56 protein-coding genes (2 of these 56 running past the window's edge) are annotated in these 56,145 nt (G+C 71.9%); 33 read left to right on the forward strand and 23 right to left on the reverse strand.

Annotated elements, in window-relative coordinates; genetic code table 11:
• Positions 1-1,186, reverse strand: partial view of an MFS transporter gene (locus tag E1269_RS12430; RefSeq protein ID WP_131894879.1) — the 5' portion only. The gene continues 92 nt to the left of window position 1, outside the view; 1,186 of the gene's 1,278 nt are visible here — the first part of the coding sequence; the start codon lies at positions 1,184-1,186; its stop codon lies off the left edge, out of view.
• 191 nt (positions 1,187-1,377) lie between these two features.
• Between E1269_RS12430 and E1269_RS12435 the strand changes: the two genes are divergently transcribed.
• The 7 genes from E1269_RS12435 (at position 1,378) to E1269_RS12465 (ending at position 8,292) form a co-directional block, all read left to right on the forward strand.
• Entirely contained in the window at positions 1,378-1,872 is a 495-nt protein-coding gene (locus E1269_RS12435; protein ID WP_338033571.1) for a DUF6578 domain-containing protein, read from the forward strand.
• A 26-nt stretch (positions 1,873-1,898) separates the two neighbouring features.
• Positions 1,899-2,258 (forward strand): DUF429 domain-containing protein, encoded by a 360-nt coding sequence (locus E1269_RS12440; RefSeq protein ID WP_203433430.1) that lies wholly within the window; start codon positions 1,899-1,901, stop codon positions 2,256-2,258.
• A gap of 137 nt (positions 2,259-2,395) precedes the next feature.
• Positions 2,396-3,163 carry an 8-oxoguanine DNA glycosylase OGG fold protein gene (locus E1269_RS12445; protein WP_131894885.1) on the forward strand — a complete coding sequence of 256 codons (768 nt, stop codon included), beginning with the start codon at positions 2,396-2,398 and terminating at the stop codon, positions 3,161-3,163.
• Positions 3,164-3,311: 148 nt separating this feature from the next.
• A complete protein-coding gene (locus tag E1269_RS12450) occupies positions 3,312-5,135 on the forward strand; it encodes an AAA family ATPase (RefSeq protein ID WP_131894887.1) in 1,824 nt (607 codons plus the stop codon).
• A 371-nt stretch (positions 5,136-5,506) separates the two neighbouring features.
• Positions 5,507-6,286: a helix-turn-helix transcriptional regulator gene (locus E1269_RS12455; protein ID WP_162606378.1), complete on the forward strand. Its 780-nt coding sequence runs from the start codon at positions 5,507-5,509 to the stop codon at positions 6,284-6,286.
• On the forward strand, positions 6,283-7,275 hold the full coding sequence (locus tag E1269_RS12460) for a helix-turn-helix transcriptional regulator (protein ID WP_131894891.1): 993 nt from the start codon (positions 6,283-6,285) through the stop codon (positions 7,273-7,275). Before E1269_RS12455 ends, E1269_RS12460 begins: the two co-directional genes overlap by 4 nt.
• A gap of 33 nt (positions 7,276-7,308) precedes the next feature.
• The gene (locus E1269_RS12465) at positions 7,309-8,292 is read left to right on the forward strand and encodes a GlxA family transcriptional regulator (protein ID WP_131894893.1); all 984 of its coding nucleotides are present in this window, start codon (positions 7,309-7,311) and stop codon (positions 8,290-8,292) included.
• Positions 8,293-8,298: 6 nt separating this feature from the next.
• On the opposite strand, the gene E1269_RS12470 is transcribed toward E1269_RS12465, so the two are convergent.
• Positions 8,299-9,126: an alpha/beta hydrolase gene (locus E1269_RS12470; RefSeq protein ID WP_131894895.1), complete on the reverse strand. Its 828-nt coding sequence runs from the start codon at positions 9,124-9,126 to the stop codon at positions 8,299-8,301.
• A 205-nt stretch (positions 9,127-9,331) separates the two neighbouring features.
• Here E1269_RS12470 and E1269_RS12475 point away from each other — a divergent pair, with 205 nt between their 5' ends.
• Positions 9,332-9,763, forward strand: a complete 432-nt coding sequence (locus E1269_RS12475) for an OsmC family protein (RefSeq protein WP_131894897.1) — start codon at positions 9,332-9,334, stop codon at positions 9,761-9,763.
• A gap of 18 nt (positions 9,764-9,781) precedes the next feature.
• On the opposite strand, the gene E1269_RS12480 is transcribed toward E1269_RS12475, so the two are convergent.
• Together E1269_RS12480 and E1269_RS12485 are read right to left on the reverse strand one after the other, a co-directional pair.
• A complete protein-coding gene (locus tag E1269_RS12480; RefSeq protein WP_131894899.1) occupies positions 9,782-10,063 on the reverse strand; it encodes a DUF2277 domain-containing protein in 282 nt (93 codons plus the stop codon).
• A gap of 229 nt (positions 10,064-10,292) precedes the next feature.
• Entirely contained in the window at positions 10,293-11,483 is a 1,191-nt protein-coding gene (locus E1269_RS12485; RefSeq protein WP_239000882.1) for a winged helix DNA-binding domain-containing protein, read from the reverse strand.
• A gap of 159 nt (positions 11,484-11,642) precedes the next feature.
• Between E1269_RS12485 and E1269_RS32225 the strand changes: the two genes are divergently transcribed.
• Positions 11,643-11,813 carry a hypothetical protein gene (locus E1269_RS32225; protein ID WP_162606379.1) on the forward strand — a complete coding sequence of 57 codons (171 nt, stop codon included), beginning with the start codon at positions 11,643-11,645 and terminating at the stop codon, positions 11,811-11,813.
• 163 nt (positions 11,814-11,976) lie between these two features.
• Positions 11,977-15,882: a family 78 glycoside hydrolase catalytic domain gene (locus E1269_RS12490; RefSeq protein WP_203433432.1), complete on the forward strand. Its 3,906-nt coding sequence runs from the start codon at positions 11,977-11,979 to the stop codon at positions 15,880-15,882.
• Between the two features lie 15 nt (positions 15,883-15,897).
• Here the strand turns inward: E1269_RS12490 and dgoD are convergent, their stop codons facing one another.
• Together dgoD and E1269_RS12500 are read right to left on the reverse strand one after the other, a co-directional pair.
• Positions 15,898-17,043: a galactonate dehydratase gene (gene dgoD, locus E1269_RS12495; RefSeq protein ID WP_131894903.1), complete on the reverse strand. Its 1,146-nt coding sequence runs from the start codon at positions 17,041-17,043 to the stop codon at positions 15,898-15,900.
• A 100-nt stretch (positions 17,044-17,143) separates the two neighbouring features.
• Positions 17,144-17,920, reverse strand: coding sequence for an SDR family NAD(P)-dependent oxidoreductase (locus E1269_RS12500; RefSeq protein ID WP_239000873.1), 777 nt, complete (start codon positions 17,918-17,920; stop codon positions 17,144-17,146).
• A 154-nt stretch (positions 17,921-18,074) separates the two neighbouring features.
• Here E1269_RS12500 and E1269_RS12505 point away from each other — a divergent pair, with 154 nt between their 5' ends.
• Positions 18,075-19,022 carry a phosphatase PAP2 family protein gene (locus E1269_RS12505; RefSeq protein WP_203433434.1) on the forward strand — a complete coding sequence of 316 codons (948 nt, stop codon included), beginning with the start codon at positions 18,075-18,077 and terminating at the stop codon, positions 19,020-19,022.
• Positions 19,023-19,416: 394 nt separating this feature from the next.
• Here E1269_RS12505 and E1269_RS12515 read toward each other — a convergent pair whose 3' ends face one another.
• Positions 19,417-20,280, reverse strand: coding sequence for an RNA polymerase sigma-70 factor (locus E1269_RS12515; protein WP_131894909.1), 864 nt, complete (start codon positions 20,278-20,280; stop codon positions 19,417-19,419).
• 251 nt (positions 20,281-20,531) lie between these two features.
• On the opposite strand from E1269_RS12515, the gene E1269_RS12520 reads away from it, so the two are divergent.
• The 6 genes from E1269_RS12520 to E1269_RS12545 all read left to right on the forward strand — a co-directional run bounded on the left by E1269_RS12520 (position 20,532) and on the right by E1269_RS12545 (position 25,305).
• Complete coding sequence (locus E1269_RS12520) at positions 20,532-21,047, forward strand: DUF1990 family protein (protein WP_131894911.1); 516 nt, start codon at positions 20,532-20,534, stop codon at positions 21,045-21,047.
• Between the two features lie 333 nt (positions 21,048-21,380).
• Positions 21,381-22,037, forward strand: a complete 657-nt coding sequence (locus tag E1269_RS12525; protein WP_131894913.1) for an acVLRF1 family peptidyl-tRNA hydrolase — start codon at positions 21,381-21,383, stop codon at positions 22,035-22,037.
• A 114-nt stretch (positions 22,038-22,151) separates the two neighbouring features.
• A complete protein-coding gene (locus E1269_RS12530; protein ID WP_131894915.1) occupies positions 22,152-22,775 on the forward strand; it encodes a superoxide dismutase in 624 nt (207 codons plus the stop codon).
• A gap of 333 nt (positions 22,776-23,108) precedes the next feature.
• Positions 23,109-23,552 (forward strand): carboxymuconolactone decarboxylase family protein, encoded by a 444-nt coding sequence (locus E1269_RS12535; RefSeq protein WP_131894917.1) that lies wholly within the window; start codon positions 23,109-23,111, stop codon positions 23,550-23,552.
• Entirely contained in the window at positions 23,549-24,433 is an 885-nt protein-coding gene (sigJ, locus tag E1269_RS12540; RefSeq protein WP_203433436.1) for an RNA polymerase sigma factor SigJ, read from the forward strand. The genes E1269_RS12535 and sigJ overlap by 4 nt, the downstream gene beginning before the upstream one ends.
• Positions 24,430-25,305, forward strand: a complete 876-nt coding sequence (locus E1269_RS12545; protein WP_203433438.1) for a proline dehydrogenase family protein — start codon at positions 24,430-24,432, stop codon at positions 25,303-25,305. The genes sigJ and E1269_RS12545 overlap by 4 nt, the downstream gene beginning before the upstream one ends.
• Before the next feature lie 4 nt (positions 25,306-25,309).
• Here the strand turns inward: E1269_RS12545 and E1269_RS12550 are convergent, their stop codons facing one another.
• Positions 25,310-25,618: a hypothetical protein gene (locus E1269_RS12550; RefSeq protein ID WP_131894919.1), complete on the reverse strand. Its 309-nt coding sequence runs from the start codon at positions 25,616-25,618 to the stop codon at positions 25,310-25,312.
• A gap of 186 nt (positions 25,619-25,804) precedes the next feature.
• Here E1269_RS12550 and E1269_RS12555 point away from each other — a divergent pair, with 186 nt between their 5' ends.
• On the forward strand, positions 25,805-28,297 hold the full coding sequence (locus E1269_RS12555) for a phosphoketolase family protein (protein WP_131894921.1): 2,493 nt from the start codon (positions 25,805-25,807) through the stop codon (positions 28,295-28,297).
• 85 nt (positions 28,298-28,382) lie between these two features.
• Here the strand turns inward: E1269_RS12555 and E1269_RS12560 are convergent, their stop codons facing one another.
• Both E1269_RS12560 and E1269_RS12565 read right to left on the reverse strand, forming a co-directional pair.
• A complete protein-coding gene (locus E1269_RS12560; protein WP_203433440.1) occupies positions 28,383-29,339 on the reverse strand; it encodes a GNAT family N-acetyltransferase in 957 nt (318 codons plus the stop codon).
• Positions 29,336-30,034, reverse strand: coding sequence for a PIG-L deacetylase family protein (locus E1269_RS12565; RefSeq protein ID WP_131894923.1), 699 nt, complete (start codon positions 30,032-30,034; stop codon positions 29,336-29,338). The genes E1269_RS12560 and E1269_RS12565 overlap by 4 nt, the downstream gene beginning before the upstream one ends.
• Positions 30,035-30,141: 107 nt before the next feature.
• On the opposite strand from E1269_RS12565, the gene E1269_RS12570 reads away from it, so the two are divergent.
• Positions 30,142-30,837: a YceI family protein gene (locus E1269_RS12570; RefSeq protein ID WP_131894925.1), complete on the forward strand. Its 696-nt coding sequence runs from the start codon at positions 30,142-30,144 to the stop codon at positions 30,835-30,837.
• A gap of 18 nt (positions 30,838-30,855) precedes the next feature.
• Here E1269_RS12570 and E1269_RS12575 read toward each other — a convergent pair whose 3' ends face one another.
• Complete coding sequence (locus E1269_RS12575) at positions 30,856-31,734, reverse strand: LppM family (lipo)protein (RefSeq protein WP_131894927.1); 879 nt, start codon at positions 31,732-31,734, stop codon at positions 30,856-30,858.
• A gap of 73 nt (positions 31,735-31,807) precedes the next feature.
• Between E1269_RS12575 and E1269_RS12580 the strand changes: the two genes are divergently transcribed.
• Entirely contained in the window at positions 31,808-32,698 is an 891-nt protein-coding gene (locus E1269_RS12580; RefSeq protein ID WP_131894929.1) for an ABC transporter substrate-binding protein, read from the forward strand.
• Between the two features lie 10 nt (positions 32,699-32,708).
• Here E1269_RS12580 and E1269_RS12585 read toward each other — a convergent pair whose 3' ends face one another.
• Positions 32,709-33,164: a peroxiredoxin gene (locus E1269_RS12585; protein WP_131894931.1), complete on the reverse strand. Its 456-nt coding sequence runs from the start codon at positions 33,162-33,164 to the stop codon at positions 32,709-32,711.
• Between the two features lie 62 nt (positions 33,165-33,226).
• Positions 33,227-33,718, reverse strand: a complete 492-nt coding sequence (locus tag E1269_RS12590) for a glutathione peroxidase (protein ID WP_131894933.1) — start codon at positions 33,716-33,718, stop codon at positions 33,227-33,229.
• A 97-nt stretch (positions 33,719-33,815) separates the two neighbouring features.
• On the opposite strand from E1269_RS12590, the gene E1269_RS12595 reads away from it, so the two are divergent.
• Positions 33,816-34,304 carry a GNAT family N-acetyltransferase gene (locus E1269_RS12595; RefSeq protein WP_203433442.1) on the forward strand — a complete coding sequence of 163 codons (489 nt, stop codon included), beginning with the start codon at positions 33,816-33,818 and terminating at the stop codon, positions 34,302-34,304.
• 5 nt (positions 34,305-34,309) lie between these two features.
• Here E1269_RS12595 and E1269_RS32850 read toward each other — a convergent pair whose 3' ends face one another.
• Both E1269_RS32850 and E1269_RS12600 read right to left on the reverse strand, forming a co-directional pair.
• Positions 34,310-34,465 (reverse strand): DUF6131 family protein, encoded by a 156-nt coding sequence (locus E1269_RS32850; RefSeq protein WP_203433444.1) that lies wholly within the window; start codon positions 34,463-34,465, stop codon positions 34,310-34,312.
• An 82-nt stretch (positions 34,466-34,547) separates the two neighbouring features.
• Positions 34,548-35,507, reverse strand: coding sequence for a DNA polymerase beta superfamily protein (locus E1269_RS12600; RefSeq protein WP_131894937.1), 960 nt, complete (start codon positions 35,505-35,507; stop codon positions 34,548-34,550).
• A 155-nt stretch (positions 35,508-35,662) separates the two neighbouring features.
• On the opposite strand from E1269_RS12600, the gene E1269_RS12605 reads away from it, so the two are divergent.
• The 5 genes from E1269_RS12605 to E1269_RS12625 all read left to right on the forward strand — a co-directional run bounded on the left by E1269_RS12605 (position 35,663) and on the right by E1269_RS12625 (position 41,222).
• Positions 35,663-36,337: an O-methyltransferase gene (locus E1269_RS12605; RefSeq protein ID WP_131894939.1), complete on the forward strand. Its 675-nt coding sequence runs from the start codon at positions 35,663-35,665 to the stop codon at positions 36,335-36,337.
• Between the two features lie 90 nt (positions 36,338-36,427).
• A complete protein-coding gene (locus E1269_RS12610) occupies positions 36,428-36,715 on the forward strand; it encodes a hypothetical protein (protein WP_131894941.1) in 288 nt (95 codons plus the stop codon).
• Positions 36,716-38,728, forward strand: coding sequence for a hypothetical protein (locus tag E1269_RS12615; RefSeq protein WP_131894943.1), 2,013 nt, complete (start codon positions 36,716-36,718; stop codon positions 38,726-38,728).
• Positions 38,728-39,216, forward strand: coding sequence for a hypothetical protein (locus E1269_RS12620; protein WP_131894945.1), 489 nt, complete (start codon positions 38,728-38,730; stop codon positions 39,214-39,216). The genes E1269_RS12615 and E1269_RS12620 overlap by 1 nt, the downstream gene beginning before the upstream one ends.
• Before the next feature lie 143 nt (positions 39,217-39,359).
• Positions 39,360-41,222: a CehA/McbA family metallohydrolase domain-containing protein gene (locus tag E1269_RS12625; RefSeq protein WP_203433446.1), complete on the forward strand. Its 1,863-nt coding sequence runs from the start codon at positions 39,360-39,362 to the stop codon at positions 41,220-41,222.
• Position 41,223: 1 nt separating this feature from the next.
• On the opposite strand, the gene E1269_RS32855 is transcribed toward E1269_RS12625, so the two are convergent.
• Positions 41,224-41,568, reverse strand: coding sequence for a WYL domain-containing protein (locus E1269_RS32855; protein ID WP_203433448.1), 345 nt, complete (start codon positions 41,566-41,568; stop codon positions 41,224-41,226).
• Positions 41,569-41,607: 39 nt separating this feature from the next.
• On the opposite strand from E1269_RS32855, the gene E1269_RS32860 reads away from it, so the two are divergent.
• Positions 41,608-41,928 carry an ABC transporter permease gene (locus E1269_RS32860; protein WP_239000874.1) on the forward strand — a complete coding sequence of 107 codons (321 nt, stop codon included), beginning with the start codon at positions 41,608-41,610 and terminating at the stop codon, positions 41,926-41,928.
• Between the two features lie 59 nt (positions 41,929-41,987).
• On the opposite strand, the gene E1269_RS12635 is transcribed toward E1269_RS32860, so the two are convergent.
• Positions 41,988-42,653 carry a DNA methyltransferase gene (locus E1269_RS12635; protein WP_131894949.1) on the reverse strand — a complete coding sequence of 222 codons (666 nt, stop codon included), beginning with the start codon at positions 42,651-42,653 and terminating at the stop codon, positions 41,988-41,990.
• A 75-nt stretch (positions 42,654-42,728) separates the two neighbouring features.
• On the opposite strand from E1269_RS12635, the gene E1269_RS12640 reads away from it, so the two are divergent.
• Both E1269_RS12640 and E1269_RS12645 read left to right on the forward strand, forming a co-directional pair.
• On the forward strand, positions 42,729-43,982 hold the full coding sequence (locus E1269_RS12640) for a D-arabinono-1,4-lactone oxidase (protein ID WP_131894951.1): 1,254 nt from the start codon (positions 42,729-42,731) through the stop codon (positions 43,980-43,982).
• Positions 43,983-44,020: 38 nt separating this feature from the next.
• Positions 44,021-45,934: a beta-propeller domain-containing protein gene (locus E1269_RS12645; protein WP_131894953.1), complete on the forward strand. Its 1,914-nt coding sequence runs from the start codon at positions 44,021-44,023 to the stop codon at positions 45,932-45,934.
• Positions 45,935-45,944: 10 nt separating this feature from the next.
• Here the strand turns inward: E1269_RS12645 and E1269_RS12650 are convergent, their stop codons facing one another.
• The 6 genes from E1269_RS12650 to E1269_RS12675 all read right to left on the reverse strand — a co-directional run bounded on the left by E1269_RS12650 (position 45,945) and on the right by E1269_RS12675 (position 52,070).
• Complete coding sequence (locus E1269_RS12650; protein ID WP_203433450.1) at positions 45,945-46,583, reverse strand: DUF6624 domain-containing protein; 639 nt, start codon at positions 46,581-46,583, stop codon at positions 45,945-45,947.
• Between the two features lie 65 nt (positions 46,584-46,648).
• Entirely contained in the window at positions 46,649-47,554 is a 906-nt protein-coding gene (locus tag E1269_RS12655) for a serine/threonine dehydratase (protein WP_131894955.1), read from the reverse strand.
• 44 nt (positions 47,555-47,598) lie between these two features.
• Entirely contained in the window at positions 47,599-48,699 is a 1,101-nt protein-coding gene (locus tag E1269_RS12660; protein ID WP_162606380.1) for a winged helix DNA-binding domain-containing protein, read from the reverse strand.
• A gap of 2 nt (positions 48,700-48,701) precedes the next feature.
• Positions 48,702-50,375, reverse strand: coding sequence for a DUF885 domain-containing protein (locus tag E1269_RS12665; RefSeq protein WP_131894957.1), 1,674 nt, complete (start codon positions 50,373-50,375; stop codon positions 48,702-48,704).
• A gap of 108 nt (positions 50,376-50,483) precedes the next feature.
• Positions 50,484-51,770 (reverse strand): S1C family serine protease, encoded by a 1,287-nt coding sequence (locus tag E1269_RS12670; RefSeq protein WP_131894959.1) that lies wholly within the window; start codon positions 51,768-51,770, stop codon positions 50,484-50,486.
• A 105-nt stretch (positions 51,771-51,875) separates the two neighbouring features.
• Positions 51,876-52,070, reverse strand: coding sequence for a hypothetical protein (locus tag E1269_RS12675; protein ID WP_131894961.1), 195 nt, complete (start codon positions 52,068-52,070; stop codon positions 51,876-51,878).
• A gap of 113 nt (positions 52,071-52,183) precedes the next feature.
• On the opposite strand from E1269_RS12675, the gene E1269_RS12680 reads away from it, so the two are divergent.
• From E1269_RS12680 to E1269_RS12695, 4 genes are all read left to right on the forward strand, one after another.
• Positions 52,184-52,663, forward strand: coding sequence for an MSMEG_6728 family protein (locus tag E1269_RS12680; protein ID WP_131894963.1), 480 nt, complete (start codon positions 52,184-52,186; stop codon positions 52,661-52,663).
• Between the two features lie 210 nt (positions 52,664-52,873).
• A complete protein-coding gene (locus tag E1269_RS12685; RefSeq protein WP_131894965.1) occupies positions 52,874-54,058 on the forward strand; it encodes a sensor histidine kinase in 1,185 nt (394 codons plus the stop codon).
• Between the two features lie 3 nt (positions 54,059-54,061).
• Positions 54,062-54,751 carry a response regulator gene (locus E1269_RS12690; protein WP_131894967.1) on the forward strand — a complete coding sequence of 230 codons (690 nt, stop codon included), beginning with the start codon at positions 54,062-54,064 and terminating at the stop codon, positions 54,749-54,751.
• Positions 54,752-54,891: 140 nt separating this feature from the next.
• Positions 54,892-56,145, forward strand: the 5' portion of a protein-coding gene (locus E1269_RS12695; protein ID WP_131894969.1) for an MMPL family transporter. The gene runs 867 nt beyond the window's last position; the window shows 1,254 of its 2,121 coding nt (coding positions 1-1,254); its start codon is at positions 54,892-54,894; its stop codon lies beyond the right edge, outside the window.

Raw genomic sequence — 56,145 nt, forward strand, 5'->3', positions numbered from 1 at the left:
CGTTGCGGGGGGTCCAGTGGCCCATCAGCGCCGCGGCGAGGAAGGCGACCACCCCGGCCGCGACGATGGCGGTGCCGAGCGTGGCCACCGCGGTGACGACGCTGACGAGCACCGGGCCGGCGCCGTTGCCGAGGTCGGCGAAGAGGCGCCACGCGCCGAGGAACGTCGCGCGGCTGACGGCGGGCGACACGTCGGACCCGATGGTCATGATGATCCCGCTGCCCAAGCCGTTGCCGAGCCCCATCAGCATGGCGACCGCGGCGAACGTGGCGGCACCGCCGGTGAGCGGCAGCACCACCAGCGACATCCCGAGGACCGCCATCGACGAGACGACCACGCCGCGCCGGCCGAGCCGGTCCATCGCCAGGCCGGCGGGGTAGAACATCAGCATCTCGACCGCGCCGGACAGCCCGAACAGCAGGCTGGTCGTGGCCGGGTCGAGGCCGACGTGCTCGCCCCACAGCGGGATCGCCACCTGCCGCGACGCCCGTGCCGCACCGACCAGCAGCGCGCCGACACCGAGCGTGCGCAGAATCGGCAGGTGCCGCCGGATGACCCGTGCGGTGCTGTCGCGCCGCGACGCCGAGCCCGCCGCGTCAGCCCCACGGCCGGCCGGCACCGGCGGTTCACGCACCACCAGTAGTACGACGCCGGCCGCGATCGCCGCCACGACATGCACCCAGTAGCCGCCGACGACACCCAGCCACGGCATCACGGCCGCGGCCAGGAACGGCCCGGTGAAAAGCCCGATGCGCTGCATCCCGCCGAGCGTCGACAGCGCACGGCCGCGCAGCTCGAACGGGATCGCCTCGGTGACGTAGGCGTGGCGGGCCAGCCCGAACACCGACGACGACACCCCGATGGCGATCATCGCGACCGACAGCACGACTACGGATGACGCCAGGATGCAGGCGGCGAGCGCGACCAGCACCACGCCCAGCGCGAGCAGCATCGCCCGCCGCTCCCCCAGCCGGACCGCCAAGAGCCCCGCGGGTAGGTCACCGGCGATCTTGCCGACGCCGAGCAGCGCCACGACCAGGCCGGCCATCGCGACCGAGCCGCCGAGCTCCCGCGCGGAGAGCGGGATGACCGGCGCGATCGCTCCCTGCCCGATGCCGAACAACAGCGACGGGAGGTACACCGACGGGCCGATCGACCAGATGCCGACCTGTGGCCGGCCGGTCAACGCCGATTCCGTCGCACGTGCGTCCTCTCCGTCCCTGGCCAGGGTCCCGCCGTGGATATTCAATCAGGCCGCTCCGTCCACGCCGTCCCACGCGTTCCGCACCACCAGGACAGCGCCCGCCGGCGAATCCCAGCGGGCGCCAAAACCTCGTGACAGGGGCCGGGTGCCGAGGGGATGGTGGAGGCGTGCGGATGTCGTGGCCGGTGCTGGTCGAAGAATGGCAGTTCGAGTGCTGCGGCGAGCCGTTCGCGGTCGGCGACCTCGTCCAGTGGCAGCTGTCGTTGGTCACCGATCTCGACCGGCCGGACGACGCGTCCATCACCGTCGACGGCGTCGCGCGCGGGACCGACCCTGGCGGCATCGGCCCGGCCGGCGCGTTCCTGGACATCGGGACGGCGACGGTGTTGCTGCGGCCGCCGCGACCGGCCGGGCCCGCCACGGTGACCGGTGTGTTCGCCGAGGACCACCACGGACTGGTGCCGGAGGCGCTGCCGGCGGTGACCGGGCGCATCATCCGGGTCCGCGAGATCAGCGCGGAGTTCCAGGAGCGGGACCGGGTTCGCTGGCCGGTGTCCGGCACGTGGCAGCTGACCGACCTCCGCGGTTTCGCCGACCGGTCGCAGAGCTCGATCACCGCGCGGCGGGCCACCGTCGACCTCCTGGTCGATCTGGCGGTCGACGTCTGAGGGTTCCGACCGCCATCATGACGGCCATGACAGCGACGGGGCGAGTGCTCGAGGTCGACACCTGGCTGAACGACGAGGCGGCCGCGGCGGGGACCGTGGTCGAGTGCCACCCGGAGATCTCGTTCGCCGAGCTGAACGGCGGCCTGCCCGTCCCGTACGGCAAGAAGACCTGGGCCGGTCACCACCTGCGCCGCGACCTGCTCGAGAAGGCCGGCATCGTCGTTCCGGCCGATCTCGGCACGGCGGGTGAGCGGGGTGCACCCGACGACGTCCTCGACGCCGCCGCGGCGGCGTGGACCGCCCGGCGGGTGGCGACGGGGGCGGCACGGTCACTCCCCGACCGGCCCGAGCCGTTCGGCGACCGCCGCGCCGCGATCGTCTACTGACCCCGGTCCGGCCGCGCCCGGGCCGAGCGCACCACCGTCACGCCGCCGATCCTGCCGGAAACGGGTCGAGCTGTGTCCATCGGCGGGCGTATTGTCCGTTTTCACAGGGGGTGCCATCGGCAAAACGGGGGCCGATCATGCCAAACACCGTCACGAACGCGTCCCTACCAGCGGCACTGGTGGCGCTCGTCGACAAGTACGCGAACGTCCAGCCGCGACCGGTCCGCTTCCGACCGGCGACGTGGCAGCAGGCGCTCGTCGCCGCCCGGCCGCGGTTGCGGGTGGCCACGCTGCTGCGCGACGCCGCGTTCACCGAGCCGATCGCCGGGTCCAAGGCCGGCGACCGCACCGTCGCCAGGGACGCCGCCCTGAGTGCCTGCGCCACCATGGACCTCGGCGACGAGAAGGAGGTGCTCCAGGCGTTCGTCCTCACCATGGCCTGGAGCTCCGAGGGAGTCGGCAACCAGAGCCTTCGCGCGACGGCGCGCGCGGTGCGCAACCCCGAGCGCGCGCACCGCGTGCTCGCCGATTCCGCGCGTCGCCTGCGCTCCGCCGAGTCCCTCCGCGACGGCACGCTCGAGGCCAACCACCGGGCCTGGTCGCTGTGGGCGGTCGGTCAGTCGTTCGCCAGCCGGTGGTGGAGCCTCGCCGGCTACGTGCCGGGCCGGAGCTGGCAGCCGCTGGTGCTGGACGAGCGGGTCTACGCGTCGCTGAACCGGACGCTCATGATCGGCGGCACGACGCGGCTGGCCAGCTCGCGCCGGCGCGCGGACCGCTACCGTGCCTACGTCGAGACCTTGCACCGCTGGGCGGTCGAGCTGGGCATCGAGGGCCGCCGCGTCGACGCTGCGCGCATCGCGTTCGTCCTCGGCCTGCACAACGGGGCGGTAGTACCGACGAGATAACAGGAAGACACCTTTCCCATCGTTCGCCTGACCCGGACGGGCATCTGCGCAATCATGGTCAAATACCGCAACGACGCGGGCCGTTCCGCGGGGTAGGTCGCCAGCTGTCGACGTCGATCCCGGCACACCGTGGTGAGGAAGGACTGACGTGACGACTCATCCTGCGCTCGACGCCGAGCAGCAGAACCTCGACCGCGCCTACACCCTCCTCGGTGACGACGCGCCGGTCGACCAGCCGCTGGTCTTCGGCCGCATCGACGACCACAGCGGCTCCCGCTACGTCGGCCGCCAGCCGGTCGCCGCCGGGTCCGGGAATGTCGCCGTCGTCGCGTGGCACGACCCAGCGGCCGGACCGTTCTACGAGACGTCCGCGACCGACCTCGGCACCGCGCAACTGAAGCGCATCCTCACCGTCAGCGGCCGGCAGGTCATCGCTCTGCACGACGAGATCGCCGACGGCAGCGCCTTCGACGTCACGTCCAGCCAGGCCAACCGGCCGATGGTCGGCAAGGTCGTGGTCGCCGCGCTGGAGCAGTTCCGCACCGGCACCATCGGCGACGCCACCGCCACCCTGCGACCGGAGCAGTACCGCATCATCCGCGAACCTGCCGCCGGCGTCCTCGTCGTCCAGGGCGGACCGGGGACCGGCAAGACCGTCACCGCCTTGCACCGAGCCGCCTGGCTCGCCGCGAACGACGAGGAGGTCCGCGCGGGCGGGGTGCTCGTCGTCACGCCGACGGTGGCGCTGCGCAGCTACGTCGCCAACGTCCTGCCGTGCCTCGGCTTCGACGCGGTCACCGCGGACGTAGCGTCGCTCTACGACGGCGATGCCAGCCTGCGCGGACGCGACACCGCCACGGAGACCGCCCGGGTCAAGGGGTCGGCGGTCATGGCCGTCGTGCTGCGTCGGCTGGTCGAGAGCCAGGACGGGCCGTCCACCCCGGAGAATCTGCTGCGCACCCTGCTGGGCCGCCCGGCGCTGCTGGACCGCCTCGCCGACGACCTGCTCAAGGCCGGCCAGCAGGAGGCGTTGCGCCGCGAGCCGGCACCATCGGTCGCCGCGGAGCCGTGGACCGTCGACGACCTCGTCCTGCTCGACGAGCTGGCGCACCTGCTGGGTCGGCAGGCGCCCACCTACCGGCACGCCGTCGTCGACGAGGCGCAGAACCTGTCGCCCATGCAGGCCCGCGCCGTCGCCCGCCGGTGCCGCTCCGTCACCCTGGCCGGCGACCTCGGCTTCTCCACCGGGCCCGGCAAACACGACTCCTGGGCCGAGCTGACCAGCTACTTCGCCGCTGAGTCGCGTGAGGCCACGCTCACCCTCGGCTACCGCGTGCCGCGGCCGGTGGTCGAGCTCTCGCGGCGGCAGCTCCCGGACGGGGCCAGCGCGCTCACGGTGCCGGGGTCGCTGCGCGACGGCCTGGGCAACCCACTGGTCCGCCGGGTCGATCCCGACGACGTCGTCCCGGTCGCGCTCTCGGCCGCCGATGCTGCCGCGGGCACCGGCTTCAAGGTCGGCGTCGTCGTCGCCGCCCACCGCTACGACGCCACCATGCGCTACTGCAGTGCATCCGGGCTCAAGGTCGGCGACGGGCGCGACGGCGACCTCGGCCTGCCAGTCACGCTGCTCCCCGCCGACATGACGAACGGCCTCGAGTTCGACGCGGTCGCCCTGGTGGCGCCAGACGAGATCGCCGACGGGACGGAGCTCGGCCGGCGCCGGCTCTACGTCGCCATGACGCGGTGCACCCAGTCGCTGGCCATCTTCCACTCCGAGCCCATGCCGGCGGGCTTGGAGCACCTGGACCGCAAGCCGTCGCCGGCGCGGGAGCCCGAGGTCGAGCACCGGCCCAAGCCGGCCGCCACCGACGACCTGTTCGAGCTGTTCAACCTGCTCCGCGACGACGACCGCATGCTGGTCGAGGTCATGATCCGCCGGCTGCTGCGCGACTCGCTGGAACGGAACGACTGAGAAGGCCGCCTCGCGCTCCTGGGGAATTGCCGAACTCGAGAGCTACACCGCTTCCTGAGTTCACCTAGCGAAACGGCGCCCACAATCCACTCCTGTCTACTCGGGAGACTGGGCCTTGCGGCAATTCAGTACCGCCATTTCGGTGCACAATGAAAAGGGCGGTGTTTGCCTGGCGATTCCTCCAACTCGGGCATAGCATGATCGCTTGGCAGTGCTGTGGAGGGGGCGCCATGGCTGGTGGGCGGGACCAACTCGGTCCATTGGAAAGAGTCACACGCGTGCTCGTCGCGCTGATCGCGGCCGAGCCGACTGGCATTCCAACGCCGCGGTTACTGAGGATCGCGGCATTCGGGGGTGGCGAGCAGCATCATGTGCGGCAGCTCAAACGCCTCATCGAGTACCTCAATCGTGCCGGCTGGGACATCCGCAACACCATGCCGCCGGGACAGACCGCCGTCTATCGGGCGTATGCCGGCGACAACCGCCTGCGGGTGAACCTCACACCGGAACAGCAGACCGAGCTGGCCCGCGCCGCCATGATCGCCGGCGACCACACGTTCGCCGGACGCATCGGCGTCGACCTCGGCGAGCTGGCCGGCGTCCCGGAGCTGCGCACGTCGCGGCAGCCGCATCGGGCCGACGCCGCGCTCAACACCGTGCTGTACGCGCTGGAGCACCACTGCCGCCTGCGGTTCGTCTACAAGAAGCGCCCGCGGGTGGTCCACCCGCACTTCGTCTACCCGGGCACGTCGGGCTGGCACCTCGTCGCCCACGAGGACGGCAGCGATCGCGACAAGCAGTTCATCACCGACCGCATGTCCGCCGTCACCGTCGACCTCCCACGCACCGCGGCAGCCCGCCACGAGCCGTACCACGACGAGCTCGACCCGCTGTCGTGGGCGGTCGACCCGCCCGTCGACGTCACCGTCGAGACCACGCCGGAGTTCCGCGGCCAGGTCGAGAACCTGCTGGGCACCCCGTCCTATCACGAGGTCGACGACGACGTCGTCCGTCTCACGATCCCGGTCACGCACCGGGCGGCCTTCCGAAACCGGGTCTACGAGCTGGGCCCGCGGGTCCACGTCCTGGGCCCGGCGGACATCCGCGGCGAGCTCATCGCCGGGCTCGAGTCACTCCTGGAACGCCTATGACCAACCCGCCCACGTTCGTGCTCCGCTTCGAGCGGGTCACGCGTGCACTGCAGATCCTCACCATGCACCCCGACGGGCTGCCGCTGGGCCGGCTGGCCGCGGAGCTCGAGACCGACGAGAAGACGCTGCGCGAGGAGATCATCGCGTTCTACCGCGCGGACATCTCCCCCGCGTTCGAGGCCGGGTCCTACCGCCAGGTCCGCATCGAGTTCCTGGGCGCCGACGGCGAACCCGACGAGGTCGAGCCGGCCGAGGCCGAGATCGTCCGGGCTTCGACCGACCAGCCGGCCGCGGAGATCGGCGTGGTGCACACCGCGCCCGCCGAGCTGGCCGACATCTACCGGGCCGGGCAGGCCCTGCTGTCGCTCGAGCCGGAGAACAACGTTCTCGACGGCGCCCTGAAAGCCCTCGGCGAGACGATGTTGCAGGGCATCCGGCCGATGGACGACCACTGGAAGGCGGAGCTGGCCGGCACGCTCCTCGGAGCCGTCCACCGGCGGCACAGGGTACGCATCGACTACTCGCCGGTGTGGCGTGATGAGTGTCGCGAACACGTCGTGGCGCCGTACCGGCTGCTGCGCACGCGCCGCGGCTGGGAGCTCGACGCCGGCGTGTCGCCGGACGGCCGCGTCATCGGCACTTTCCTGCTCACCGGGATCCGTGACGCCGTCGTGCTCGACGAGACGTTCGAGCGCTCCGACGATCTTGACGAGGCGATGGCCGAGAACCGCCGCGAGCTCGCCGTCGACGTCGTCGTGCCGCAAGACGCGCGGTGGGTCGTCGACCGTTTCGCCGAGAGCTCGGAGGTCCTCGACGAGGACGAGGAGTCGGTGAAGCTGCGCGCTCGCCTGCTGCCGCCGGTCGACCAGCGCCTGGGCATCCTGCTGCTCGTGGCCGGCCCGCTGGCGTTCGTGACCGACCCGCCCCATCTCGCCGATGCCGGCCGTACGCTGGCACGAGAGCTGCTCGACCACTACCGGCGGTGCTGAGCGGCCCAGCGCGGACAGCAAGAGGGGGCAGCCGTGCACACACGGACCGTTGCGGTGCTCGGATACAACGGCGCGCAGGTCATCGACGCGACCGGTCCGGCCGAGGTGTTCGCCATCGCCAACGAGCTGGCCGGCGGGCGGCTGTATCGCGTGGTGCTGGCCTCGGTGGACGGCCGTGACGTCGTCGGCGCGTCGGGCCTGCGGCTGGGGGTGGAGCTGCCGCTCGGTGACATCGCCGACACGGTCGGCCCGCTCGACACCGTCGTCGTTCCAGGCACGTACCGGTGGACCGTGGCCGCCGGGCAGACCGGCCTGCTCGACGCGCTGCGCGGCGCCGCCGCCAGCAGCCGGCGGGTCGCGGCGGTCTGCGCGGGTGCGTTCCTGCTCGGACGAATCGGCCTGCTCGACGGACGGCGAGCGACCACCCACTGGATGCTCCTCGACGAACTGGCCGAGCGGTTCCCCGCCACGAAGGTCGAGCGCGGGCCGATCTTCGTCGCCGACGGCGCCGTGTTCACCTCCGCAGGGGTCACGGCCGGAATCGACCTCGCGCTGGCGCTGGTGGAGGCCGACCACGGACCCGTCCTCGCCCGGCAGGTCGCGCGCTTCATGGTGGTGTTCATGCAGCGCCCCGGCGGGCAGCGACAGTTCAGCGTCCGGCTGCGCAGCGAGATCACCAAGCCCGTGCTGCGCGGCCTGCTCGACGCCATCAGCGCCGATCCGGCCGGCGACCACCGCCTGTCGGCACTGAGCAGCCGTGCCGGGTTCAGCGAACGGCACTTGAGCCGCCTGTTCGCGCGCGAGCTCGGAACGACCCCGGCGCGATACGTCGAGCAGGTGCGGGTCGAAGCCGCCCGGGCGCTGCTGGAGACCTCCGACGCGCCGCTCGACGTGATCGCCCGGCTGTCCGGACTGAGCTCCGCTGAGACGTTGCGGCGCAGCTTCACCCGGGACGCCGGCGTCACGCCACACGCCTACCGGCAGCGCTTCCGCTCGACCGGCGCCACCACCGGCTGACGGCCGTCACCCGACGGGCGGCCGCGCGTGCTCCGTCGCCCAGGCCAGAGCGTGGTCGGCTACCTGCTCCCAGCCCGGGGCGCCGCACGTGAAGTGGTCGCGACCCTCGAACTCGTAGTACTCGGTGAGAGCGGACGACTTGTCCCAGTGCCCGACGTTGGACTTGTTCACCGACGGCGGCATGATGTGGTCCTCGCTGCCACCGATGAACAGCAGCGGCGCGCGGCCGTTGTTGCCGAAGTCGACCCACGTCTCCTGGTGACCGGGCTTCAGGTTCGCCAGCAGGCCGTACGACCACACCCAGCTGCCCGGCGCCGGGATGTGGTATCGCTCGTAGACCTCGTCGGAGTCGTCGCGCGACAGCGTGTTGGTGAACGCGTAGTGGAACTGCTCGGGCGTGAATCCGACCGCCTGGTGCCGCTTCTTCGGGTTGTTCAGGATCGGGTAGAGCGACTTGATCTGCGACGGCGGGCTGACGCGGATTCCCTCCGGCGGCGCGGAGTCGATGACGACGCCGACAGCACCGTGGCCGCGGTCGAGCAGCAGCTGGGTCAGCGTGCCGCCGAACGAGTGCCCCATGATGATCGGTGGCCGGTCGAGCTGCGTGATCAGCTTCTCCAGGTGTGCGACCGTGTCCGGGACCGTGACGGTGGCGATCGGCGACGGGTCGGCGCGCAGCCCTTCGACCTCGGGCTCGAAGCCGGGATAAGTGGGCGTGACGACGCGCAGCCCGCGCGCCTCGTAGTACGGAACCCAGTGCTCCCAGCTGCGCGGAGTCGTCCAGAGTCCGTGGATCAGAACGACGGTGTCGGGCGTGGTCGAGTCGGTGCTCATTGGCGGTCCCTCCTGGCCGTCCGGCTGCCGCGGAGGAATGCACTGTCGCTGCGTCGCGCCGAGCCGTCCCCCCATGCGAGCATCCACCCGTGCCGATCACGACGACAAGGACGCGTGACCCACACATCCGGACCTGACCCGGCGCCCGTTCGCGGCGCCCCGGGGCCGTGCGGATCGTCACGATGTCCCATGACAGGGTGGTCACATGGCTGACACATCCCAGCGATCGGTGTCCCTGCGACGCACCGGCCCCCGCAGCTACGTGGCCACCAACGTCCGCGGCGGCGAGCTCGCCTTCGGCGAAGGCGCGGACGGCGAGTTCACGCCGGTCGAGCTGATGCTGACCGCGATCGCCGGGTGTTCGGCCATCGACGTCGACTACATCACCGCGCGCCGGGCCGAGCCGGAGACGTTCGAGATCGACACCACGGCGGACAAGATCCGCGACGGGTCCGGCAACCGGCTCGAGAACATCGAGGTCGTGTTCAGAGTCACCTTCCCCGCCGGCGACGACGGCGACGAGGCTCGCGCGGTGCTGCCGGACGCGGTCGCGAAGTCGCACGACCGCCTGTGCACGGTCAGCCGCACCGTCGAGCTGGGCACACCCATCGCCATCCAGATCGAGAAGGACGAGTGACGGTCGGCTGACGGAACGTCAGCGGGGAGCGCCCGCGGCGACACGTGCCTCGTACCGGGCACGTGCCTTGGCCGCCTCGACCTCGCGGTCGCGCGGCGGCGCGTTGGTGACCCAGGAGTCGAGCAGGTGCCGAGTCACGTGCGCGATCTCGGCGACGGCCTGGTCGAACGCCTCGCGGTTGGCCTGCGATGGGGTGCGCGTCCCGGACAACTTGCGCACGTACTGCAGCGCGGCGTCGTAGACCTCGTCGGCACTGGCGGGCGGGGCGAGGTTGTAGAGGGGCTTGATGTTCCGGCACATGCTTCGAGGGTATGCCGTCGCGCCGACAGACCACTACGAGGCTTTCCCACGCCTCACCACGCTGGCAAGGGCTGCCGCGGAATGCCGCGCGTGGCGACATCACGAGGAATGATCACGTTCAGCAGGATCCCCCGAGCCTCACCATGATTGCGAGCATGGTGTGACACGAGATCTCGTGCTGAACGTGATCATCACGAGGGCCGCGCACCACCGGAGGCAGCAGGAGAGCTCACGTGGCGGAGGTGAGGCGGAGCTCCAACGGGGTGCGGAAGCTGGGGACGACGGAGGCGGACTCCAGGCGGCCGTGCAGCTGCGCCGCGGCGGACTCCACCGCCGCGACCGCTTCGGCGCCCGCGTCCTCCAGCAGCTCCCACACGATCTCGCCGGCGCACATGCCCCAGCCGCCCACGATGCGGCCCTCCCACCACACCGTCGGGCCGATGTTGCCGTTGCGGTCGAACAGCTCCGCCCGGTGCGGGCCGAGGTACCAGTCGCGCTGTTGCCAGCCCATCGGCGTGGGGTCCAGCGCCGGCAGCAGCGTCACGACCGGCGGCTCGCCGCCGTCGTCCGGCTCGTGGTCGACGTCGGAGGCGAGCACGATCCCGGGCGCACCGTCCAAGTCGACCTCGACGGTGTCCAGCCGGGCCAGCACCGCCCGGGTCGCGCCGAGAGTCCAGCCCGTCCACCACTGCAGGTCGGTGACCGTGGCCGGGCCGAACACCTCGAGCCACCGCCGGGCCAGGGCCTCGCGCGCGGACTGCTCCGGCACCGCGGGTATCCCGTCCGGCCACAGCCCGCGAACCGAGGCCCAGCGGTGCTGGCGGGACAGCCAGGTGCCGGCCGGGCGGCCGCGCACGACACGCCCGTCGGCACCCATCAGCGTGAGCACCCGGCTGGTGATGTTCTGCTTGACGTCCCACTTCTTGTCGGTGGTCGGCAGCACCGCGGTGCGCAGCCGGGGCTCGGCCTTGGCCAGCTCCGTCGCCAGGGCCTCGCCGCGCGCGTCGACGGCCCGCTCGGTGCTGGCTTCGACGTCGGCGAGCCAGGCCGCGACGTCGCCCTCGACCGCCGGCTCGGTGGGCAGCGTGCTCAGCTGCTGGACCAGCTGGCGGCGGAGCCGGTCGGCGATGGCGAGCCCGGCCGCGCTGTGCACGACCGGCGCGAAGGCGGTCGGCACCACGAACATGGTGCGGCGCATCGCGATCATCTTGACCAGCGTCCGCTCGTCGTAGAGCGCCGCGGAGACGTCGGCGAGCTTGGCGCCGGGGCACCGTGCCAGGGCCGAGAGATACACCGTCGCCGGGTCGGTGGCGTGGAACACGACCAGGCTCGCCACGGCCTCGGCCACCGAATCGGCCCGGGCACCGGCCGCCAGGCCGTGGCGGCGGGCCAGCCGCCGGCGGCGCTCCTCGACGCTCATCGTCAGCACGATCCCGATCCTGACACGGGCCACCGACAGACGCGCACCTGCGACCGGTCGACCACGGAACGGAAACGAAATCACCGAACCGCTTGACATGCACCGTAAGGTATGAATTTGGAAGGTTTCTTCTCACTTCGTGGACTTTCGGGGGGCTCCGTGAGTCAGCACAAGGCAACGGAAGAACGGCGCTACCGCCTGGAGCTGGCGGCAGTCATCGCCGTCGGGCTCGCTCTCGCGGTCATCGCGGTCGTGGCGATCCTGGCGGTCAACCCGTCGCCCAGAGACGATCTCGAAGAGTTCGGAGGGCTGCCCGCGAGCATCGGATAGCAGGGCATGCGCCGGTCACCGCCACCACATGTCCGATTCCAGCCAGTTCGCGGCCTTGCCATTGCCCCGGTCGATCATGTCGCCGTAACGTGCCGGCATATCCGGCCGTATTCGCCGGACGCCGTGCCCCCGACGGTTGGAACGATTCACTAGGAGGCCGACGATGGCCGACCGCCCCGACCACGACGTGACCAGCCCCGACCGCGGCGACCATCGCGAACGGGTCAGCCGCCGGGCCGTGCTCGGCGGTGCCGCGGCCGGTTCGGTCGCGGCCGGAGCCGGCGCCCTCCGCCTCGGCCCGACGGCGGCCGCCGCCACGCCCGGCGTCCCAGCGGCGGCCGTCCCGGCAGCGGTCACCGGCGCCGGGCCGCTCCGGCTGGCGGGGCTCACCACCGAGTACGCGCCCACCCTGCTCGGCACGGACGTCCGCCGGCCGCGACTGTCGTGGGTGGCCACCGCCGGCGGACATGGCGCGGCCCAGACCGCGTACCAGGTACTGGTCGCGTCGTCGCCGGACCTGCTCGAGCCCGGCCGGGCAGACGTGTGGGACTCCGGGCGGATGGAGTCGGCGGAGTCCGTCGGCATCGAGTACGGCGGGCCGGACCTGGCACCCCGCACCCGCTACCACTGGCGGGTCCGGCTCTGGGACGGAACCGGACGCGGCACCCGGTGGAGCGAGCCGGCGTGGTTCGAGACCGCCCTGTTCGACGAGGGCTTCGGCGCCGCCGGCTGGATCGGCGCCGAGCCGGAGCCGGCGGCCGAGCGTCGCGACGTGGAAGGTGCCTCCTGGATCTGGCTCCCCGGCGCCACGAGCGGTGGCGCGCCGGCCGGGCCGGGGTGGTTCCGCGGCGGGCTGACGCTGCCGGCCGGCCTTGCGGTCGCGACGGCGCACCTCGTCATGACCGCCGACGACGACTACACCGCCTACCTGCAGGGCCAGCCCATTCTCACCGCACCGCAGCAGGTCGACGGCTGGAAGTCGGCAGAGGTTGCCGACGTCACCGACCTGGTTGGTGCGGCGGTGGGTGGCGACCTCGTCCTCGCCGCCGTCGCACACAACCGCGGCGACGTCGCCGTCAACCCCGGCGGCCTGCTAGCCAAGCTCGTCGTGACGACGGCGGACGGCGAGCGGCTGGTGCTGCACACCGACGGCTCCTGGCGCAGCTCCGGCACCGAGCGGTCGGGCTGGGAGCGGCCGGACCACGACGACTCCGGCTGGGACACCGTCGCCGTGCTGGCTCCCTACGGCGACGGACCGTGGGGCAGCCAGGTCACCGTTCCGCAGCGGGAGACGCTCGACCTGCTCGGCGCGGAGTGGGTGTGGAGCCCCGGCGCGACCACCTCGGACGCCCCGGAGGGCAGCCGCTGGTTCCGGGGCCGGTTCGCGCTGCCGGCGGGCCTGGAGGTGGCGTCCGCCGACCTCGTCATGACCGCCGACGACGACTACAGCGCCCACCTCCAGGGCGAGCCGGTTCTCGGCGCACCGCAGCAGGTCGACGGCTGGCGTACCGCCGAGGTGGCCGACGTGACGGAGACGGTGACGGCCGCCGGCGGCACGTCCGCCGACCTCGTGCTGGCCGTGCGAGCCACCAACCGGCCGGGGCCGTCGGTCAATCCGGCCGGGCTGATCGCCAAGCTGCTCATCCGCACCGTCGCCGGCGACGACCTGGTATTCGTCACCGACGCCTCGTGGCGCACGTCCGAGACCGAGCGGCCAGGCTGGGAAGAGCCGGACCACGACGACTCCGGCTGGGACGACATCACCGTGCTGGCCTCCTACGGGCAGGGTCCCTGGGGCACCGGCGTCTCGGTCACCCGGCCCGAGAAGCCCGCACCGCTGCTGCGCCGCCCCTTCACGCTCGCGAAGCCGGTGGCCCGGGCGCGGCTCTACGCCAGCGGCGTCGCCTACCACGAGCTGCACCTCAACGGCGCGCGCGTCGGCGACTCCGTGCTCGACCCCGGGTTCACCGACTACGACCAGACCATCCTCTACGTCACACACGACGTCACCGACCTGCTGCGGTCCGGCGACAACGTGCTCGCCGCCGAGCTCGGCCGCGGCTTCTACGGCATGACCACCGACAACGTCTGGCGGTGGCACCAGCCGCCGTGGCACGGCGAGCCGCGGCTGATCGCCAGGCTGGTCGTGGAGCACCCCGACGGCAGCGCCACCGAGGTGGTCTCGGACCAGGACTGGCGCGTGACGGGCGGCCCGACGGTGTCCAACTCGCTCTACGCCGGCGAGAGCTACGACGCCCGCCTGACCCCGGACGGCTGGACCGCACCCGGCTTCGACGACACCGGGTGGGCGGCGGCGTCGCCGCTCACCGCGCCGGCCGGCCGGCTGACGGCACAGGAGAACGAGCCGATCCGCGTCGTCGAGGACGTCTCGCCGGTCGAGCTGACCGAACCGGTGCCCGGCAGCTGGGTGGCCGACTTCGGCCGCACCACCGCCGGCTGGTCGAGGCTGCGCGTCACCGCACCGGCCGGCACCACGATCCGGCTGCTGCACGGCGAGACGGTCGCCGCCGACGGCACCGTCCAGGCGTCGACGGGGCACGTTCCGGGCCGCTTCCAGCTCGACGAGTACACCACCCGCGGCGACGGCGAGGAGGTGTGGGAGGCCAGGTTCTCCTACAAGGGCTTCCGCTACGTCCAGCTCGACGGACTGCCGGCCGCGCCGACGCCCGAGACCGTGACCATGCGCGTCGTCCACTCCGACGTCGCCGAGGTCACCACGTTCGAGTCCGACCAGCCCATGTACGGGCAGCTGGAGGGGATGATGCGCCGCACCATCCTCAACAACCTGCACAGCATCCCGACCGACACGCCCATGTACGAGAAGAACGGCTGGACCGGTGACGCCCAGGTCGGCGCGCCGACCATGGCCGAGACGCTGGGCATGGCCAGGTTCTTCACCAAGTGGCTGGGCGACCTGCGCGACAGCCAGATCGGCTCCGGGCAGGTGCCGGTCATCGTGCCCAGCGGCGGTTGGGGCTACCAGGAGCTGGCACCGGCGCCGGAGTGGACCACCGTCTACCCGTTCGTGCTGCGCGAGATGCACCGCTGGTACGGCGACCGGCGCGCCCTCGCCCAGCACTGGGAGCCGGTGCTGGCCTACCTGGACTGGGAGCTGGGCCGGCTGCAGGACGGGCTGGCCGTCACCGCCCTGGGCGACTACCTGTCACCCGGCACCGGCGGCAACCCGCCGGAGGACACTCGGCTCACGGCGACGGCGTATCTGCACCGCGCGCTGCTGGCCATGGCCGAGGTCGGCGACCTGCTCGGCCACGGCGCCGACGCCGCCCGGCTGCGCGAAGCCGCCGACGGCCTGCGGACCCGGCTGAACGAGACGTTCCTCGACACCGCCCAGGGGCTCTACCGCACCGACCGCGACCCGCACTACCGGCAGACCTCCAACGCGGTGCCGCTGGCGTTCGGGCTGGTGCCGCCGGAGCACGTCGACGCCGTCGTCGCCAACCTGGTGGCCGACGTCGAGGCCCGCGACTGGCACCTCAACACCGGCTGCCTGGGCACCAGCGTCCTACTCCCGGTGCTGACCACGCACGGTCACGCCGACGCCGCCGCGAAGATCGCGCTGCAACGGACCCAGCCCAGCTGGGGACACTGGATCGACAACGGCGCGGACACGATGTGGGAGATGTGGCAGGTGAACACCCGCTCCCGCGACCACTACTTCCACGGGACCGTCGCGCAGTGGCTGTTCGAACATGTCGCCGGCCTGGTGAACCTCGAAGAGGGCTGGCGGCGGTTCCGCGTGCGGCCCGACGCGCGCAGCCAGGTCGGCTCGGCGTCGCTGGCCATCAGCACGGTGCGCGGCCTGGCCAGCGCGGCATGGACGCAGCGCGGCCGAGCGCTGGACCTCACCGTGGTCGTCCCGGTCGGCTCGACCGCGGAGGTCTGGGTGCCGGCGGAGTCCGCCGACGACGTCACGGCGTCGCCGTCGCGGTTTGTCACCGAGGTCCGCGCCGAGCCCGGCTGGGCCGTCTACACCGTCGGCTCCGGGCAGTGGCGCTTCGACAGCCGCTCCGCACCCACGCTCCCGTGATCACGGAAGCCTCGGTCACCACTCGGCGAAGCTGCCGTCGGTGTGCCGCCACAGCGGGGTGCGCCACCGCCGCCCGGCCTCGGCCGCGCGGCGGACGGCATCCTCGTCGATGGTGATGCCGAGGCCGGGCCCCATCGGCCGCTGGACGAACCCGTTCACGAACTCGAAGACGGCCGGGTCGACGAGGTAGTCGAGCAGGTCGTTGCCGACGTTGTAGTGAATGCCGAGGCTCTGCTCCTGGATCAGGAAGTTCGGCGTCGCGAACGCGACCTGCAGGCTGGCGGCCAACGCGATCGGGCCCAGCGGGCAGTGCGGCGCCAGAACGGCGCCGCTCACCTCCGCCTGTGCGGCGATCCGGCGCACCTCCGAGATGCCGCCGGCATGTGAGATGTCCGGCTGCACCACGCGCACGCCCGCGGCCAGCGGCCCGACGAACTCGTGGCGGCTGAAGTACCGCTCGCCGGTCGCGATCGGGATCGGGCTGCACGCGACGATCGACGGGAGCTGCGCGGCGAGCTCCGGCACCACGGGCTCCTCGACGAAGAGCGGATGGAACGGCGCCAACAGCGGCAGCAACCGGTGCGCGTTGGCCACCGACACCCGGCCATGGAAGTCGATCGCGACGTCGCGGTCCGGACCGAGTGCCGCTCGTGCCGCGGCGACCCGCTCGACGACGGCGTCGGTCTCGGCCGCCGTCGCGATCGGCGCCATCGCCGGCGACCCGTTCATCTTCACCGCCGTGAAGCCGTGCTCGACCCGCTCCGCGATCGCGTCGGCCACCTCGGCGGGCTCGTCGCCGCCGATCCACGAATAGATGCGCACCCGGTCGCGGACCGGACCGCCCAGCAGCGCGTGGACCGGCGCGCCGTAGGCCTGTCCGGCGATGTCCCACAGCGCTTGGTCGAGGCCGGCGACGGCGCTGGAGAGGACCGGGCCGCCGCGGTAGAACGTCGACTTGGTCATCACCTGCCAGTGGTCCTCGATGCGCAGCGGGTCCTGGCCGATCAGGTAGTCGGCAAGCTCGTGGACGGCGGCACGGACGGTGTCGGCGCGGCCCTCGACGATCGGCTCACCCCAGCCGACGACGCCCTCGTCCGTGACGACGCGGCAGAACAGCCACCGCGGCGGCACGGCGAACGTCTCGATGTCGACGATCTTCATGGGTTCCCTCTCCCCGACCGGAACTCGCGGGCGGCGGTGCCACTCACGCTCAGGTGTGCAGCCACGGCGCCGTGGCCGCACAGGTGCGTGAGGCCCGTGTTCATGCCGAGTCCGCCGTCACGCTCCAGCCGCCGTCGACCACCAGGCTCGCGCCGGTGACGTACGAGGCATCGGCCGAGCCCAGGAACGCCACCACGGCGGCGACCTCCGCCGGCTGCCCGAACCGCTGGAGCGTGGTCGCTCGGATGCTGCGCTCGCGGTCGGGCTCGGACACGGAGTCCCAGGCTTGGGACATGATCGGCCCCGGTACGACGGTGTTCACCCGGACCGCCGGACCGTAGTCGGCGGCGAGCTGGCGGCTCAGCGACAGCAGGGCGCCCTTCGAGGCCGCGTATGCCGGCCGCCCCGGCAGCCCACGTACGGCGTGCACCGACGACGTCAGCACGATCGAACCGCTCGAGCGCTCCAGCAGGCCGACCAGCGAACGGACCGCGAGAAAGGTGGCGGTGAGGTTGACCGCGAGCTGGCGGTCCCAGTCCGCGACGGCGAGCCGGCCGGCCGGTTCGATCACCGCGATCGCGGCGTTCGAGTGCAGCAGGTCCAGGCGGCCGGGCCCGTTATTCAGCCGGTCGGCCAGGGCCGCCCAGCCCGTCTCGTCGGCCACGTCCAGCACCACGCCCTCGGCGCCGCCGCCGTGGCCCGCGGCCTTGCCGGTGGCCGCGACCGCGGCTTCCAGCGCTGCCTCGTCGAGGTCAGCCAGGACGACCTGCGCCCCCTCCGCGGCCAGCCGGCACGCCGTCGCGGCGCCGATGCCCGACGCGGCTCCCGTCACCAGGGCGACCCGCCCGCGGTACCGCGGCGCAACCTCGTCCACCACGACCGGCACGGTATCACTTGTCATCTTGTATGACTAATGGCTGATCGCGCTCCTGCGGCTGCGGCGGCGACCCGGCCGGCGAGGGCACACAGCTCGGCACGCAGTTCCTCCGGCTTCGCCGAGGTCCGCTGACGAGCGCAACTACCCTCGGAGCATGACCTCCTCGTCCCCACGTGCCGGCGGCGCCCTGCTCGGACTGTCGATGTTCGTGGCTGGCGTCGCCGGTACCTGGGCGAGCTGGCGCTGGTTCGTCGACACCGCGACCGGTCAGCGGCTCGACGAGGCCGCTTTCGAAGGCTCGGCCATCGGCCGCAACACGCTGTGGCGGGGCGCGGAGCCGGTGCTGGACGTCGTCTCGGTCCCGTTCATCGTCGTGGTGCTCGGCGCGGTCGCGCTCATCGCTCTGATGCGCAGGCGCTGGTTCCTGGCCCTGCAGGTCGCCGTCCTCGTCGGTGGCGCCAACCTGACCACCCAGGTGCTCAAGCACGTCGTCCTCGACCGGCCCACCCTGGCCGCCGACGTCGGGCCGGCCGGCAACTCGCTACCCAGCGGCCACACGACGGTTGCGGCCAGCGTCGCGGCGGCACTACTGCTCGTCGTACCAAGACGGGCCCGGCCCATGGTGGCGGTCCTCGGTGCCGGCTACACCGCGGTGACCGGCGTGTCCACGATGATCGGCGGCTGGCACCGTCCATCCGACGTCGTCGCCGCCATCATGGTCGTGCTCGCCTGGGCGGGGTTGACGACGGTACTCACGGCACTCGGCACCCCCGAGCGCACGGACGCCGGCACCGGCTCGTCAGGTACGACGGTGGTGGCCGCACTGTTCGTTGTGACGGCCGCCGGTTCCGGCCTCGTCGCCGCCTCGGCGCTGCGCAGCACTCGCGATCTCCTGGCCGAATCCGGGTCCGTCACCGCGCGCGACGACCTCGCCACCGCCTACCTCGGCGCCGGCATGGGTGTCGTGGCCGCGACGGCCCTGACCTTCGCGGCTATCCTGGTCGCGCACCAGGTCGCGAGCGGCCGAGCCGGGTCCGACACACCCCGCTCCAGGTCACGCGTCCCGGCGGGAACGCATGTTCCGCAGCGCCCGCCAAAGTGATGGTCAAGAGTTGACATAGTCTTCCAAAGAGGGCTACACAACGGCCGTGACGAGCGGCACACTGAGGCAATGACCTCTCGTACACCGGCCGCGAGGCCTGTTCTTCCTTCGAGTCCGTTCCGCCCCATCGTTCCCCCGCCCATCGAGAAGTTCGCCGTCGACGACCTGCTCACTCACGATCGGCACGGATTGGGCCGTGTTGTCAGCGTCCCGGGCGAGAATGAAGTGCACGTCGATTTCGGCACAGCGGTACGCCGTATCGCCCTGCCGAATCCGAAGGTGACCCGTCTTTAGAGCGGAAATCCACCACCAACGGTTCACCGCACCGAAAATCGGCTTCCGGTCGCCCGGTTTGCCCGCTCCCGATGCTGCCGGGCGATCGGAATCCTTGTCGTCACGACCCGGCGCACAGTAGACCTCGCATCCGGTCGGGATTGCGGAACACGAGCAGGCGGGTCACCCTGCCCTGGTCCGTCTCGACCAGTGCGGCGGCCTCGACCCGTTCCGCCGACCACAGGACGATCCCCGGCTCGCCGTTGAGCTCGACGAAGCCGAACTGGAACCCGTCCAGCTCGCCCTTGCCGATGATGCCGAGGGCGAACCGCGCCACCTTTGCGGCGCCTACGATGGGCCGGCGCGCGGCCCTGGCCTTGCCGTCGGCATCGTTCACCATGACCACCTCCGGCGCCAGCACCTCCAGCAGGGCCGCCATGTCGCCCTCGAGGCAGGCGCGCAGGAACCGCTCGGTCACCTCGCGGCGCTGCTCGGGGTCGGCGTCGAACCGCGGCCGCCGCGCCTGCACATGCTCGCGGGCCCGGTGCGCGACCTGTCGCACCGACGGCTCGCTGCGGTCGAGCACCTTCGCTATCTCCGCGTAGGGGAACCCGAACACCTCACGCAGCACGAACACCGCGCGCTCCACCGGGCTCAGGGTCTCGAGCACCACGAGCATGGCCATCGAGACCTCCTCCGTGAGCTCCACCTCGCTGGCCGCGTCCGCCCCGGTCATCAGGGGCTCGGGCAGCCACGGCCCGACGTAGGTCTCCTTCCGGGCGCGCAGCGTGCGCAGCCGGTTCAGCGCCAGCCGGGTGGCGATGCGCACCAGGAAGGCCTTCGGCTCGGCGACGTCGGCGCGGTCCGCGGCCGACCACCGCAGCCAGGTGTCCTGGACGACGTCCTCGGCGTCGGCCACGCTGCCGAGCATCTCGTAGGCGACCGTGAACAGCAGGCCGCGGTTCTGCTGGAACTGATCGGTCACGGCGCCGGCACCTCACAGCGGTTCTTGAAGCCCTGCCCGGTGATGCCGAGCGCGGAGTTGCTGCGGAGTGTAGAGGTCGGAGTCGCGCCAGCCGGCCACGCCCCGTAGCTTGGCCGGGTCCGCTTAGGCTCCATCGAGATCCGTGCCATGTGCGAGCTCCCCTTCCCGTCGTCGCGTGGTCGATCACCTAGACACGGCGCGTACCGCGGATGTGACATCGCCGCGGCGCCCATGTGGCAGAGTCACCGGCAATGAGCGCGTTCACCTATCCCGAAGTCGGCGCCACCCGCGGCGGCGAGCCGCTGCCGGCCGGCTACCACCACGTCCGAATGCGCGAGCGGATCGGCCACGGCCGGCCGGTTTTCGAGGCCGTGGCCGAAGGCGTCGTCACCTGGGACCTGCACCGCAGCATCGGCCTGCGGGTCTCCGCGACGGCGAACCGCGCGGCCGAAGGAGCCGAGGTCACCAGCAGGCTGGTCGTCGGCCCGCTGTCGCTGCTGCGCATCCCGTGCCGGGTGGTGTGGGTCCTGGACGAGCCGGACCGCGCCGGCTACGCGTACGGCACACTGCCCGGCCACCCCGAGCGCGGCGAGGAGTCCTTCGTCGTCGAGATCGACTACGACGGAGCGGTCTGGTTCACGGTGACGGCGTTCAGCCGGGCCGCGGCCTGGTACGCCCGGCTCGGCGGGCCGGTGACGCGATGGATCCAGCACCTGGCCACTCGCCGGTACATAGCCGCCGCCCGGTCCATCACGGCCACGAGGTGACCTGGACCTCGACGATCTGTTTGTTTCGGTGTAGGAATCGAGAAAGAGATCGCGCCGGCGCATCGGCGGGTTCTCGCCCCGGCGGCGGCTCGACCAGGTCGGCGAGCGGCGTGATGAGAGGGCATCGGCCACCGGACCGCTGCCGTGGCCAGTTCGCCACCGAGACCATCGACCACGCGCCTTGGCGCCCGACCAGGCGGCACGACACGGCACTCCAGCGCCGCCGACGCTCCGAACCTTCAGCGGCGCGTCCCATGCCGGTTGCGGCCCCGGCTCGCTGCGGAGGCCGGGGTCGCAACCTCAGGTCCGCTCCCGGCAGGGCATGCTCGTCCCATGCCGGACCGCGTGCTCGACATCCCGCCCGAGCGACTGCCCGGCTGGCTGGCCGGCTTCGCTCACCGGCACGGCCCCACCCACCACGAGGCCGGGCCTGACGCCGTCGTCGTCCGAGCCGCCGATGGTGCTGTCGCCAGCTGTGCCGTTCCGTTCCCGCCGCTGACCGTCGACGACGGCGCCCCGTACGGCGGCCTGTTGGTCCATGCCGCTCTGGACCGGCGGGTCGGCGTCCTGCTCGTGCGCCGCGGCGGCTACGCGGCTGGGCTCTTCGAAGGGCCCCGGCTGATCGCGTCCAAGGTCGGCTCCCGGCACGTGCAGGGACGTACCGCGGCCGGCGGGCAGTCGCAGCAGCGCTTCGCACGACGCCGCGAGAAGCAGGCCCGCGAGGCGTTCGAGGCCGCCGCCGACGTAGCCGCCCGGGTGCTCGTGCCGCACCTGGGCGAGCTCGACGCCATCGTGACCGGTGGCGACCGGGCCGCCGTCGAGGCCGTCCTTGCCGACCGCCGGCTGGCCGGCCTGCGCGAGCTCGCGGTCGGCGCATCGCTCGCCGTCCCCGACCCGAAGCTCGCGGTGCTGAAGGACACGCCCGCACGGTTCCGGGCGGTGCGGATCGCCCTTTCCGAACCCGCGCCACAGGCTGCGCCGCGACCGTGATCGGGCCAACACCGGAGAGTTCCGGCCGTGTGTGGTCGGCGTCTGTGGGTGAGGCGTAGGTTAGCCAATGACAGGCTTCGCGCCTGACGATCGCCGTCGAGAGGACATTGAGGAATGGCTGCCTATTCTCTGCCGGATCTCCCCTACGACTACGGTGCGCTCGAGCCGCACATCTCCGGCCAGATCATGGAGCTGCACCACTCCAAGCACCACCAGACGTATGTGACCGGCACGAACACCGCGCTGGAGCAGCTCGAGGAGGCCCGCTCGGCGAACAAGCTCGAGACGGTCAACCAGCTGCAGAAGAACCTGGCGTTCAACCTCGCCGGCCACGTGAACCACACGGTGTTCTGGAACAACCTCGCGCCCGAGGGCGGCGACAAGCCCGACGGTGAGCTCGGCGCAGCCGTTGACGAGTTCTTCGGGTCCTTCGACGGCTTCCGCGCCCACTACACCGCGGCGGCGCTGGGCATCCAGGGTTCGGGCTGGTCCATCCTGGCCTGGGAGTCCATCGGCCAGCGCCTGGTCATCGAGCAGCTCTACGACCACCAGGGCAACCTGGCGGCCGGCACCGTCCCGCTGCTCATGCTCGACATGTGGGAGCACGCCTTCTACCTGCAGTACAAGAACGTCAAGCCCGACTACGTGGCCGCGTTCTGGAACATCGTCAACTGGCCGGACGTCGGCACGCGCTTCGAGGCGGCCCGGTCGAAGACCTCGGGTCTGATCACGTCCTGAGCACCGCATGAGGGCGCCGGTGGCCGGCCGGCGTACCGGCGCCCTCGTACCGACGGAGGCCGCACGTGTTCAAGCCACCGCCGCAACCCGAACACAGCCGCACCGGCCTGCGAGTCGCCGTCGCCGCGCTGGTGGTCGGGTACGCGTCGGTGGTGTCGGGCTGGCTGCTCTCGATCGTGTGACCGTGCCCGCCCTCCGTTCCCACGCCCGCGTCGCCGACGCGGGCGTTCGTCATCCGCGTCGCCTGTGTCCGGCCTCACACCGATGACCGTCACGTTCGCACCCTCCCGTCCAGTCGTCTTGGTGTCGACACGTCACACCGAGAGGACCGACATGACCCAACGCCTGAACCTGCAGGCCGTGACGCCCGAGGGCTACCGGGCGGTACTCGGCCTGGAGAAGTACGTCCGGGCCAACATCGACACCACGCTGCTGCACCTGGTCAAGATGCGCGCCTCGATCATCAACGAGTGCTCGTACTGCGTCGACATGCACAGCCGTGACGCGCTGGCCGCCGGCGAGGACCGGCGGCGGATGTTCGCCGTCGCCGCCTGGCGCGACGCACCGTTCTTCGACGAGCGGGAGCGGGCCGCGCTCGAGCTGACCGACGCCGTCACCCGGCTGGAGCCCGGCGGCGTGCCCGACGACGTCTGGGACGTCGCCGCGAAGCACTTCGACGAGACCGAGCTGGGCAACCTCCTGCTCGCCATCGTCACGATCAACGCGTGGAACCGGATCACCGTACCGACCCGGCGAGAGCCACCCGTCCACACGTGACCGACGCGGCGACCGACCTCCAGCGCCATCGGCCGATGCTCCTCGGCATGGCGTACCGCATGCTGGGCTCCACCGGTGACGCCGAGGACGTCATCCAGGACGCCTACCTGCGCTGGAGATCGGTCGACCGCGACGAGGTGACCGAGCCACGCCGCTACCTGTCCCGGATGGTGGCGCGGCTCGCCCTCGACCGGCTGCGCGAGCGCCGCGACCGGGAGCGGTACGTCGGGCCGTGGCTGCCCGAGCCGGTGATCACCGCGGTGCTGCCCGCACCCGCACCGCCGAACGACCCGCAGGAGACCGCCGAGCAGCGCGACACGTTGTCGGTCGCGACCCTGTACCTGATGGAGCGGCTGAACCCGGTCGAGCGTGCGGTTTTCGTCCTGCGCAGCGCGTTCGAGCTGCCGTACGACGAGATCGCCGGCATCGTCGACCGCACGCCTGAGCACTGCCGGCAGCTGCACCGCCGGGCCGTGGCTCGGCTGGCCGACGACCGCCAGCGTTTCGAGCCCAGCCGCCGCGAGCACGCCGTCCTGCTCGAGCGGTTCCTGAGCGCCGCCCGCGACGGCGACCTCGCCAGGCTGCGCGCCCTGCTGCACGACGACGTCGTCGCATGGACCGACGGCGGCGGCAAGGCCAAGGCGGCCCGCAACCCCGTCCTGGGCGCGGACCGGGTGGCGCGCTTCTTCGCCGGCATCCACAGCCGGAACCGGCCGGCCATCGTGCTGCTGGAGCTCAACGCGTCGCCTGCCGCGCTGCTCGGCCTGAGCACCCCGCAGGCCGTCACGTTCACCGTCGTAGACGGGCGGATCAGTGGGTTGTTCGTCGTCGCCAATCCGGACAAGCTGGCCCGGCTCCCACTGCTAGCGTCGGTGACGTGATCGCACCACTTCGCCGGGCGCTCTACGCGCTGGCCACCAACCCTCAGCTGGAGTCCGCGGTCCACGCGGTCGCGCCGGTGGAGGAGCTCGCCTACCACGCCGCCCGCCGCTACGTCGCCGGCCGCACCCTCGACGAAGCGTTGACCACCGTGCGGCGGCTGGTCGACCACGGCCTCGCGGTCAGCCTCGACCTGTTCGGTGAGGGCGTCGACGACGAGGCCGCGCTCGCCGACGTGGTGGACGGGTATCGCCGGGCCGCCGCGGCGCTCGGTGACGTCGACGGAGACGTCTACCTCGAGATCGTGCCGTCGCACCTCGGACTCGACCTCGGGGCCGACATCTGCCGGCGGCACGTCGAGGAGCTGGTCGGGATGCTGCCGGCAGGTGCCCGGCTCGAGATCAGCGCCGAGGAGAGCCGGCGCACACCGCGGATCGTGGACCTCACGCTGGCGCTGGCCGCGGCCGGTGCCCCGGTGCAGGCGACGGTCCAGGCCAACCTACGCCGTAGCCCTGCCGACGTCGACCGGCTCGCGGCCAGCGGCGTGCCGATCCGGCTGGTGAAGGGCGCGTACCTGGAGCCGGCGTCCGTCGCGCACCCCTGGGGCGAGGAGACCGACCTGGTCTACGTCCGGCTGGCCCGTCAGGTGCACGCCGCCGGGTCCGGCTTGGTGCTGGCCACGCACGACCGCGTCCTGCGCGAGGCACTGCTGGAAACGCTGCCCGGCACGACCGTCGCGATGCTGCTCGGCGTGCGCGAGGACGACGCCCGCACGCTGGTCGCCCGCGGTCATCCGGTTCGCATCTACGCGCCCTACGGCGACAGCTGGTTCCGCTACCTGATGCGCCGGCTGGCCGAGGCCCAAGGCGCCTGAGCGGTCACACCGGCTGCAGCACCTGCTCGTCGAAGAGGCGGTCGGCCACGTCCTCACCGTCGGTGACGAACGCGACGAGGTAGGCGCGCAGCTCGCGGCTGAACAGCTCCACGTCGTCCGGCGCGAACCCGGCGATCGTCGCCAGTGCCGCCACGTCGGCCGACTCGGAGTCGACGACCGCCTCGACCATCCGATCCGTGTCCAGGCCGCGTGCCTTCGTCAGGCTCAGGACCGTCTCGCCTCTGGCCAGCGCGGCCGCCAGGGCCTTGGGTGTGACACCGAGCAGCTCCGCCGCCGTCGTCATCGCGTACATCGCCGTTCTCCTCCCCCGGAGTCGATCTCGCGTCGTGCTGTCGATCTTTCCCGGCGTTCCTGAGAGGAGACGAAGACGCCCCTGAGAAACCTGTGTGACTCTGGACGGCGAGGGTATGCCGGAACCGACGGCCGGGCCATGCTGGTGACGGGACACCCGAGCCGACCGATCGGAGGAGCGGCGACGATGCTCAGGAAGCCGACCCGTGACGAGAAGTCCCATCCCGTCGACGATGACCTGCTCACGCGCATCGACGCGTGGTGGCGGGCGGCCAACTACCTGTCCGTCGGGCAGATCTACCTGCTGGACAACCCGCTGCTGCGGGTGCCGCTGCGCGCGGAGCACATCAAGCCGCGGCTGCTCGGCCATTGGGGCACCTCGCCCGGCCAGAACTTCCTCTACGCGCACCTCAACCGCGCGATCGTCCAGCGCGACCTCGACATGATCTACATCGCCGGGCCCGGGCACGGCGGCCCGTCGCTGGTCTCCGCGGCCTGGCTGGACGGCACCTACGGCGAGATCTACGCGCATGTCGGCGACGACGAGTCCGGCCTGCGTGAACTGTTCCGGCAGTTCTCGTTCCCCGGCGGCGTGCCCAGCCACGTGGCACCAGAGACTCCGGGCTCGATCCACGAGGGCGGCGAGCTGGGCTACGCGCTGTCGCACGCCTATGGCGCTGCGTTCGACAACCCCGGCCTGACCGTGGCCGCCGTCATCGGCGACGGTGAGGCTGAGACCGGGCCGCTGGCCACGGCCTGGCACAGCAACAAGTTCCTCAACCCGGTCACCGACGGGACCGTCCTGCCGATCCTGCACCTCAACGGGTACAAGATCGCCAACCCGGCGGTGCTGGCCCGCATCCCGCGCGCGGAGCTCGAAGCGCTCATGGTCGGCTACGGGCACACGCCGTACTGGTTCGACGGCGGCTTCGACGAGGAGGAGCCACTCGACGTCCACCGGCGCTTCGCCACCCTGCTCGACGAGGTGCTCGACCACATCGAGGCGATCCGTGCGGAGGCCGCCGACGGTGGCCGGCCGGGTCACCGTCCGGCCTGGCCGATGATCGTCTTCCGGACGCCGAAGGGCTGGACCGGGCCGCGAGAGGTCGACGGCCAGCAGGTCGAGAACACCTACCGCTCGCACCAGGTGCCGATGAACGCCGTGCGCGGCAACGAGGAGTACACCCGGCTGCTGGAGAGCTGGATGCGTTCCTACCGGCCCGAGGAGCTGTTCGACGACGCCGGCCGGCTCCGCGCCGACCTGCGCGAGCTGTCACCGTCGGGACCCCGGCGGATGAGCGCCAACCCGCACTCGAACGGCGGCGTGCTGACCCGCGACCTGATGCTGCCTGACTTCCGCAAGCGCGCTGTCGACGTGCCCGTGCCTGGGGGCTCCGTCGCCGAGCCGGCCCGGGTGCTCGGCCAGTGGCTGGCCGACGTGGTGCGGGCCAACCCCACCAACTTCCGGGTCTTCGGCCCGGACGAGACCGCGTCGAACCGGCTCAGCGCGACCGTCGACGTCGCCGGCAAGACGTGGATGGGCGAGATCCTCGACGTCGACACCGACCTGTCGCCGAGCGGGCGCGTCATGGAGATGCTGTCGGAGCACCAGTGCCAGGGCTGGCTGGAGGGCTACCTGCTGACCGGCCGGCACGGCCTGTTCAACTGCTACGAAGCGTTCATCCACATCATCGACGCGATGTTCAACCAGCACGCCAAGTGGCTCAAGGTGTGCCGCGAGATCCCCTGGCGGGCGCCGATCCCGTCACTGAACTACCTGCTCTCGTCCCACGTGTGGCGGCAGGACCACAACGGCTTCTCGCACCAGGACCCCGGGTTCATCGACCACGTCGTCAACAAGAAGGCCGACGTCATCCGGGTGTACCTGCCGCCGGACGCGAACACTCTGCTGTCCACCTACGACCACTGTCTGCGCAGCCGCGACTACGTCAACGTCGTGGTGGCCGGCAAACAACCCGGGCCGCAGTGGCTGACCATGGACGAGGCCATCGCGCACTGCACCCGCGGCATCGGCATCTGGGGATGGGCCAGCACCGACGACGGCTCCGGCGACCCTGACGTCGTGCTTGCCTGCGCCGGTGACGTGCCCACGCTCGAAACCCTGGCCGCCGTCGACCTGCTCCGCTCGGAGCTGCCCGACCTGCGCGTCCGCGTCATCAACGTCGTCGACCTGATGCGGCTGCAGGACGAGCGCGAACACCCGCACGGGCTGCCCGAACGCGAGTTCGACGCGCTGTTCACCACCGACAAGCCGGTCGTGTTCGCCTACCACGGCTACCCGTGGCTGATCCATCGGCTGACGTACCGCCACACCAACCACGACAACATCCACGTCCGCGGCTACAAGGAGGAAGGCACCACCACGACGCCGTTCGACATGGTGATGCTCAACGACCTGGACCGCTACCACCTGGTCATGGACGTGATCGACCGCGTGCCGGGACTCGGCTCGCGGCAGGCGGCGCTGCGGCAGCGGATGGCCGACGCGCGGCTGCGCGCCCGCCAGCACACCCGCGAGCACGGCACCGACATCCCCGAGGTGGCCGACTGGGCCTGGCCCGCCGCCCGCGAGCTGGGCCTGCCGGGCAGTAGCGGCGACGACACTGCCGCCGACTTCGAGGCGGCCGGCCCCGTGAAGGGCGACCGCACCTCCGGCTGACCTATCCGGACGCCATCACCAGGATCACCCGTGCATCACCAGGCATACACCCATGGTGCGACACGAGATTTCGTGCTGAACGTGATCATTCGGAGAGGGGGGCGCGGAGGACGGTGAAGGTGCGGGTGATGGTGAAGCCGGCGTCGAGGTAGAGGCGGCCGGCGGGGGTCTCGGGGCCGGTCCACAGGAACCACGCACTGTGCGCGCCCTCGGCCCGCATCCGGGCCAGCGTGACGTGCAACAGCACCTTGCCCAGCCCGAGGCCGCGTCGCACGGGCGCAACCCCGAACGGGCCGAAGCGCTCGGGCAGGCCGCGGTACGCGCCGTAGGTGGCGAAGCCGACCATGACGCCATCGGGGTCGCGGCAGACGACGACCCGGCCCGGCCGGCCGTACCGGAGCACCGACTGGCGGATCGCCTCGCCCCAGTCCGGCGCGAGCTGTTCGGCGGCGAAGGCCATCACGTCGGGCAGGTCGTCGAGGCGGGCCGGGCCGACGGTGAAGCCCTCGGTCTGCCGCGCCGCCAGCAGCTGCGCCACCGGCTCCGGCATCGTGTACGTCGCCAGGCCGAGGTCCATCGCGACGGGCCGGTACAGCGTCTGGAACCCGAGCCGCTCGAGCAGCCGAAGCCCGTCGGGGTACCGCTCGGCGTCGAGCCCAGGCAGGAAGTACGCCGGTGGGTACGCCGACCAGTTCGCCCAGTGGGCCCCGCCGTCGCGCAGGAACGCCAGCGCCCGCTCGACCAGCTTCGTGCCGATGCCGCGCCGGCGGGCCGCCGGGTGCACGGTCCCGATGGTCAGCCAGCCGCCGTCGGGGTCGACCGGGATCGATCCGGCGCCGCGCCAACCGCTGACCGCGTGCACGAAACCGACCGGCTCGCCGCCGTCCACGGCGACGATCAGCCCGTCCGGGTCGAAGTTCGGGTCCAGGAGGACGTTCTCGGCGAACCAGTCGCGAGTGACGGGGTCGGCGGGCTGCCCGGCCTCGACCAGGGCCACCAGCGCGTCCAGGTCGCCGGGACGGAAGCCGCGCAGCCGGGTCACCCGAGCACCTCCACGCGCGAGCCGTCGCCGCTGGACAGCGCCACCGCCCGGTCGGTGCGGGCGAGGCAGCCGCGCATGGTCAGCTGCGCGGTGTAGTAGTCGATGTACCGGAACCCGTAGGTCTCGCCCCGCGCGAACGCCTGCCCCTCGATGGCTGCCCGCCACCGCTGGAACGCCGGCTCCGAGACCGCGACGTAGGTGTCGGCGGCGAACCCACGATCGTCCTCCCAGTTCTCGGCGTAGAGCAGCCGGCCGACTGCGTGCTGGTCGCCATCGGAGGGAGCCCACCCTGGCAGCCCGGCCAGGAAGCGGGCCCGTTCGGCGACGGTGGAGGCGTTCTCGTGGTCGGTGTGGATGCTGTGCTTCCAGTGCGCGATGAGCCAGTCCGGTTCAGCGGCGCGGATCAGTCGCGCCAGCCGAGCCGCGACGTCGTCGGTCGGCGTCAGAAAGCCGTCGGAGAGGTCGTCGAAGACGTGGAACTCCGCGCCGATAGCCGCCGCGAACGCCTGCCCTTCCGCGATCTTCCGCGCCCTGTACTCGTCGACACCCAGCCGGGGGTGGCCGCGTTCGCCGGGCGTCAGCGCCACCAGGACGGCCCGGCCCCCGTCCTGGACGACCTGCGCCAGCAGCGGCCCGGCCGCCAGATCCATGTCACCGATGTGTCCGCCGACGGCCATGACCGTGCGCGCTGCCACGTGTGCTCCTCCTCCAGCCGCTGCCCATTTATCGGAACCGCCATCTTCTCCGGTCAGTTCCTCGTATAACGAACAGGCCCGTCCTTGACCGCAGGAGGTATCTGCTGATGTCCCCCAAGACCCGCCGCCGTCTGCTCATCGCTGTGGGCGGTCTGGTAGCGCTGGTCGTGCTCGTCGTCGGCGGGACGTACCTCTACATCAACGTCATCAACGACGACGCGCCCGCGCCGCTGGCGTTGGAGACGACCCCGCCGGACTCCACGTCGCGGCCGGTGGAGACGGCGGAGCTCGACGGCACCTGGTCGATCGCGGACGGGTCCGAGGCGGGCTACCGGGTGGACGAGGTCCTCAACGGCCAGGACAACACCGTCGTCGGCCGCACCAGCGAGGTGACCGGCGAGGTCACCGTCGCCGGCGGTGACGCCACCGCCGCCGAGGTGACGGTGGACATGGCCAGCATCACCACCGACAGCGGCAGCCGCGACGGTCAGTTCCGCGGCCCGATCATGCAGACCGACGACTTCCCGACCTCGACGTTCACGCTGACCGAGCCGGTCCCGCTCGACGAGCTCGACGGCAGCGGGCCGGTCAGCATAACGGCCACCGGCGACCTGACGGTTCGCGACGTCACCCAGCCCATCGAGATCCAGCTCGACCTCCAGCTGGTCGGCGAGGAGGTCCAGGTGGCCGGCTCCGCGCAGATCACGTTCGCCGACTTCGAGGTGGACCCGCCGAACCTCGGCTTCGTCCGGGTCGAGGACGAAGGCACGGTCGAGTTCCTGCTGACCCTCAGCCGGGGCTGACGGGGCCACCTCGCGGTCTCAACGCGGCGGCGCCGGCGGCTCGTCGTCGCGTGCCGGTCCCGCCTCGCCGTCGGCCGGCGGTTCGGTGTCGGCCGGTCGCTGCGCAGGCGGCGGAGGTGGGACGACGCCAGCCGTCGTGGCCGCCGGCGTGGCGGCGGCTTCACCGGACGGGGCCTGGTTGCGGTTGCGAGACAGGAAGAACAGCAGGGCGATCAACCCGACCACGACGACGATGACGAGAATCCACAGCCACAACGGCAGGCCGTCGCCGCCACCGCCGCCGGAGTCCGCGGACCGGGCGTTGATCTCGAGGTTCTCGCCGGGCACCGGGGTCCAGCTGACCGTGGTGCCGTCGAGTTCGCCGTTGTGGTCCAGTACCTCGCCCGGGAACGTGATGCTGACGTTCATCTCGAAGGAGTCCATCAACCCCTCGAGGTCGCCGAACTGCTCGGCCTCGGGGCCGAGCTGGTCCTGCAGACCCTCGAGGTCGCCGCTGGTCATCGAGCCGGGGTCGAGCTGGGACATGTCGAGGTTGCCGGAGACGATGATCTCCTCGCCCTCGTGGGTGATGCCCAAACCGCTCTCGGACTCGTCGAACTCCGAGAGCGCGACGTCGTCGAAGGTGTACTGCTGGCCGACGAAGTCGTCGTCCTCGTACTCCTCGGCCTCGGCACCCTCGGGCAGCCCTTCGGTACCGAAGCTCTCGAACAGGGCATCAGGGTCCTCGCCGACCGATTCGGCCATGGCGGCGGCGTCGCGGCTGAGCGCCAGCACCATCGTGCCGTCGACGGTGTCGTCGGAACTCACGTCGAGCTCTATGTCCATCTTCATGCAGCCGGTCAGCGCCATCGCCGCGACGGCCGCCACCAGCGCACGCACAGAAGTCGCACGTCTCATGGGCGCAGCCTGGCACAAGGTCCGCGGTTTGGGCACCTCATCGACACCTCCAATCCCCGGTTACGGTGATCGGATGCGGATCGTGTCGCTGTTGCCGTCGACGACGGAGATCGTCTTCACGCTCGGCGCCGGGGACGACGTCGTCGGGGTGACGTTCGAGTGCGACTTCCCCGAGGAGGCTCGGACCCGCCGGATCGTGTCCACCAGCGCGCTGCCGGAGGGCCTGCCACCGGCCGAGATCGACCGGGTCGTCGCCGCCCGGATGGCCGCCGGCGAGGATCTCTACCACCTCGACGAGGGCGCGCTGGCCGGCCTGGACGCGGACCTCGTGCTCACCCAGGACCTCTGCGCGGTCTGCGCCGTCGACGTCGCCGACGTGCGTGCCGCGCTGGACCATCTGGCCTGCACGGCGGACGTGCTCACCGTCGATCCCGCCGACCTCGCGGAGGTGATCGAGTCGATCCGCACGATCGGCGTCGCGACGGGCACCAGCCACCGGGCCGCCGAACTGGTGGACGCGCTCACCACCCGGCTGGCGGCGGTGCGTTCGGCCACCGCGGACCGCCGCCCCGTGCCGACGCTGGTGCTGGAGTGGACCGATCCGCCGTTCGCGCCGGGGCACTGGGTGCCGGACATGGTCACCGCCGCGGGCGGGATCAACGTGCTGGGCCGCTCGGGCGAGAAGTCGTACCGCGTCGGCTGGCCTGAGGTGACGGCGGCAGGCGCGGAGGTGGTGGTCTGCGCGCCGTGCGGCTTCGGTCTAGACGAGTCGGCGCGCCTGGCGGCGGCGCTGATGGAACGTGACGTGCTGCCGGCCGGCACGCCGGTGTGGGCGGTGGACGCGAACGCCTCGTTCGCGCGACCCGGCCCTCGGCTCGTCGACGGGGTGGAGGCGCTGGCCGCGGTCCTGCACCCCGAGGCCGTGGGCGACCCGGACCCGCGGCTGGCGCGGCGGGTGCGGTGACCCCTGACGATCACGGCACCCGGTCGGCCAGGATCTCCAGCGCCCGGTCGGCGTGCCGCTCCATGTCGAGCTCACTGCGGACGACCTCGATGACCCGGGAGTCGGTGCCGATGACGAACGTGTGCCGCTTGACGGGGATCGGCCCAAGGCGGCGCCGGACGCCGAACTGGGACGCAACCGTGCGCTCGGGGTCGCTCAGCAGCGGGAAGCCGAAGCCGTGGCGGCCGGCGAACTCCTGCTGCCGCTCCACGGCATCGGCGCTGATGCCGACCGGCTGGGCGCCCACCTCGGCGAACTGCGCGGACAGGTCGCGGAAGTGACAGACCTCTGCCGTGCAGCCCTTGGTCATCGCTCCCGGGTAGAAGAACAGGACCACCGGACCGGCCGACAGCAGCTCGCTCAGGCGCCGTGGTGTGCCGTCCTGGTCCGGGAGCTCGAAGTCCTCGACGAGATCACCAGCATCCATCGCTTCATCCTCGCATCCGGCCGGCCGCGAGCCGTTCGTGGATGTCGACGACGTCGCGGCGGTCACCGCGGCAGGTGCGCCTCGATGGCCTCGACGATCTGTGCGGACTCCGGCTCGGTGCGCGGACGGAACCGGGCAACGACCGTCCCCTCGGCGTCGACCAGGAACTTCTCGAAGTTCCACTGGACGTCGCCCGCCTTGCCGTCGGCGTCGGACACCGCGGTCAGCTCCGTGTACAAAGGCTGCTGGTCCGCGCCGTTGACGTCGGCCTTCGCGAACAACGGGAACGTCACGCCGTACGTCGTCGAACAGAACGTCTTGATCTCGTCGGCGGTGCCCGGCTCCTGGCCGCCGAACTGGTTGGACGGGAAGCCCAGGACGGTGAAGCCGCGGTCGGCGTAGCGCTCATGCAGCCGCTCGAGCCCTTCGTACTGCGGCGTCAACCCGCACCGGGAGGCGACGTTGACCAGGAGCAGCACCGTGCCCTTGTAGTCGGCCAGCGCGGCCGGCGCTCCGTCGATGGTCTGAAGGGGAATGTCGTACAGGCTGGTCATCGCGCTCCTCTGGACGGGCTGGCCGGTGCATTCGCTCGATGCAACCAGCGGGGTGCCCGGGTTCTTCCGGTCCCGCCGACACGGCATACTCGGGCGGGTGGAGATCCGAGACGCACGCCCGGAGGACTGGCCGTCCATCTGGCCGTTCCTGCGCCAGATCCTCGCGGCCGGCGAGACGTACTCACTCCCGCGCCATCCCACCGAGGAGTGGGCCCGCGCGATGTGGATGCTCGAGCCGCCGGGACGGACGGTGGTCGCCGTCGACGACGCCGGGACGGTGCTCGGCTCGGCCAAGTTCGGCCCGAACCACCTGGGTCCGGCGGGTCACGTCTCCACCGCCAGCTTCATGGTGGCGCCCGACCACGCCCGCCGCGGCGTCGGCCGCGCGCTCGGCGAGCACGTGCTCGACCGGGCGCGCACCGAGGGATATCGCACCATGCAGTTCAACGCCGTCGTCGAAACGAACGACCGCGCCGTCGCTCTCTGGCGCTCGCTCGGCTTCGAGGTCATGACCACGTTGCCGGAGGCGTTCGACCATCCGACGCACGGCTACGTCGGCCTGCACATCATGTATCGGCGGCTATAGCGCGGCTACCAGTAGTGACGACGGCCGGCGAGCGGGCGGCCGACGGCGCCGAGGACGTAGAGCACCACGCCGACGATCAGGAGGATGATGCCGATCGTCGTCAGGATGCTCAGGCTGGTGAACAGTCCGATGAGTAAGAGAACGACACCGAGGATGATCATGGGGGGCTCCGTTCCTCCGAGTGAATGGGACGTGCAGCGCATTCGTCCCATACCCGGTGGAATGACCTTCATTCTCGGCTGATCATGACCTCGTCCCGCTCAGGTCGCGGCGGCGCAGGTCGCTCAGCCACGCCTGGACCCGTTCGACATCGGGCTCGGCCGGCAGGAACGTCGTGGCCGCCGCCGCCTCCAGGCGCTGCTGCACCTCCATGCGCCACGACTCCACCTGGTCCCAGGGCAGTTGACCGGCGCGCACCTGGGTCAGCCGCTCCTCGTGACCGGCGACAGCTCCGACTGCGTCACCGGTGCGCAGCAGCGCGATCCCGGCCAGCAGCACGCGCACGAGGTCGGCCGCCAGCGCCCACCGGTGCTGGCTGCGATGCCGCTCGCTGGTCTCGAGCTGCTCGCCGAGCTCCAGCTGGTCGCCCTGCTCCAGCTCCTTGAACTGCTCCAGGACGGACGTGGCGTACCGCGGGGCGATCGACTGGGACAGGAACGCGAGGCGAAGGTCCCGGAGCTCCCGTCCGGCGTCGCTGACCCAGATGGTGCGCGGCGACCAGAGCAGCTCGTGGCAGGTGGGGTCGCCTTCGAGTGCGAGCCGGCAGAACGCCTCGACCTCCCACGACAGCCAGCCAGCACCCGGGCCGCTCACCTGCTCCGCCGGAGGGCTCAGCGACCACAACGTGTCGGTGGGCGCCTGGAAGACGCCGCGGACGGCCGCGGGCCGGTTGCCGTCGGCCGGGATCACGTCGGACCGGTGACCGACCTCCGCCGCCAGGATCGTGCGCTCGACGACCAGACGCTCCGGTGACGGGGTCGGCGCCGGCGCGGGTGGCGGGCTCGACCCGTGCCCGACCGTCATCAGCCGCTCGCCGGGTGCGTCGACCAGCCGCCCGTTGACCAGCGCGACGGTGTAGGCGCCGCCGGTGTCGTGGACGATGCGACCGGCGATGCCGCGGCCGGTGCCGGCACCCGCCGCGTCGGCCGCCTCGCCGGTGACCACCACGTGTGTGCCAAGCGGAACCCGGGGCGGTTCGTTCATCGCGGCACCAGCCCCGGCTCGGCGTGGAGCGACGACGATGTCCCGCACAGTCCAGACATGAGCATCATTGTCTCGCGCCGCCCGCGGCGGCGACCCGGGATTCACGCGCTTTCACCCGAATGGAGCAGACCGACCACGCCGGTAGGTTGAGTTTCATGAGCCAGGACCAGTGGAACGCCGTCGACCGTTACCTCATCGAGCACCTGTTGCCAGCCGACCCGCAGCTCGACGCGGCGTTGCTGGCCAGCGACACCGCCGGGCTGCCGGCCATCAACGTCGCTCCCAACCAGGGCAAGCTGCTGCACCTGCTGGCCCGCGTCGCCGGTGCGCGGCGCATCCTCGAGATCGGCACGCTCGGCGGCTACAGCACCATTTGGCTGGGCCGGGCGCTGCCCGACGACGGCCGCCTGATCACGCTGGAGGCCGATCCCGCGCACGCCGCCGTCGCCACCGACAACCTCGCCAGGGCCGGCCTGGCGGACCGGGTCGACGTGCGGGTCGGCAAGGCCCTGGAGACACTGCCGTTGCTGGAGGCCGAGAACGCGGGCCCGTTCGACCTGGTCTTCATCGATGCCGACAAGCCCAGCAACCTCGAGTACTTCTCCTGGGCGCTGCGGTTGTCGCGGCGCGGCAGCGTGATCGTCGTCGACAACGTCGTGCGCCGCGGCGCGATCATCGACGCCACGACCGGCGACCCGTCGGTCGACGGCACTCGCCGGCTGTTCGAGCACGTGTCCGCCGAGCCGCGGGTGACGGCGACGGCGGTGCAGACCGTCGGCGGCAAGGGCCACGACGGCTTCCTGCTCGCCCTCGTCACCGCGGACGTCTGACTCAGTGCCACGCCGTGGAGCTCCACATCCGCGACCGATGCGGAGCTGCGCGGGCCGTCGCTATCATCGTCCCGGCGATCGGAGGGCCACGTGTCTGACGACATCCCCAACCCCTACCTGGCGGCCCTGAGGGAGGCCCGGGACGATGCCGGGCCGGTCGCTGACGGCATCCGCGAGGAACTGCGCGGCGTCAAGGACGCGATGGATGCCGGCGCCTGGGTCAGTAGTGCGGCCGACGAGTTCTACACCGCGCTCACCACACAGAACACTCGGTTGGATGCCGCTGCCGACGAGGCCATCTCCGACCTCGACTCCGCGATCGAGGGCCGGCCGGAGATGGTCCCGCCGGACTCCCGCGACGGCCGGTGGAAACCGTAGATGGCTGAGGCGTCGATCGACATCGAGCAGATGTCCGCCCTGGTGTCGGCGATGGAGGCGGCCAGCAGCACCGTCGGGCAGAGCAAGCGATCGATGACAGACCTCCTTTCCGGGGTCGACGTCGACACGTCGTCGATGAACCGCCTCGACGACGTGGGGGGGTGGGTGAGCGACCAGCTGCCCGGCGTGCGGCGCCGGCTCGCGATGGCCGAGGCCATCGAGGCTCAGACGCCCGGGCAGCAGTTCGTGGTGACGATCGACGAGAGCCTGCTCTCCACCCTCAGCCCCGAGGAGGCACGCGAAGCGGCCCGACGCGCGGCCGAGCTGATCGCTGAGAACGACCTCGACCCGACCGTCTCCGACGAGCTCCTCGACCAGTACGGCCTGCCCCAGGAGCTGCTTGACCTGCTGGGCGACAACGCCCTCGATCCCTATTTCGCCCAGGAGCTCGCCCGCACCACCAGTCCCGAGGACGTCGGGGTCCTGGTCGCCGAGGTCGCCGCCTACCGGCAGCGCGTCGCCGACAGCCCGATCGAGCTCGTGTCGCTCGAAGACGTCGACGCGCAGTACGAGTCGCTGCTCTCCGGACTGGGTAGCTCCCTTGGCCTGGCCACCCGCACGAACGCGGATCTGCGCCTCCCCAACGACATCCGCGACCGGTGGGTGGAGGCCGTGTCCGTCCCGTACGGGGGTCTGGGCGACGACGCGTTCCCGGGGCAGGCCTCCGCGCTCGCGCTGGTGGTGTCGCGCGGCGACTGGAGCACGCCGTTCCTCTACGAGGCCGCCAACCAGATCTACGCCCGCGAGCACCTGCAGGGAGTCGGGGTGTGGGGCGATGAGATCCCGCTGGTCGCCCCGGGCGGCGACAGCTTCGGTGACCCGCTGGCCGGGGTGCTGGCGGCGATGGGGACCAACCCCGAGGCGGCGCAGTGGGTCTTCGACGACTCCACCACCCCCACGGTCGACATCGACGGCCACGAGGTCGAGCTGTCCGGGTTCCTCGAGTACGCCCTGCGCCGGGGCTGGCAGAGTGACGGCGGCGCCGGCATGCAGGCGGCGCTGCAGGCCGCCGTCACGCCGTTCGAGGGCGGCAGCACCGTCAGCGCCGACATCGCGGCCGAGGCCAGCGAGCTGATCGAGGCCATCACCACCGAGCAGCGGGAGGCCCAGGAGGAGCACGACCGCAACTGGCTCTCGCGGCTCGGACACACCGTCCTCGACATCGTCGGCCTGATCCCGGTGCTGGGCGAGCCGGCCGACGCGGTCAACGCCGCCTGGTACTCAGCCGAGGGCGACTACGTCAACGCCGGGCTGTCGGCTGCGGGCGTCATCCCCGTCATCGGGTGGTCGGCCGTAGGCGGCAAGTGGGTGCGCCGCACGCTGAGCGCCGACGAGCTGGCCGACATCAGCCGCCAGCTGGAGGCTGCCGGCCAGCTACCCGAGGGTGCCCGCGTCGTGAACGCCGACCCGAGCGCCGTCGTCCGGCTGACGACCGGTGGTGCACCCACCGGTGGCGTCTTCGTGAGGGAGAAGCCCGAGTGGCTGCGCAACATCCTCCGCGGCAACGAGTTCGAGCGGACCCAGACACCGAACATCCTGGCAGCGGGCGGCACCACACAGCTGCGCGTCCAGCAGCGGGCCATCGATCCCGACACCGGCCTGCCAGCCGTCGACGAGGCCGGCAACCCCGTCTACCGCGACAGCTACCCGTACAACATCGTCGACGGCTACATCGACGGTGACCAGATCATCGAGATCAAGTCGACGCAGTTCGCCGAGGTCACCGAGGAGCACGCGCTCAGAGAGATCCGGTCGCTGGGCAACAAGTACCCGCCAGGCACCCCCATCGCCGACGTGCCGTCGACCCCCGACGCGCTGCGCGGCACGAACCTGAACGGCCGGCCCGTCCTGCTGGTGCCGCCACAGACTGCCGACATACCGCCGAATGTCCTCGCCGAAGCGCGCAGACTGGGTGTGGAAATCCGCGACTCCGACGGAAGGATCTACACGTAATGGCCGCGACCATCTCGTACGGCAACCTCTGGAACCGCTCGAACAACACTGTCGGTGAGAGTCTGCCCGAGGACGAGGCCCGGCGGCGGCACGCGGACCGCGAGCGCTACTGCGCGGTGCTCGAGGAGGACGGCAGACCGGTTGTCGCACTCGACATCAACTTCCGGCCGCCGGTGGTGGACGTGTTCTTCCTCGACGAGCAGGCCCGGGCGGCCGGCCAGTACACGTTCGTGGCGCATCCCGACGGCGACGGGCTCTGGCTCGAGCAGACCCGCCAGCGCCGGTTCGTCGGGCCGCGTGAGATGGTCGCGCAGGACTCCACCTGGACCCGGCCCGACGGACGGCTACGCAACGAGGTCCGTGCCAAGAACAACCCGACGGTCGATGTCACCGAGGGACGGTTCGATCCGGCCGAGCACCCGGAGCTGCGCGAGCCGATGCCCGAGTTCGGCGACTACGACTCCATCGCGCGCTGGGAACGCACCTGACGCTCGCCATGGGGACCGGGCAAACGCCCTCCGACTCCCGCGCGAAGCCCGGATGAACCTCTGGAACGTCTCTATCGTGTCGTCCTGCCCGATTCCTACCGTGATCCACGACATCCACCGGTGCGGGAGACACGGAGGCTGGCATGCACGCCGAACACGACGCTGTCGCGACGGGTGACAACAGGATGGACGACGGCGGGACGGTCTCGCGCCGGACCCTCCTGGCGACGACGCTCGGCGGTGCGGCTGCCGCCGGTCTCGGCCTGCCGGCGGCGCGAGCGCTGCCCGCGACGGCCTCGACGGGCACGCCCGCCGGGGGCGCGGGGGGCATGCGGCCGATCAGCATGGCCATGCACATCCACGGCTCGTTCAGCGAGGGCACGGCCAGCTACGCGGCACACCTGCACCAGGCCCGCCTCAACGACGTCGACGTCATCTGGTGGACCGACCACGACTTCCGGGTCGCGGCACACGACCACCGGCGCGAGGTCCGGTTCGACGGGCTGCGCGAGGTCGTCAACACCATGGAGTGGACGTGGACGGAGTCCCGCGAGGGGGCCGTCACCACCGGCGGCGCGCAGTTCGTCGACGACCCCCGCTCCCCGGATGAGCCGGGCACGGCCATGCGGCTCACCGCGGCCGGCACCGGCTGGGGCATCCTGTGGTACTCGGCCGCGTCGTGGAACCAGACCTACAGCGGCTCGCTCGCCGACACCACGATCGACCTCGACGTGCTGACCGAGGCGACCGGGCCGGGCCGTGAGCTCGTCATCGAGATCAACACGTCGTACCACCCGGCCCACGCCGGCCGTCCCGCCGGCCGCTACCTGCTGCAGTACCGCATCGGCGGCGGCACCGACGGCCCCGTCGTCCACCGCACCGACGGACTGCGCGGCTACGTGGAGATCCCGGTCCCGGCGAGCCGGTGGCACCGCGTCACGTTCCGGCCGGTCGACGACCTGCGGGCGCTCTGGCCCGACCTCGTCGCCGCGGACAACTCGATGCACACGCTGCGCCTGGGTGTCCGGGTCGACGGCACGACCGAGACGCGCGCCGTCGTCGACCGGCTACGCATCGACTACGGCCGGCGTGACGGCGCGGGCGGCATCGGGCTCCGGCGCGACGTACTGGCCGAGTACGACGCGCAGTACCCCGACATCGCGCACCACGAGGCGTTCGAGGTCTCGTTGGTTCGTCACCTCAACTGGATCGGCGGGGACCTGGTGATGCCGGAGCTGCCGAGCCCGCCGCGGCGGGACAACGATCCGGACCTGACGGCCGAGATGATCGAGTTCATGCATGCGCACGGCGCGCTGGCACAGTGGAACCACCCGCTGGACGTCGAGACCGCGGAATCGCTCGTTCAGCTCATGATCGAGCGGAACTGCCTGGGCGCCGATCTCATGGAGATCGGCCGCAGCCCGGTCGAGGACCTGCGCCGGGTCTTCGACGCGGCGGCCCGCAACGCGCTGTTCATCACCGCGGTCGGCGTGAGCGACGACCACGGTGGCCAGAACTGGGCGGGCCTCGCCGACAACAACATCACGTACGTGTGGTCCCGGTCGACCGGCAAGGACGACCTGGTCGAGGCGCTGCGGGCGGGCCGCGCCTGGTGGGTGAACCCGGTGCGCTGGCGCGGGGCGATGGACATCGAGGTGGCCGGCCGCCGGGCGCTCGGCTCGGCGCTGGTGACGTCCGCGGCACGGCTGAAGGTCCGGCTCACCGCGACCGACCTGCCCGCCGACGGCGCCCTGCACATCGTCCAGAGCCCGGTGGACTACCCCGGCGCCGCGGACCCGACACCGGCCACGACCAGCGTCGTGATACCCGCCGCCGACCTGCTCGACGGCCGCCGAGACCACGTCCTCGTGCCCGGCGACGGCGCCTACCTGCGTCTGCAGGCGCGCGACGCGGAGGATCGCGTCGTCGGCGAGAGCAACCCGTTCTGGGTGCTCCGCGCCGAGCCGCCCCACGGCATCCCCGCGACCCGCCTGGTCCGCGCGTGAGTCAGGTGGACCGGAGGAACCGCTGGCCGACGTCGCGGAAGTAGGCGATCAGCTCCGGCGGGGAGACCACCTCGAAGTCCGCGCCGATCGACGCCAGCACGACGGCCGGCCACTCGAACGAGTCCACGTTCATGGAGAGGCGGGAGCTCGCTGCGGCGAGCGGCTCGACCCCGCCCCAGTTCCACACCGTCCGCCTGACGACGTCGGCCGGCGCGGCGACGTCGACCACAACCCGGTACCGCGTCGGGATGGCGGCGATCCGCTCGCGGACGAACGCTGCCGCGTCGTCGGCCGGCAGGTCGCGCTGGCGGAACCGGGCACCGGTCGCGACCGGGTCGGGCTGCACGTCGGCGGGGTTCTGCTCGGCCTGGCGCTGCTCGCGGTGATGGCCGTCGGGCTGGGCGCGCTGTCGTACACCCTCGCGCTGGCGTCGAAGAACACCGAGTGGCTGTTCTGGACCGTTCAGCAGACGGTGCTGTTCCCGCTCCTGCTGCTGGCCGGCATTCTGCTCCCGGTGGAGAACGGCCCCGGCTGGCTCCGGGCGCTGTCCGACGCCAACCCGCTCACCTACGTCGTCGATGCCCAGCGGGCGCTGTTCAACGGCGAGTTCCCGGCCGGGACCATCGCGGCGGCGGCGGCCTCCGCGACCATCGTGGCCGCCCTCGGCCTGGCCGTCGGCACCAGGGCCATGCGCCGGTCGTCCTGACCCATAGGCCCGTGATCATCAACGGTTGGCGACGTCATGGCGTCGCCGACCGTTGATGATCACGGGCGAGGAGAGTCGTCGGTGCGCTGGAACACCAGGCAGTAGTCGCCGGTGAGCCACTCCGGTTGGGAGTCCCAGCAGAGGAACACCTCCTGTCGGAACGTCAGGTGCTCGGCGAGCAGGCGGCCGACATCCCAGGCCAGCAGCGTCGGCACGCCGTCGTCGACCATGTTTCCGACGTTGACCACGAGGTGGCCGCGCGGCCGGAGCAGCTTGGTCACCTGGCCGAAGATGTCGCCCAGCTCGGCCAGGTAGGTCGAGTAGTCGCCGTCCAGGGTGAGGTACCCGTTCAGCGGGTTCTCCGGGTGGTCCGCGCGGCTCATGTACGGCGGCGACGTCAGGCAGAGGTCGACCGGACGGTCCACCAGCCGAGCCACCTGCCGGGCGTCACCGGTGATGAGCTCGCCGTGGCCGTCGAGCCGACGACGCACCAGCTCGGCGCGGTCGGGCAGCAGCTCCAGCCCAAGGCCGCGCCGGCCCATGCGCTCGGCGACCACCAGCGTGGTGCCGAACCCGGCGAAGGGATCGAGCACCAGCTGCCCGGGCAGTGAGTACTCGGCAATGACGGTCTCGGCCAGGTTCTGGGTGAAATGGACGTCCTCGTCGGCGTCGGCGAAGCGCTCGCCCTCCAGGTCGTCGCTCCACTGCTGCAGCCAGGGCCTCATCCGCACATCTTGCTCGACGCCGGCTGACGGCGCCCGCTCCACCCCTCGATTGCCGCCGCCCGTACCCTGCTGGCTGTGAGCGCACCTGGGACGAACTGGGCCGGCAACGTCGCCTACGGCGCGCGCCGCGTGCACACCCCGTTGTCGGTGTCGCAGGTGCGGGAGCTGGTCGCCGGCAGCCCGCGGATCCGGGCTCTGGGCAGCCGGCACTCCTTCAACGAGGTCGCCGACACCGAAGGCGACCTGCTCTCGCTGGCCGGCCTGCCGCCGGAGGTCGTAGTCGACGCCGAGGCGGGCACAGTCACCGTCGCCGCCGGGCTGCGCTACGGCGACCTCTGCCTCCCGCTGCACGAGCAGGGCTGGGCGCTGCACAACCTGGGCTCGCTGCCGCACATCTCCGTCGCCGGTGCCTGCGCGACCGCCACCCATGGTTCCGGTGACGGCAACGCCAACCTCGCCGCAGCGGTTGCCGCGCTCCAGCTGGTCACGGCCGACGGCGACCTCGTCACGCTGCGCCGGGGCGACGACGACTTCGCCGGCGCCGTGGTCGGGCTGGGCGCAGTGGGTGTCGTCGTCAGTCTGACGCTCGACATCGTCCCGGCCTTCGACATCCGGCAGGAGGTCTACGAGGGCCTCGCCCGCGAGACCGTGGAGAAGCGGTTCGACGAGATCTTCGCCACCGCCTACAGCGTCAGCGTGTTCACCGACTGGGCCGCGCCGACGATGCTGGCCTGGGTGAAGCGGCGCGTGGACGAGCCCGACGACTGGGCGCCGGACCAGGGCTGGATGGGCGCGCGGCCGGCCGACGGCCCTCGGCACCCGGTGCCGGGCATGCCCGCGACCTACTGCACGCCGCAGCTGGGCGTGCCCGGCCCGTCGTACGACCGCCTCCCACACTTCCGGCTCGACTTCACCCCGAGCAGCGGCGAGGAGCTGCAGTCGGAGTACCTCGTGCCGCGGGTGCACGGGGTCGACGCGCTGCGCGCGCTTGACCGCATCCGCGGACGGATCGCCCCGGTGCTGCAGATCTCCGAGATCCGCACCGTAGCCGCCGACGACCTGTGGCTCAGCGCCGCGTACGGCGGCGACGTCGTCGGCTTCCACTTCACCTGGGTGCGCGACGCCGCGGCCGTGCTCCCGGTGCTCCCGCTGATCGAGCAGCAGCTGGCCCCGTTCGACGCCCGGCCGCACTGGGGCAAGCTCTTCACCGTCGATCCCGAGCGGCTGCCGGAGCTCTATCCCCGGCTGGCGGACTTCCGGGAGCTGCGGCGCCGCTACGACCCGAAGAACACCTTCGGCAACGCGTTCACCGACCGCTACCTCGGGTAGCGCGGAACCGACCCGCGGCGGCCGGCGTCGAATCGAGCATGAGGCGGTGGTTTGCCGGCCTTGTCACCTTGGGCATGATCGCCGGCTGTTCTCTTTCCGATGACGACGACGGCGGCACCGGCGGCGGTCCGGTCGCCGTCATGGGGCTGACGTCCTTCGACGCCTGCGCCGATCTCCTCGACCATCTGAAGGCCGAGGCCCGGGACCGGGTCGGGCCGTGGGGGCTGGGCACCGGTGACATCGCGTACGCGGCCGAGGGAGGAGCGGTGGAGGACAGCGCGGCGGCTCCGCTCTCGTCCATCGCGCCGCAGTCGGTTCCGGACCACTCCACCACGAACGTGCAAGAGGCCGGGGTCGACGAGCCCGACGTCGCCAAGACCGACGGACGGCTGATCGTCAGCGCCGCCGGAGGCGACCTGCGCATCGTCGACGTCACCGGCGACGCGCCTCGCGAGGTCGGCCGGCTCCGCCTCACCGTCGACGACTACACCGACGCGTCGCTGTTCCTCGCCGGTGACCGAGTCGTCGTGCTGGTCCGGGAGAACTCGATGATCGCCTACGACGCGCCCGGCTCGTTCATGCCGCCGGCGACGCGGACCACCGTGCTGCTGGTCGACATCTCCGACCCCGCCGACCCGGCCATCGCGTCGACGCTCGAGGTCGACGGCAGCTACCTGGACGCCCGGATGGTCGACGACACTGTCCGGCTGGTCGTCAGCTCCGCGCCGTCGCTGGAGTTCCCGATGGACGAGGACGACTGGGAGCGGCCCGAGGCGGAACTGACCGAGCGCAACCGCGCCGTCGTCGAGGAGTCCACCATCGAGGACTGGCTGCCGTCCTACGAGTTCACCGACGGCTCCGCCGACCCGGTGACCGGCCAGCTGGTCGAGTGCGAGCGGATGAACCAGCCCGCGGAGTTCGCCGGCTTCGCCACGCTCAGCGTGGTCACGTTCGACCCCGCCGCCGGGCTGAGCGCCGACGGCACGGTCGGGGTGCTCACCGACGGCGAAACCGTCTACGCCAGCCCGGACCGCCTCTACGTCGCGACCACCCGGTGGGGCGAGCCGTTCCCCGTCGAGACCTCGCGCATCGGGCCACCCGATCCCGGTCCGGCCGAGCTGACCACCGGCATCCACGCGTTCGACATCGCCGGTGACGCGCCGGCCCGCTACCTCGCCTCCGGTGAGGTCGACGGGCGCATCATCGGGCGCTACGCGATGTCGGAGTTCGAGGGTGTGCTGCGCGTCGCCACCACGATGGACTCCTGGTCCGGCGACACCGACACCAGCGAGAGCCAGCTGGTCACACTGGAGCAGCGCGGCAGCGAGCTGGTCCAGCTCGGGCGGGTGGGCGGCCTGGGCAAGGGCGAGCAGATCTACGCGGTCCGCTACTTCGGCCCGATCGGGTACGTGGTCACGTTCCGCCAGATCGACCCGCTGTACGTGCTGGACCTGGCCGACCCGGCGGCACCGGCGGTCAGCGGCGAGCTCAAGATCACCGGCTACTCCGCCTACCTGCACTCCGTCGGCGAGGACCGGCTGGTCGGTGTCGGCCAGGAGGCGACGCCCGACGGCATGAGCATCGGCGCCCAGGTCTCGCTGTTCGACGTCGGTGACCCGGCCGCGCCGGTCAAGCTCGACGGACACGTCGTCCCCGGCGCCTGGGCACAGACCGAGTACGACCCGCAGGCCTTCCTGCACTGGCCCGACTCCGGCCAGGTCGTGGTGCCGATCGAGGGCATGTCCGGGTCCAGCGCGCTGGTCGTGCGGGTCGACGCCGACACCGTCACCGAGCAGGGCACCGTCACCCGGACCGAGCCGGCACCGGACGGCTACGCGTGGCTGCGCCGCAGCATCGTCATCGGCGACTCGCTGTACACGGTCTGGCAGGACGGCATCCAGGTGAACGACCTGGACGACCTCGAGCCGGGCGGCTGGCTGTCGTTCACCTGACCACGGCCGGTCAGGAGGACGTGGCGCTCGCGGCGGCCTCCGCGGCGCAGTCGTCGGCGAGGCTGGCCAGGTAGTCGGCCAGCGGCTCCAGCCCGACCTCGGCGCGCCGCTCCTCGACCCCCTCCGGGTCGGCGAGCCGCGCCGGCTGTGCCTCGCCGTCCACGCAGCCGATCTGGGTGCCGTACACCTGCTCACCGCCGATGTTGAGCGCGACGCGGTCCTCCAGGTACGCCAGCTCCGTGGGGTCCGCGGCACCGGCGGCGACGGCGTCGCGCATCAGGTCCAGCGCGTCCTCCTGGAAGGGCACGTCCAGGTCGGAGTGCTGGGCGATCACCCAGGCCGCGCTGGCGCCGTCCTGCCCGACGACGTCCCAGGTGGGCCAGCCGTGCTCGTCGATGATCTCGCGCAGCCGGTCGGTGCGCTCCTGGTCATTCCACTCACCGGCGACCTGGCCGGTGCGCTCGGCCTGGTCCTGCTCCTGCATGGCCAGCAGCTCGTCGCGCAGCTCCGGCTCGGTGACGCCCGGCTCGACCGGCCCGGCGGCCGTAGTGCTGCCGGACCCTTCGCCGTCGTCGGGCTCGGAGCTGTCGTCGGGCCCGGAGCAGCCAACCAGCAGCAGACACACGAGCACGATCGCCGACCTGATCATCCCGACAGTATGGCGACCGGAGGCCCGTAGCGGAACAGCTCAGCAGGAGCGGGACCGCAGGGAGGTCAGCGGTCGGTGTTGGCGCCGCACAGCACGATGCACGGCAGCTCGCCGGGCACCCGGCCGGCCAGCCAGGCGGCGAACGGCACGGCCGCCGCCGGCTCGACGAGCAGCCGGAACTCCTCCCACAACCGGTCGCGAGCGGCCAGCAGCTCGTCGTCGCTGACCAACACCGAGCGAGTGTCGGCCGCGGTGAGCACCGCCAACGGCAGAGTGCCGACCCGGGTCGCGCCCAGCGCCGACGACGCGACCGAGTCCACCGGGGAGTCGACCGGCTCGCCCGCCTCGAGTGCCCGGTGCAGGGCGCAGCACCCCTGCGGCTCGACGGCGACGGTGACGCGGCCGCCGATGGCCAGCGCGGTGCCGGCCGCCAGGCCGCCCCCGCCGACGGCGACCGCAACCGCGTCGACGTCGGGCGCCTCGGCGACCACCTCGGCCGCGACCGTGCCCTGCCCGGCGATCACCGCCGCATCGTCGTAGGCCGGGAGGTACCGCACACCCGGCCGCGCGGCCACCGCGGTGGCGGCAGCGGCGGCCTCGGCGTACGTGCTCCCGTGCCGGATCAGCTCGGCGCCGGACTGCTCGATGCGCCGGGCCTTGCCCTCCGGCACCGTCTCCGGCACGAACACCGTCGCCGGGAGATCGAGCAGCTTCGCCGCCGTGGCGACGCCCAGGCCGTGGTTGCCGCCGGACGCGGTGACGACGCGGTCCGGACGCTCGCCGCCGCGCAACGCGTTGAGCGCGCCACGCAGCTTGAACGAGCCGCTGCGCTGGAGGTGCTCGAGCTTGACCACCAGGGGTCGCCCGTCGACCTGCGCCCTCATCAGCGGAGTGTGCCGGACGTACTCGGTGATCGTCGCCGCCGCGGTGCTGACGTCGGCGACGGCCGGCAAGCCGGTGGAGGTGGTCATGGGTCTACCCTGGACGCCTGGCGGGCGATCGGCAAAATCGATGCTCAGACCCGGCTGGTCTCGACCCGGGCCGGTCGGCCGAGGAACTCGCCGTGTGCGTCGGCGGCCATTTCCAGGGCCCGCAGCTCCGCCTCGTCGAACGGGCGGTACAGCACGGCGTGGACGGTGACGGCGTCGGCGGTGGCCGTGCGCTTCCACCGCCCGGCGACCTGGGTGTCGACCACGATGACGCCGTTGGGCAATGCCAGCTGGTCCGGTGCCGCGGCGACCAGACCTTCGATGTCGAGCAGATGCTTGCTGCGGGTGTAGCCGACGATGTACTCGTCGTAGGCCTGCAGCAGGTGCACGGCCGGAGACCGCACCGGCGGTACGGCCGGGCCGGGCGCGAACCAGTAGGTGGCGCCGTCGACGTCGATGCTCTCCAGCGCGTCGCCGGCCAGCGACAGGCCGGTGGCGATGTCGCTCATGGTCAGGCTGGACCACCAGGCGATGTCCTTCGCCGTCGCCGGGCCGTGGCTGGTGAAGTACCGCCGGGTCAGCTCGGCCAGCGCCGCTTCGCGGTCGAGGCTCACCGCACCCGGTGCACGTTCGTCGAGCAGGGCGTAGGTGTGCTGCTTGCCGTGTAGCGGGCCACTGCAGATGACCCGCTCCAGCTCGGCGTGGATGAGGATGTAGCCGAGACGGACCCGCACCGCCGCGATGCCGTGGCCGTCGAGCATGGCCGCCACCTGGGCGCGGGTCAGGTGGTTGCCGCCGGCAACGGCGTCAGCGATGAGGTCCGCGGTGCGTGTGAGCAGGTCCGCGCCGAGGCCGGTCTGCCGATAGGCGTACGCGTTGAGCGCGTGCACCCGTGGCGCGGTCAGCTCCAGCAGCCAGCGGATGTCGGCCGGCGTGACGAAGTGCCACGTCGGCCGCAGCACGTGGGTGCGCAAGAAGACACCGTCGTCGAACGCGCGGTCGAGGTCCTGGTCGGTGAGGCCGCCGCCGAGGCGCTGCGCGACCGCCCACGTGGCCGGATGGTAGTCCTGCGACTGCACCGCGCCGAACCAGGCCACGACGCCGGCCGCGTCGCCGAACCGAACCGGCGGCGCGGCGCCCAGACCGACCGTGCTCACGCGCCGGTGCGCGAGCTCGCGCTCGTCCACCGTCAGCCCTGCCCGTCGACCCAGGCGCGCACGACCTCGTCGAGCACGCCCATCGGCAGCGCGCCGCTGCCGAGCACGACGTCGTGGAAGGCCCGGATGTCGAAGGCGTCGCCGAGCGCGGCCTCGGCGACGGCCCGGATGCGCTGAATTTCCAGCCGGCCGACCATGTACGCCAGCGCCTGGCCGGGCGCGGAGATATAGCGGTCGACCTCCGTCTCGATCTCGACCTGACTGGTAGCGGTGTTGGCGACCATGAAGTCCACCGCCTGCTGCCGGCTCCAGCCCTTGGCGTGCAGGCCGGTGTCGACGACCAGCCGGCAGGCGCGCAGGGAGTCCTCGCTGAGCATGCCGAGCCGGGCGACGTCGTCGGAGTACAGGCTCATCTCGTCGGCGAGCCGCTCGGTGTAGAGCCCCCAGCCCTCGTCGTAGGCCGTGACACCCATGAGGCGGCGCAGACGCGGCAGGTGGGTCAGCTCCTGGGAGATGGTGATCTGGAAGTGATGGCCGGGCACGCCCTCGTGGAACGCGACGGACTCGGCGCTGTAGCGGTCGCGCTTCTCCGCCTCGTGGGTGTTGGCGAAGTAGGTGCCGGGGCGGCTGCCGTCGAGGGCGGGCTGCATGTAGTAGGCGCCAGGCGCCCCCGGCGCCTCGGCGGCCGGCACCGCTTCGACCACGCAGCTCTGCGACGGCAACCGGCCGAACCACCGCGGCGCGACCTCCTCGGCGCGCATGATGGCCGAGCGGGCCGCGGCCAGCAGCTCGTCGCCGTCCTTCCAGCGCATGGCCGGGTCGGTGCGCAGCCGGCCGAGGATATCGCGAAGGTCGGTGGTGCCGAAGACCCGGCTGCCGACCTCCGCGTACTCGTCGGTCAGCCGGGCCAGCACCTCGAGCCCGGTCTGGTGCAGCTGGTCGGGGGTGCGGTCGGTGGTGGTGTGGCCCCGCGCCAGCCGTGCGTAGAAGTCGTCCCCGCCGGGGAGCCAGGACAGGCCGGGGCGGTCGTCGGGCCGGCCGTACGGCACGACGTCGGCGGCCACGGCGTCGCGGTAGCGGCCCACGGCCGGGTACACGACATCGGTGAGCAACCGGTCGCGCTCGGCCCGAAACGCGCCGGTGTCGGCGCCGCTCCCGGGCGCCGGCTCCGGGCGTCGCAACGGGTCGTCCGCGGGCGCGGCGAGGTACCGCTCGAAGTGGGCGACGGTGGCCTCGGCCAGCCGCCGCACCGGAAGCCTGCCGGCCGCGACGCCGGAGCGGTGCCGCTCGGCGATGGCCGCGAACAACGTGGGCAGGGCGGCCAGCCGCGCCAGGTAGCCGTCGGCGTGCGCCTGCTCGGTGATGCCGACGAGCGGCAGCTCGGAGAGCGTGCCGACGGCCGGGGCGAAGAAGGAGTTGACGACGGTGTACTCGATGCCGCGGGTGGCCAGCCGGTCGCGTTCGATCTCGATCTGCCGCAGGACGACGGACCGGGTCACGCGGTCGTCGGGGCTCAGCCCGGCCGGGTCGACCGCGCGAGCCCGCTCGGCGAGCTCGGCCAGGCGTCGGTCGACCGCGGTCTCACCGGCCTCGGTGTAGTCGGTCAGCCGGTCCTCGCGGTCGCGGATGCCCAGCAGCGAGGCCTCCAGCGGTGCGGCGTCGAGCAGGACGTCCAGGAGCTCGTCGGCGAGCTGGGCGATGGTCATGGCATCTCCCGCGGTATCGGCTGGTGAGCACGACCGTACCGGTCGGTGCCGACAGGCACCTGCGAATTCCCGAGCGGCCTGATGCCCGCCGCACGCACCCGGCGGGCATCAGGCCGCGGGGCCCTCCGTCAGCGTGACCGTGGCGGTCTGCGTCCCGCCGTCGGTGCTGGTCCACGTCAGTTCCACCGAGTCGCCCGGGTCGTAGCCGTCGAGGATCTGGCGCAGGTCGTCGGCGGAGCCGACGGTGACGCCGTCGACGGCGGTGATCGTGTCGCCGGCACGCAAACCCGCCGAGGCCGCCGGCCCGCCGTCGACAACACCGGCGATCGCCGCACCCGCCGCGCTCTGCTCGGACCATCCGCCCCGGCCCATGCCGCCCGGCACCGATCCGGAGTTTCCCGTCGCGAGCTCGACGCCGAGGAACGCGGGGTAGCCGATGGTGACGGTGTCGGTGTCCTGGCCGGCCAGGATCGTGTCGACCACCTGCATGGCGTCGTCGATCGGGATGGCGTACCCGGCGATGTCGGTGCCGGCGGAGTACGCGGCCGGCATGCCGTTCGTGTCCGTCGCCGCGGTGTTGACGCCGACCACCTCGCCCTCGTCGTCGAGCAGCGGTCCGCCGGAGTCGCCGGCGACGATGTCGGCGTCGACCTCGATCAGCGACTGGAGCGTCTCGCCGGCGGCACCGTACGACGTCGACGCCGTGATGGTCTGGTCCAGCGCCGTGACCGTACCGGCGGCTGCCACCAGCTCGCCTTCGCCGTAGGCGTTGCCGACACCGGTGACCTCGTCGCCGACACCCGGGTCGCCGTCGTCGTCCAGGTCCGCGACGTCGAGGCCGCTCGCGTCCTCGAGCTCGATCACGGCGATGTCCGCGGTGGCGTCCCGCCCGATGACCGTGGCCTCGTACGTCTGGCCGGTCGCCGGCACGGTGACCGTGATCTCGGTCGAGCCCTCGATCACGTGGTTGTTGGTCAGGACGAGGCCGTCGGAGGTCAGGACGATGCCGGTGCCGGCAGAGACCGAACGGGAGTAGCCGTTCGCCGCTTCGATGATCACGACGCCCGCCTCCTGCTCGTCGGTCGCGTCGGTGACGTCGAGCGTCGCGGTCGCGGATTCGTCGGGGGCGACCCCGCCGCCGTTCGGTCCGCCCGGCCCAGCCGGACCGAACGGCGAACCTGAGCCGCGGCCCGCACCCGGCTGGAGCGCCACGCTGTCCGCCGGTGCCCACCCCTCGTCGCTCGTGACGGCGAGTGCGGCGCCGGCGGCCACCGCAGAGATCAGCAGCGTGCCGCCCAATGTGGCCGACACCAGCCAGAGCCGCCGCCGCGGACGCGTGGCGTCCTGGCCGCTGGGTGCGGTGATGTCGCTGGACTCGTCACCTGTACGGTTCATCGTCGGTTCCTCCCGTGATCGCCACCTTTGATGACGTCGAGCAAACCGGAGGAACCCGAGAGCGGACTGAAAGGCACCTTAAGCGCTGCGAAGAATCCGGCGAGGTCAGATTCGCCGCCGGGCCAGGGCGAGGACGAGGACCACGAGCACCGCCATCAGCGCCGCGCTCACCGACGCGGCGACCGTCACGCCGGAGACGAACGCCTCGCGGGCCGCGCAGAGCACCGCGAGAGCGGCCCGCTCACGGCGGCCGGCGCAGTCGGGTACGGACGGAGAGTCGACAGCTTGGCTCGAGGTCACGGGACCGAGGATTCAACCTCAACCGTTTTTGAGGTCAAGCGTCGAGCACATCGTCTCGCCCTGGACGGGTACCACTACCGCGATGAGACGACCCCCGCGAGGACCGCACTGACGTGCAGACGTTTCTGCCGTACCCCGAGTTCGAGGAATCCGCGCGCGTACTCGACCAGCGCCGGCTCGGCGGCCAGCGCGTGGAGGCTCTGCAGGTCCTGCGCGCTCTCACTCGGCCCGGCTACGGCTGGCGACACCACCCGGCGGCCGCCATGTGGGCCGGCTACGAGGAGGCGTTGGCGCGCTACGGCTTGGACATCTGCGCACGCTGGCGCTCACTCGGGCACGGCGACACCGTGGCCGTCACGATCGATGCCGATCTGGCGGGCGCCACCGGTATCACGCCGGCTCGCACCCAACTCGAGCTGGCGGCGGCGGGCGAGCTGCCGCCGTGGCTCGGCGACCCGGAGTTCCACCGCTCCCACCAGTCCGCCCTCGTGCGCAAGAACCCCCAGCACTATCGCCGCTGGCTCCCCAACGTCCCGCCCGACCTGCCCTACGTGTGGCCGCGATCGGACCGGCCACGGCGGGTCCCGCCATGACCCGCGCCCCCGAGCTTGGTTACGAAGACCGGGTCCAGCCCGGTAGGTCCACGAGCTCACGCTGACTCGGCCGCGCGCCGGCGACGTACCTGCCGTACAGCGGCGCCAGCAGCGAGTACCGCGCCTGCGCCGCCCACCTCGTTCGGCGCTTCGCGCAGATCGCTCTCGAGAGTGAGGACGACGGGTGGCGTCGAACTCGATACTTGAGCCGTGGCGAGAATCGGCGAGGCCGTGCGGCGGCTGGCGGAGCGGAGCAAGGACCTGCCCGCCGCTGCCGTCGATGCCGCGATCGCGGTGGCGTGCTGGTCGTACGTCATGTTCGACGCCGGGGTGGACGGCACCTTCGCCTGGTGGGTGCCGCTGGCGGGCGCGCTCAACTGCCTCCCGCTGCTGTGGCGGCGGCGCTTTCCGTTCGCCGTCGCCGGCATCACCGGCATCACCACGACGTGGCTGTCCATGGTGAACGTGCTGAGCGACGTACCGGCGGCACAGCTCGTGGCCACGTACACGTTCGCCGCGTTGTCGCCGCCGGTGAAGCGGCTGATCGCGGTTGTCCTGACCATCATCGGGATCTCGGTGTCGATCCTGCTGCCCCGCGACGAGGCGCTCAACCTCGGCGTCATCGGCATCATGTTCGCGGCCGCGTACGTGCTGGGCACGTCGGCACGCGCCCGTCGCGACCGGATCGCCATGCTGGAGGAGCGAGCGCTGCGGCTCACCCGCGAACAGGAGACCGCCGCCACCCGGGAGCGACAGCGGATCGCCCGCGAGATGCACGACATCCTGGCCCACTCGATGAGCCTGGTCGCCATCCAGGCGGAGGCGGGGCCGGTGGTGGTGCGCAGCGACCCGGACAAGGCCGCGCAGATGTTCGACACCATCGCCGCCACGTCCCGCGACGCGCTGGCGCAGCTGCGCCGCTCGCTCGGGGTGCTGCGGTCCGCGGCCGAGACCGACCGGGAGCCGCAGCCTGGCATCGAGGCGCTACCGGGACTGGTCGAGCGGGTCCGTGCGGCCGGAGTGGACGCGACGCTGCGGCAGGAGGGCGAACCGCGGCGGCTGCCGCCGGACCTCGCCGCCACCGTCTACCGGCTGGTCCAGGAGTCGCTGACCAACACCGTCAGGCACGCCGGCGCCAGCCGGGTCGACGTGCGGCTGGCGTGGACGGCCGGCGCGTTGCGGCTGGAGGTCACCGACGACGGACGGGGTCCCGGCCAGGCCCCGGCGAGCGGCGCCCTCCCGCCGTCGACCAGCGCGAACCTTAGCCGGGACGGCGGCGGTCACGGGCTGGTCGGCATGCGCGAACGGGTGGCCGCGGTCGGCGGCGGTCTCGACATCGGACCCGGGCCGGGCGGCACGGGCTTCCGCGTGGCGGCCACCGTGCCCTTAGATTGACCCGTGCCCGATCCGATCCGCGTACTGATCGCCGACGACCAGGCGCTGGTCCGTGACGGCTTCTCGATGATCCTGGGCGCGCAGCCGGACCTCGTCGTCGTCGGCGAGGCCGCGGACGGCGCCCAGGCCATCCAGGCCGCCACGGAGCTGCGTCCGGACGTCGTGCTGATGGACGTGCGGATGCCGGACGTCGACGGCATCCAGGCCACCGAGGCCATCTGCCGCGACACCGCCGCGAAGGTGCTGGTGCTGACGACGTTCGACATCGACGAGTACGTCTACGACGCGCTGCGTGCCGGTGCCAGCGGGTTCCTGCTCAAGGACATGCGCCGCGACGAGCTGGTCGACGCGGTCCGGGTGGTCGCGAACGGCGAGGCCCTGCTGGCGCCGTCGGTCACCCGGCGGTTGATCGCCGACGTCGTGGGCCGGTCCCGGGCGGCGACGGGGACGAGGCACGGGCCACGCCCGGACGACCGGCTGACGGCCCTCACCGCCCGTGAGACCGAGACGCTGCGCCAGGTCGCGCGGGGACTGTCCAACGCCGAGATCGCCGCCGAGCTGTTCGTCACCGAGCACACCGTCAAGACCCACGTGAGCAGCGTGCTCAGCAAGCTCGGTCTACGTGACCGGGTGCAGGCCGTCGTGCTGGCGTACGAGTCCGGGCTGGTCCAGCCGGGCGAGCCGCAGGGCTGACCGGGGTCGCCGACTCACTCCTGAGAGCGAGACGGCCACTCCCCGGAGTGGTGCCGTAGTCCGCTCTTCACGGCGATCCGCCCGAGGGGGTCTCGGGAGAACCATCGAGGCAGTCATCAGACCCCCGATGGGAGGCAGTCATGTTCCGCATGATCTCAGGGTTCACGATCCGCCGGCCGCTCGTCGTCGTGCTGGCCTGGGTCGCCGTCATCGGTGCCGGGTTCGGTATCGGCACCGGCGTGTTCGAGCGGCTCATCTCCGACGTCGGCACCGTACCGGGCAGCGAGTCGATGCGCGTCGAGGAGCGCCTGGACGACCTCGCGCCGCAGCCGGAGACCATCACCGCCGTCGTCGCCGGCCCGGTCGACGACGCGGCCCTGGTCGAGCAGGTGGCCGCCGCCGTCGACGACGTCCGGGCGCTCCCCGGCATCGCCGAGGTGAGCGAGCCGCTGCCGTCACCGGAGACCGGCGAGGCGTTCCTGGTCGAGGTCGGGCTCACGCCCGGCGACACCGAGGAGGACGCGGCCGAGGACGCCGCCGACCGGCTGGGCGAGATCGACGCCGGCACGGTCACCGTCGCCGGCGGGCCGCTCTCGGAGGTGGAGTTCGGCGAGCAGGCGCAGGAGGACGTCGCCCGGGCCGAGCTGCTGAGCATGCCGGTCGTGCTGGTGCTGCTGCTCCTGGTGTTCGGCGGCTTCCTGGCCGCCGGGCTGCCGCTGCTGATCGCCGGCGTTGGCGTCGGCGGGACGTTCGGCATCCTCTACGCGTTCAGCATGGTCTCCGACGTGTCCGTCTACGCCGTCCAGATCACCACCATGCTCGCCGTCGGGCTGGCCGTGGACTACGCGCTGCTGATGGTCAGCCGGTTCCGCGAGGAGCGCCGCGCGGGCGGAGAGGTCGCCGAAGCGGTCGCCCGCACCGTCGAGACCGCCGGGCGCACGGTCGTGTTCTCCGGGCTGACGGTCGCGGTCGCGCTGACCGGGCTGGTCGTCTTCCCCGACCCCTTCCTGCGCTCGATGGGCCTGGCCGGTGCCGCCGTCGTGCTGGTCGACATGGCCGCCGCGCTCACCCTGCTGCCGGCGCTCCTGGGCCGCTTCGGCCACCGGATCTCCCCGGCCAAGGAGCGGACCGGCGACGGCGTGTTCGCCCGGGTGGCGCGGCTGGTGCAGCGGCGGCCCGTGCTCACCCTGGTGGTCACCGGCGCCGCCCTGGTCACGCTGGCCGCCCCGGTCGTGACGATGCACATCTCGCAGGGCGACCCGCGGATGCTGCCGACCTCCACCGAGACCCGCCAGCTCTGGGACGACCTCGGCACGCACTTCCCCGAGCAGGCGCGCTGGCTCGGCGACATCCAGGTGATCGCGGACGCACCGGCCGACGACCCCGCCGTCACC

It is taken from the genome of Jiangella asiatica (assembly GCF_004349065.1).
GTDB classification, from domain to species: domain Bacteria; phylum Actinomycetota; class Actinomycetes; order Jiangellales; family Jiangellaceae; genus Jiangella; species Jiangella asiatica.

Excerpts from the sequence above, each read along its gene's own strand:
- E1269_RS12435 (WP_338033571.1), top strand. The coding sequence starts at position 1,378 with ATGTCGTGGCCGGTGCTGGTCGAAGAATGGCAGTTCGAGTGCTGCGGC.
- E1269_RS12440 (WP_203433430.1), top strand. The coding sequence starts at position 1,899 with ATGACAGCGACGGGGCGAGTGCTCGAGGTCGACACCTGGCTGAACGAC.
- E1269_RS12445 (WP_131894885.1), top strand. The coding sequence starts at position 2,396 with ATGCCAAACACCGTCACGAACGCGTCCCTACCAGCGGCACTGGTGGCG.
- E1269_RS12460 (WP_131894891.1), top strand. The coding sequence starts at position 6,283 with ATGACCAACCCGCCCACGTTCGTGCTCCGCTTCGAGCGGGTCACGCGT.
- E1269_RS12470 (WP_131894895.1), bottom strand. The coding sequence starts at position 9,126 with ATGAGCACCGACTCGACCACGCCCGACACCGTCGTTCTGATCCACGGA.
- E1269_RS12475 (WP_131894897.1), top strand. The coding sequence starts at position 9,332 with ATGGCTGACACATCCCAGCGATCGGTGTCCCTGCGACGCACCGGCCCC.
- E1269_RS12480 (WP_131894899.1), bottom strand. The coding sequence starts at position 10,063 with ATGTGCCGGAACATCAAGCCCCTCTACAACCTCGCCCCGCCCGCCAGT.
- E1269_RS12485 (WP_239000882.1), bottom strand. The coding sequence starts at position 11,483 with ATGAGCGTCGAGGAGCGCCGCCGGCGGCTGGCCCGCCGCCACGGCCTG.
- E1269_RS12490 (WP_203433432.1), top strand. The coding sequence starts at position 11,977 with ATGGCCGACCGCCCCGACCACGACGTGACCAGCCCCGACCGCGGCGAC.
- dgoD (WP_131894903.1), bottom strand. The coding sequence starts at position 17,043 with ATGAAGATCGTCGACATCGAGACGTTCGCCGTGCCGCCGCGGTGGCTG.
- E1269_RS12505 (WP_203433434.1), top strand. The coding sequence starts at position 18,075 with ATGACCTCCTCGTCCCCACGTGCCGGCGGCGCCCTGCTCGGACTGTCG.
- E1269_RS12520 (WP_131894911.1), top strand. The coding sequence starts at position 20,532 with ATGAGCGCGTTCACCTATCCCGAAGTCGGCGCCACCCGCGGCGGCGAG.
- E1269_RS12525 (WP_131894913.1), top strand. The coding sequence starts at position 21,381 with ATGCCGGACCGCGTGCTCGACATCCCGCCCGAGCGACTGCCCGGCTGG.
- E1269_RS12530 (WP_131894915.1), top strand. The coding sequence starts at position 22,152 with ATGGCTGCCTATTCTCTGCCGGATCTCCCCTACGACTACGGTGCGCTC.
- E1269_RS12535 (WP_131894917.1), top strand. The coding sequence starts at position 23,109 with ATGACCCAACGCCTGAACCTGCAGGCCGTGACGCCCGAGGGCTACCGG.
- E1269_RS12550 (WP_131894919.1), bottom strand. The coding sequence starts at position 25,618 with ATGTACGCGATGACGACGGCGGCGGAGCTGCTCGGTGTCACACCCAAG.
- E1269_RS12555 (WP_131894921.1), top strand. The coding sequence starts at position 25,805 with ATGCTCAGGAAGCCGACCCGTGACGAGAAGTCCCATCCCGTCGACGAT.
- E1269_RS12570 (WP_131894925.1), top strand. The coding sequence starts at position 30,142 with ATGTCCCCCAAGACCCGCCGCCGTCTGCTCATCGCTGTGGGCGGTCTG.
- E1269_RS12575 (WP_131894927.1), bottom strand. The coding sequence starts at position 31,734 with ATGAGACGTGCGACTTCTGTGCGTGCGCTGGTGGCGGCCGTCGCGGCG.
- E1269_RS12580 (WP_131894929.1), top strand. The coding sequence starts at position 31,808 with ATGCGGATCGTGTCGCTGTTGCCGTCGACGACGGAGATCGTCTTCACG.
- E1269_RS12585 (WP_131894931.1), bottom strand. The coding sequence starts at position 33,164 with ATGGATGCTGGTGATCTCGTCGAGGACTTCGAGCTCCCGGACCAGGAC.
- E1269_RS12590 (WP_131894933.1), bottom strand. The coding sequence starts at position 33,718 with ATGACCAGCCTGTACGACATTCCCCTTCAGACCATCGACGGAGCGCCG.
- E1269_RS32850 (WP_203433444.1), bottom strand. The coding sequence starts at position 34,465 with ATGATCATCCTCGGTGTCGTTCTCTTACTCATCGGACTGTTCACCAGC.
- E1269_RS12600 (WP_131894937.1), bottom strand. The coding sequence starts at position 35,507 with ATGAACGAACCGCCCCGGGTTCCGCTTGGCACACACGTGGTGGTCACC.
- E1269_RS12605 (WP_131894939.1), top strand. The coding sequence starts at position 35,663 with ATGAGCCAGGACCAGTGGAACGCCGTCGACCGTTACCTCATCGAGCAC.
- E1269_RS12615 (WP_131894943.1), top strand. The coding sequence starts at position 36,716 with ATGGCTGAGGCGTCGATCGACATCGAGCAGATGTCCGCCCTGGTGTCG.
- E1269_RS12620 (WP_131894945.1), top strand. The coding sequence starts at position 38,728 with ATGGCCGCGACCATCTCGTACGGCAACCTCTGGAACCGCTCGAACAAC.
- E1269_RS12625 (WP_203433446.1), top strand. The coding sequence starts at position 39,360 with ATGCACGCCGAACACGACGCTGTCGCGACGGGTGACAACAGGATGGAC.
- E1269_RS32860 (WP_239000874.1), top strand. The coding sequence starts at position 41,608 with ATGGCCGTCGGGCTGGGCGCGCTGTCGTACACCCTCGCGCTGGCGTCG.
- E1269_RS12635 (WP_131894949.1), bottom strand. The coding sequence starts at position 42,653 with ATGAGGCCCTGGCTGCAGCAGTGGAGCGACGACCTGGAGGGCGAGCGC.
- E1269_RS12645 (WP_131894953.1), top strand. The coding sequence starts at position 44,021 with ATGAGGCGGTGGTTTGCCGGCCTTGTCACCTTGGGCATGATCGCCGGC.
- E1269_RS12650 (WP_203433450.1), bottom strand. The coding sequence starts at position 46,583 with ATGATCAGGTCGGCGATCGTGCTCGTGTGTCTGCTGCTGGTTGGCTGC.
- E1269_RS12655 (WP_131894955.1), bottom strand. The coding sequence starts at position 47,554 with ATGACCACCTCCACCGGCTTGCCGGCCGTCGCCGACGTCAGCACCGCG.
- E1269_RS12665 (WP_131894957.1), bottom strand. The coding sequence starts at position 50,375 with ATGACCATCGCCCAGCTCGCCGACGAGCTCCTGGACGTCCTGCTCGAC.
- E1269_RS12670 (WP_131894959.1), bottom strand. The coding sequence starts at position 51,770 with ATGAACCGTACAGGTGACGAGTCCAGCGACATCACCGCACCCAGCGGC.